Raw genomic sequence first — 56,373 nt, 5'->3', positions numbered from 1 at the left:
CGATGGACTGGCAGTACTACGCGATCACGACCAAGGGTTTCCCCGAGGTGGCGAACCCCGCACTGGTCTGCCGCCGGCGCACGGACGAGCACGGCGTCGTGCACGACGAGCACTACGGGCACGAACTCATCTGGGCGCCCTCGGACGTGCTGGCCAGGCTCGAGGCCGGAGAGCCGACCGGCGAGATGCACCTGGTGACCGAGGACGCCGCGGTCGCGTTCGAGCCGATCCAGTACGCCCGAGTCCACATGTACGACCCGGCGGACGGGAAGTACGAGTACTTCGCCCTCGTCGAAGGCGGCAAGACGATGTTCGCGATCCGCACCTGGATCAGCCCTCAGGGCTACGACCTGGAAGAAACGCACACCCGGTCGGGATGGCTGCGCAGCTACGTGCGGAGCAAGCTGGAACGCAGCAGCACCGGAGGCGACCTGGTGCCGATCACCCGAGAGGAAGCCGAAGCCCTCTAAGGCCTGCGGGCCTCCACCAGGAACCGCGTCGAGGTGCACGCGAACCGGCCGTGCTCCTGGATGTGCGCGTGCATGTCCAGGAGCCGCTCCCGATACCCCTCCACGCTGAACCCCGGCACGGTCCACAACACCTTGCGCAGGAAGTGCACCACCGCGCCGACGTCGAAGAACTCCACCCGCAACGCCACCGGCTCCAGCCGCAGCACCTCCATCCCGGCTGCCTCGGCCTCGGCACGGGCGACCTCGACGCTGCGAGCCGAGCCCACCGGCTGCGGCCCCATCATGAAGTCCGTCAGCTCCCGGTTCGTCCCGGCCCCGATCTGCTGCGAGAAGTAGGTCCCGCCGGGCCGGAGCACCCGCGCGATCTCGCCCCACGGCGTCACCACGGGATGCCGGCTGATCACCAGGTCGAACGACGAGCCCCGGAACGGCAGCGGCCCCGCGTCAGGCGTCCGCACGACGAGCGGCAGACGCCGGGAAGCCACCAAGGCGTTCGGCGGCCACGACTCGGTGGCGGCCATCAGCGGCGGCAGGACGGGCGCCGACGCGGTGACCTCTCCCCCGCCCGTCTGCAGGTCCAGCGCCGCGGACACGTCCGCCAGACGCGCGGCGATCTGCGAGGCGTACCCCCAGGGCGGGCGTTCCTCGGTGGCGCGGCCCGCGAACCAGGAGAAGTCCCAGCCCTCCAGCGGCACGGCCGCGCCCTCGGCCACGAGTTCCTCGAAAGTCCCCATGGGCCGACATGCCACCACAGGCGCACCGAACCGGCCACCGAAAACGGCGGCACCTGCCCCGGGCGCGGAGACGCCGCGTCCCTGGTTCGTCTCGCGCTCGGCGGGGCAGGTGCCGCAGGGGGTTACAACGACCGAACGGCCGCGTGGTTACGCTCTCAGGCGGTACGCACGCAGGACCGTTTGGTCTACCGAGTTGCCACCGGCGTCACGGGCCACGACGCGTAGCGACACGAACCCACCGGCTTTCCCGCCTGGGGGAACGACCGACTTCACCGGCACCCAGTTGAGGCCGTCGTCGAACGACGCGTAGGCCTCGACCACGCGCGCGCCGCCCGACGCGGTGAACTTCACCGGCATCGGCGACCCCGCCTTCCCGCTGTTGCGCAGGTCGACCGGCACCGAGTAGTCCACCTCCGGCAACGGCAGCCTGCCGTCCGCGGCGGCGGAGAACTCCCACGTCGTGCGCACCGAGGTCGACAACGCCAGTGCGTCACGGGACGCGTCGAGCAGCAGCTTGTACCGGCCGTCGCGCGCCGGTGCGTGGAACGAGCCCTGCCGGGCGTCGGAGTACCCGACCGCGACGTCGTCGTGCCGCAGTTCGAGGGTGCCCCAGCCGCCGCGGCGCCAGTTCTCGACCCAGCCGAAGCCGCCGAACGGCGAGACGCGCGCGTTGATCAGGTCGCCGGACCGCTCGACACCACCGCCGTCAGCCCACGTGACCATCGAGGACCCGCCGAGCCGTGGTGAGGTGACCGCGCGGAGGTGCGTGCGCTCGTACTTCCTGCCGGCCTTGAACGTCACCGGTTCGAGGTCCGCCCACGACGTCGTGCTCGGGTCGTCGCCCGCGCCGGAGCTGCGGCCGTCGAAACCCTCCTGGTACCAGGAGATGCCCGGCGTGAAGTACTCGGTGCGCTGGGCCGGGGCGGAGAGCCGTTCGTCCAGCACCCGGTCGAGGACCCCGTCGACGACCGGGGAGTTCCGCGACAGGACCGAGCCGTCCGGACCGGACGAGTGGTAGCGCGCCTTGACCTCGGCGAGCTCCGAGTGCCGGACCTTCTTCACACCGAACGGCAGTGCGCCCTTGTCCCGCAGGTACAGCGTGTACGACACCGGGGAGCCCGCGACCGCCCGCAGCGTCAGCTTCGCCGGCGTGACGGTGACGTGGTGCTCCGCCACCGCGATCACCGGGATCGCCGTCTGCTCGTCGAACCCGAACGGCACCGGCCCCGCCCACAGCACGGCCACGGCTCCGGCGTCCGCCATCGTCCGCGCGACCTCGTACGGGTCCTCGCCGGCCTGACGGACCAGCGCGAGCTTGCCGCGCACGTCGGCGCCCCGTTCCGCGACGTCGAGACGGTGCTCACCGGGCGGGAGGTACTTGCTGCTCTCGAAGTACCGCACGGGGAACCCGCCCACGACCGAGATCAGCGGCTGCCCGCCCTTGAGCCCGGAGTCGTAGGTCAGCTCGGGCAGCGGAGGGCCGAACGACAGGCCGTACAACGGAACCCGGCCGTCCACGACGCTCGCGACGCCGTTGATCCTGCCGGGCTTGAACGGCACGCGCAGCTGTGCGTCGCGGTACCAGACGGTCGAGTCGCGTTCGGGCAGTTCGACGCGGATCTCCTTGCCCTGCCTGGCGTCCAGCGTCACGGACGCGTCGGCGCTCAACGAGACCCGGCCGGCCACCTCGGTCGCGGAGACCGGGGTGAACCAGGCGTAGTTCGGCGTCAGCTCGTCGATGCGGCCGATCACCGCGTAGTCCGCTACCGGCAGCCGCGCCGAGCCCTTCCCGTCCGCGATGGTGACCACCGAGGCTTCCTGGGTGGACATGTCGACCACGACGACGAACTCGTCGGCGACCGGCTTGCCGTCCCGCCCGATCATCGACAGGTTCAGCGTGTGGCGCTCCTCCTGCACGTACGCGCCGACCGCCGTCACCACCGACACACCGGGTGCGGATGCCTTGAGGTGCCCGAAGAACGTGCCGACGCCCTTGCGCGGGTCCAGCACCACGTCGACCGCCGCGCTGCCCTGGGCCGGCACGGTCACCGACGACGGCACCGCGAAGTCCGCACCCAGGTCGTGGTGCAGCGACAGCGAAACGGGCTCGGAGCCCGCGTTCGAGTAGGTGATCGTCTTCGTGAACGTCTTGGTGTGCGGCCATTCCACCAGTCCGAAAGACAGGCTGCCGGCGGACGCGCGCACCTGCTGCGTCACCGCGCGCTCGACGTCGAGCAGACCGGTGCCGACGTTCACGGGCTTGTCCGCGAGGGGCTTCACCGTCGCCATCAGGTGGGCCTTGAGCTCGGCGGCCTTCCACGACGGGTTGCGCTGCGCGAGCACCGCGGCGGCACCGGCCACGTGCGGAGCGGCCATCGAGGTGCCGGTCAGTCGCGCGTGCAGGTCGTCGACCGCGTGCTCCCACAACGTGTTCTCGGCGCGCGCGGCCACGATGTCCGTGCCCGGTGCCGCGATGTCCGGCTTGACCGCGTGGTCGCCGATCCGCGGACCGCGTGACGACCACTCCTCCAGCACGCCCTGCTTGGTCAGGTTCGCGACGGCCAGCGCGGCGTCGGCCGCCGCCGGTCCGGAGACCTGCCGCCGGGTGCCGTAGTTGCCCGCCGCCACCACGAACAGCGCGCCGGTCTCGGCCGTGAGTTCGTTGACCTTCAACGACAACGGGTCGGTGCCGTCGGACTGGTCACCGCCGAGCGAGAGGTTGACGACCTTCGCCTTCACCTCGCGCGCCGCCCACTCCATGCCGGCGATCACGGCGCTGTCGAGGCACCACTCGGCCTCGCAGACCCGTCCGACCGCGAGGGAGGCGCCCTTCGCGACACCGACGTACTGGCTGCCGCGCCCCGCGACCGTGGCCGCGACGTGCGTGCCGTGCCCGATGTCGTCCTGGATGCCCGAGGGCGTGAAGTCCTTCGACGCGGACACGACGCCCGCGAGTTCCGGGTGCTTCTGGTCGTACCCGGTGTCGAGGACGGCCACGGTGACCCCGGTGCCGTCGAACCCGGCCTGCCACGCGCCGGGCGCGCCGACCATCGGCACGCTCTCGGTCAGCGAGATCTTCGACTTGCCGTCGAGCCACAGCTTTTCGGCACCCAACGCGCTGGTGCGCCGTGCCGTCCACTGCCGCGCGGCGTCCTTCTTCTCCACGGCCGCCGCCGCCCGGAAACCGTTGGTCAGCAACGGGATCCGGGCGGTCTTCTCGTCGGTGTAGCCGTACGAGTGCAGCGACGTGACGTCGAAGAAGCGCTGGTCGACCCGGTCCTGGGCCACCGCGTCGACCGCGTCCGCCGGCACCACGTACTGGTGGTCGTCGCGCACGTACTGCGCGAACGACATGCCGGGCCGCCCGTCGACCCGGACGAGCCCTCCGCGTTCGTCGACCACAACCTCGTCACCGCTGATCAGCGTGATGGTCGAGGTCTTCCGAGTCTTCACCGGTTCCGCCTGCGCCGTCGCCACCGGACTCAGCAGTCCGGCGGCGAGAGCGGCGATCACCAAACAGCGCGCTAGGCGCACATGTCCTCCCCTAGGTGTGAACCTCTCCAACGGGGAAGACTCCGAACAGCGCGTGAAGGTTGCCTCACGCTCCGCGATAGGTGCCGAAGCTCCAGCGGTTGCCCTCGGGATCGGCCACGGTGAAGCCGCGCGAGCCGTAGTCCTCGTCGCGCAGGCCGCGGATCTCGGTCGCTCCGCGCGCGAGCGACTGCGCGTGCAGTTCCTCGGGCCGGTCGGTCACGACGTAGATGGACCCGGCGCCGACCTTGGTCGCCTCGACCTCGCCGACCGAGCGCTCGGCGGAGCCCAGCATGACGCCGCCGCCCTCGGGCCAGACCATCTCGCAGTGCACGACCTCGCCGTCGGCCTCCCCCGGCACGACGAGGTGCTCGGAGAACCCGAACGCCTCCACGAGGAAGCGGATCGCGGCGGGAGCGTCCTGATAGGACAAACAGGGCCAGCAGGTGGGTGCGGGTGTGCTCATGGGAGCAACTCTGCGCCCTCACCGCCGTCGCTGCCTTGTACGAATGGAAGCTCGGCCTCGATCCACTCGGTCGGGGTCGCGCCGACGAGCGCCCGCCAGTCCCGGTTGAAGTGCGCCTGGTCGGTGTAGCCGCAGGCAGCGGCCACCTCGGTGAACGTCGGCCGCCGTTCGCCGCGCAGCATCCGGTTCGCGCGCTCGAACCGCATCACGCGGGCCATCACCTTGGGCGTGAGCCCGTACTCGGTGGCGAACCGCGCGCTCAGGTGCTGCCGGCTCCACCCGACCTCGGCGGCGATCTCGGCCACCGGCGCTCCCGCCGCGAGCCGCTGCCACGCCCAGGCCACCTCGACCTGCTGCCGCACCGGCCGCACGAGCCTGCCGAGCAGGAGGTCCAGCAGCGCGAACCGGTCCGTCCACGTGGTCGCGTGCCGCAACCGTTCGCGCAGTTCGGCGGCCGGGGCGTCGAGCGAGTCGAGCCCGACCGTCACGCCGGAGAGCTCGCCGGCGGGCATGCCGAAGAACGCGCGCATCCCGAGCGGCGTGAGGTCGCACTGGACACCGTGCTGGAACCCGTCGTGGGTGATGATCACGGCCTCGTCGTGCAGCCCGCCGCAGAGCGTGGCGAACCGGCCGTCGGACAGGTCGACCGTGCCGTCCAGGGTGACCACGAGCGTGATCGAGCGCGACGGCAGGCCGCGGTGGATGCCGGGCTCGGTGCGCATCCGATACCCGGAGTACCGCGTGACGAACGGCCGCAGCCGCGGGTGCGGCAGGCCGACGACGTGCTCGACGTCCACGTTCCCGATGCTAGAACAGTTCTCCGAGAACGAGCAGCCCCGCGCCGACCGGCACGAGGTCGGGCCCGTACGACGTGAGGCTCACGTCCACATCGGGCATCGCGTGCAGGTACAGCTCCGGTTCCCGCAGCACCTTCCGTCCACTCAGGACGATCTGGTCGAGGTCCAGCAGCTGCACCAGGTTGGTGACGGCCGCGCCGAGGACCCGTGCCGCCTCGTCGCCCCTGGCGGCCGCGTGCACCGCCTCGACGCACCCGCGCCGTCCGCACACGCACAACGGCCCGTCGAGCTGGATCGTCGTGTGCCCGAACTCGCCCGCCCCCGACCGCGCGCCCCGGTGCACCTCGCCGCCGAGCAGCAGCCCGACGCCCAGACCGGTGCCCACGAACACGAGCGCCGCGTCGCGCATCGGGCGTCGCCAGGCCTCGGCGAGCACGGCCGCGTTCGTGTCCTTGTCGACGACGACCGGCAGCCCGAGCCGTTCCTCGGCGAGCGCCTTCAACGGGATCGAGGTCCAGCCCGGCAGGCCGTTCGGCGAGACCACGCCGTCGTGGTGCTCCAGCGGGCCGGCGATGCCGATGCCGAGCCCGAGCACCTTCTCGCTGGTCTTGACCAACGGCTCCAACGCGTCCAGCACGTCCGACGGCGTGAACATGGGAGCCAGTGGCGCGACCGCGGTCGACACCACCTCGCCGGTCAGGTCGAGCTTCACCACGCGCAGTTCGTCGCGGTCGACGTAGGCGCCGTACGCGTGGGCCCCGTCGGCGGCGAGCCGCAACGACATGCGCGGCTTGCCCCGGCCGCCGTCGCGCACCGCGCCGGTCTCCTCCAGCAGGCCCGCCGCGATGAGCCTCGCCACGATCTTCGAGACCGCCTGCGGGGTCAGACCGGCCTGCTCGGCGATGGAAGCCCTGCTCAGAGCACCTGAGCGGACGAGCCGGAGCACCGTCCTGTCGTTGTGCGAACGCAGCGAGGTGAGGTCCACGGTCGCAATTATTCAACAGCGTTGCTTTAATTGGAAGCATGACTCGAGTCGGACTTCTGGGCTACGGCATAGCGGGGCGGGTCTTCCACGCCCCGTTGATCTCCTCCACCGAGGGCATGGACCTCGTCGCGATCGTCACCTCGAACCCGGAACGGCAGGCGCAGGCCCGTGCCGCCCACCCGCACGCCGCGATCGTGACCGCCGACGAGCTGTTCGCGCTGGACCTCGACCTGATCGTCGTGGCGACGCCGAACAAGACCCACGTCGACCACGCCCGGCGAGCGATCGCCAAGGGGGTCGCGGTCGTCGTCGACAAGCCGTTCGCACCGACGTCCGCCGAGGCCGCCGAACTCCTCGCAGCTGCTCAGGCCGCACAGGTGCCGCTCACGGTCTTCCAGAACCGCCGGTGGGACAGCGACTTCCTCACGCTGCGCAAGATCGTGGGCGAACTCGGCGAGGTCCGGCGGTTCGAGTCCCGCTTCGAGCGCTGGATCCCGGAGATCTGGGACAACTGGCGCGAGTTCGGCGCCCCAGAGGAGGCGGGCGGCCTGCTCTACGACCTCGGCGCGCACCTCGTCGACCAAGCGCTGCAGCTGTTCGGGCCGGTCAGGAGCGTGTACGCGGAACTCGACCTGCGCCGCCCCGGCGTGCAGGTCGACGACGACGTGTTCGTGGCGCTGACGCACGAGAACGGCGTCCGCTCGCACCTGTGGGCGAACGCGCACGCGGCGCACCACGGGCCGCGGTTCCGGGTGCTCGGCAGCGAAGGCGCGTTCGAGATCAACGGCCTGGACGAGCAGGAGGACGCGCTCGCCGCCGGACGTCGCCCTACCGACCCCGGCTGGGGTCACGAGGACCGCACCGGACGCCTCGGCGTCCTCGACAAGTCCACCGAGGTCGCCGTGGAACCCGGTGCGTACCAGACCTTCTACTCCGAACTCCAGGCCGGCCGGATCCCCGTCGACCCCTCCGGTGCCGTGGCTGCTCTCCAGGTCATCGAGGCCGCTTTCCTGTCCGCACGCGAGAACCGGGTGGTGCAGCTGTGAACTCAGAGGAACTCCTCGCCCAGGAACGCCGGCTCCAGTTCAGCCGGTTCGGCAACGACGTCGCGATCGAGCTCGGGCTGCACCTGCTCGACGCCGCCCGCGAGCAGGGCCTGCCGATCGCGATCTCGGTGCAGCGCAACGGGCATCGGCTCTTCCACGCCTCGCTGCCCGGCACCGCGCCGAACAACGACAGGTGGCTGGAGCGCAAGGCCCGCGTGGTCGAGCTGTTCGGCCACAGCTCGTTCTACGTCGGCGCCGAGTTCCGCGAGAAGGGGACGACGTTCGAGGCGGAGTCGCGCCTCGACCCGGACCTGTACGCCGCACACGGTGGTGTGTTTCCCGTCATCGTCCGGGGCACGGGCCCGGTCGGGACGGTCGGCGTCTCCGGTCTGCCGCAGGCGGAGGACCACGCGTTCGTCGTGGATCAGCTGGAATCATTCCTGAACTCACGCGACGCGTAATGACACGAATCGTCATCGGTACAAATTGAGCCCATCACTTCGAGTGGATTTCGGTCCACTCGAAGTGTCATCTCATAACATCCCGACAAGCCCCGCCAATGCGCACGAACGAGTGATCTTACTGGACCAAACGAGTACCCTATTCCATCATCGAACGAATAGCGGTTGATCACCCACCTGCCGATACAACAACGGTTGCGCTCGGCAGCAGTTGTACGCTCCGTAGCATCATCAGGCGTAAGCCACCCACCCGAATGACGCCTTTTTGGCCTCTTCACAGCTCTCAATTGCGCGAACTAACGTCCGTTCCGGCTTATCGGATTGGTCCATTAGCGCATTGAGATAGGTGGGTACCGGTTGTGACTGTGACGGATTCTGACCTCACTGAGGGCCGTCAGCAGCTGAGTTTGGGCACGGCCGCCGCACGAAATCTGGCCACTACCACCAAGTCCGTCCCGCAGATGCAGGGAATCACCTCCCGCTGGCTGCTCAAGGTGCTGCCCTGGGTGCAGGCCGCCGGTGGTGCTTACCGCGTCAACCGCCGTCTCACCTACACGCTGGGCGATGGCCGCGTCTCGTTCACCAACATCGGCGCGGAGATCCGCGTCGTGCCCCGCGAGCTCACCGAGCTGGCGCTGCTGAAGGGGTTCGACGACGACGAGGTCCTCGCCGCGCTGGCCGGCCGCTTCACGCAGCAGGAGTTCGGCATCGGCGACGTCATCGTCGAGAAGGGCCGTCCGAAGGACACCGTCGTGCTGATCGCGCACGGCAAGGTCGACAAGGTCGGCACCGGCGAGTACGGCGGCGAGACCGTGCTCGGCAACCTCGCCGACGGCCAGTACTTCGGCGAGACCGTGCTGGCGGGGCCGCAGGGCGAGTGGGAGTTCACCGCCAAGGCCGTCACCCCGGTCACCGTGCTCACGCTGTCGTGGCAGGACTTCCAGGCGCTCAACGGGGAAGCGGGCGGCCTGCGGGCGCACATCCAGCAGACGTTCAACAGCCGCAACAAGCCGCAGGACGAGTACGGCGAGGCCGAGATCGGGCTGTCGTCCGGCCACGACGGCGAGCCGGTCCTCCCCGGCACGTTCGTCGACTACGAGCTCTCGCCGCGCGAGTACGAGCTGAGCGTCGCCCAGACCGTGCTGCAGGTGCACTCCCGCGTCGCGGACCTCTACAACAACCCGATGGACCAGGTCGAGCAGCAGTTGCGGCTCACGATCGAGGCCCTGCGCGAACGCCAGGAGCACGAGATCGTCAACAACCGGTCGTTCGGCCTGCTGCACAACGCGGACCTCAAGCAGCGCATCCACACCCGGTCCGGCCCGCCCACCCCGGACGACTTCGACGAGCTGCTGTCGATCGTGTGGAAGGACCCCGGGTACTTCCTGGCGCACCCGCGCACGATCGCCGCGTTCGGCCGTGAGCTCAACAAGCGCGGCCTGTACCCGCAGCACATCGACTTCAACGGCCAGCAGGTGCCGGCGTGGCGCGGCGTCCCCGTGCTGCCGTGCAACAAGATCCCGGTCTCCGACACCCGCACGTCGTCGGTGATGCTGATCCGCACCGGCGAGCAGAACCAGGGTGTCATCGGCCTGCACCAGACCGGCATCCCGGACGAGTACCAGCCCGGTCTTTCGGTGCGGTTCATGGGCATCAACGACCAGGCGATCATCAACTACCTGGTCAGCGCCTACTACTCGGCCGCCATCATGGTGCCGGACGCGATCGGCGTGCTGGAGCACGTCGAGCTCGGCCGCGAGGGATAGGTCTTGGCCTCCTTCACCATGCCGGAGTTCTACGTGCCGCACCCGGCGCGGATGAACCCGCACCTCGAACGCGCCCGCGCCCACTCGACGCAGTGGGCGCGGGACATGGGGATGCTCGACACCGGGGTGTGGACCGACGAGATCCTCGCGGGCGACGACTACGGGTTCATGTGCGCGTGGACCCACCCGGACGCGCCCGCGGAGATCCTCGACCTCATCACGGACTGGTACGTCTGGGTCTTCTACTTCGACGACGAGTTCTTCGCGGAGTTCAAGCAGGGCAAGGACGTGTCGGGCGCGAAGGCGTATCTCGACCGGCTGCCGGCGTTCATGCCGCTCAACGGCACGGATCCGTGGCCGGAGCCCCAGAACCCGACCGAACGCGGCCTCGTCGACCTGTGGCAGCGGACGATCCCGCTGATGTCGCAGGACTGGCGGCGCCGGTTCACCACGAGCACCCACAACCTGCTGCTCGAGTGCATGTGGGAGATCAAGAACATCGAGAGCGGCACGGTCGCCAACCCGATCGAGTACATCGAGATGCGCCGCAAGGTCGGCGGCGCGCCGTGGTCGGCGAACCTGGTGGAGGTCTCCGAAGCAGCCGAGGTGCCCGCGTCCGTCGCGGGCACCCGCCCGCTGCGGGTCCTCTCCGACACGTTCTCCGACGCGATCCACCTGCGCAACGACATCTTCTCGTACGAGCGGGAGGTGTTGCGGGAGGGCGAGAACTCCAACGGGGTGCTCGTGTTCGAGAAGTTCTTCGGCCACGACACGCAGACCGCCGTCGAGGCCGTGAACACGCTGCTCACCTCGCGCCTGCACCAGTTCGAGAACACCGTGTTCACCGAGCTTCCCCAGCTGTTCGCCGAGAACTCGCTGGGCCTGGAGGAACAGGCGCGCGTGCTCAAGTACGTGAAGGGACTGCAGGACTGGCAGTCCGGTGGCCACGAGTGGCACCTGCACGCCGGTCGCTACACCAAGGTCGAGGGCGGGGCGGGGAACTCGGCGTTCTTCCGCACGATCCTGCGCGGGCCGACCGGTCTCGGCACGTCCGCGGCGTGGCTGGGGGTGCCCCGTGGTTGAGGTCCCCTCGTTCGACATGCCGTTCGCGGCAAGGCTTTCACCGCACGTCGACCGCGTCCGCCAGCACACCAGGACGTGGGTGCGGGACATGGGCATGCTCGCCGGCACGCCGTGGACCGAGGCGTTCTACGACGCCGCGGACTTCGGCGGCTTCGGCCCGCTGACCCACCCCACGGCCGGTCTGGAAGACCTGAAGCACATCAACGACTGGCACACGTGGGGCTTCTACGTCACCGACGCGTTCCAGGCCTTCCTCCGCTCGCGCAACGTCGCCGGCGGCAAGGCGTTCGTGGCGGGACTGAAGTCGGTGCTGAGCGGCTCCGCCCCGATGAACCCCGCGGAGAAGGGCCTCGCGAACCTGATCTCGCGGTCCACTTTGGAGCCTGAGGACTCCGCGCACCTCGTCGAGTTCTTCGACGCGTTGCTGTGGGAGCTGCACAACACCGCGCAGGGCCGTGTGCCCGACCCGATCGACCTCGTGGAGATGCGCCGCCGCTCGATCGCGACGGAGCTGTCCGCGAAGCTCGCCCGCAAGTCCGTCGGCGCCGAGCTGCCCGAGGAGTTGTTGCGCAACAGCACGATGCGGGCGTTGGTGGACTCGTTCGGCGACGTTCCCGCGTTGCGCCAGGAGATCGTCGGCTTCGACCACGCGTACGCGACCGGCGGCAGCACGACCAGCGCGGTGCTCGCCGTGCAGCAGTTCTTCGGCTGTGAGACGCAGCAGGCCGTGTCGATCGTCGCCGACCTGATCGCGGCCCGGCTGCGGCAGATCGGCTCGATCATCGGCGAGCTGCCGTCGCTCGCCACCGAGTACGGGCTCGACGCGGAGGCGAAAGCCGGCCTGCACCGGTACGTCGAGGCGCTCAAGTCGTGGCTCGCCGGCGAACTGCTCTGGACTCAGAGATCCGCTCGTTTCAGCTACTCCCCGGCCCCCACCCGGACCTCCCACCGACCGAGCGGACTCGGCACCGCCGCGTTTGTCGTCTCATCCCGCTAAAACAGATTGGCAGGACCTGCAGTGACTGTTACCGATCCGGGCCTTGGGGTCGAGGACCAGCAGCTGAGCCTTTCCAGGGCGGCGGCGCGCAACCTCGCCACGACCACCAAGTCCGCACCGCAGATGCAGGGCATCTCGCCGCGCTGGCTGCTGCGCATGCTGCCGTGGGTCGAGGCCAAGGGCGGCGCGTACCGGGTCAACCGCCGCCTCACGTACGCGATCGGCGACGGCCGGGTCACCTTCACCGCCGTGGGTTCCGAGGTGCGGATCGTGCCGCAGGAGCTGGCGGAGTTCGTGCTGCTGCGCGGGTTCGAGGACGAGGCGGCGCTGACGGCCGTCGCGAACCGGTTCGAGCAGCGCGAGTACCAGCCGGGTGAGGTGATCGCGCACCGCGGCGAGTCCGTCGACGAGATCATCGTCATCGCGCACGGCAAGGTCACCAAGACCGGTCGCGGCGAGTACGGCGACGACGTGGCGCTCGGCACGATCGCGGACGGCGAGTACCTCGGTGACGAGCCCGTGCTGTCCGGTTCCGACAAGAACTGGAGCTTCACCGCCCGCGCGTTGACGCCGACGACGGCGGTCGTGCTGTCGCGGGCGGCCTTCGCCCAGCTCAACGACCAGGTCGAGCCGCTGCGCGAGCACATCCAGCAGCAGCTCGCGAACCCGACGAAGACGTCGAACAAGCACGGTGAGGCCGAGATCGACATCTCGTCCGGTCACGACGGGGAGCCGTCGCTGCCCGGCACGTTCGTCGACTACGAGCTGCGGCCGCGTGAGTACGAGCTCTCGGTGGCGCAGACGATCGTGCGCGTCCACACGCGCGTGGCCGACCTCTACAGCCAGCCGATGGACCAGGTCGAGCACCAGTTGCGGCTCACGATCGAGGCCCTGCGCGAACGCCAGGAGCACGAGCTCATCAACAACAAGGAGTTCGGCTTCCTGGCCAACGCCGACCTCAAGCAGCGGGTCAGCACGAACTCCGGCCCGGTGACGCCGGACGACATGGACGAGCTGATCTCGCGGCGCCGCAACACCAAGCTGATCCTGGCCCACCCCAAGGCGATCGCGGCGTTCGGCCGTCAGCTCAACAACCGCGGCCTGTACGTGCCGACCGTCGAGGTCGAGGGCCAGCAGCTGCAGTCCTGGCGGGGCGTCCCGATCGCGCCGTGCGACAAGATCCCGGTCAACAAGAACGGCACCACGTCGATCATCGCGATGCGGCTCGGCGAGGAGAAGCAGGGCGTCGTCGGCCTGCGCCAGACCGGCATCCCCGACGAGTACGAGCCCGGCCTGAACGTGCGGTTCATGGGCATCGACGAGCACGCGATGCTCAAGTACCTGGTGTCGACGTACTACTCGGCCGCCGTGCTGGTGCCGGACGCGCTGGGTGTGCTGGAGAACGTGGAGATCGGTCTCTAGGCGATGACGGCTGAGATGACTGAACCGCTCGCCGCCGGACGGCCGTCCGGCGAGATCCTCGCGTGGAGCCGGAGCCTCGTGCTCCCGGCTCTGCGCAAGGCCGTCGACCAGCTGCCGCCGTCGATGCGCACGATCGCGGAGTACCACCACGGGTGGCGTGACGAGTACGGCAACCCGGTGCTGGAGAACGGCGGCAAGGCGATCCGTCCCGCACTGGTGCTGCTGGCGGCCGAGGCCGTCGGTGGCACCGCGGACTCCGCCGTTCCCGCGGCGGTCGCGGTGGAGCTGATCCACAACTTCTCGTTGCTGCACGACGACGTGATGGACAGCGACACCACCCGGCGGCACCGGGCCACGGCGTGGACCGTGTTCGGCGTCAACGCGGCGATCCTGGCCGGCGACGCGTTGCAGGCGCTGGCCCTGGACGTCCTCGCAGGGTCGGGGCATCCCCGTTCGCTGGAGGCGATCCGCACGCTGAACGACGCCACCGTGGCGTTGCTCGAAGGGCAGGCGGACGACCTGGACTTCGAGCAGCGGTCGGACGTGCGGGTGTCCGAGGTCGAGCAGATGTCGCGCGGCAAGACGGGCGCGCTGCTCGGTGCCTCGACGGCGTTGGGCGCGCTGTACGGCGGCGGGTCCGACGTGCAGGTCGAGGCCATGCGCGGCTACGGAACCGAGCTGGGCCTGGCGTTCCAGCACGTGGACGACCTGCTCGGCATCTGGGGCGACCCGGCGGTGACGGGCAAGGTCGCGCAGATGGACCTGGTGAACCGCAAGAAGTCCCTGCCGGTCGTGCGCGCCCTGAACGCGGGGGTCCCGGCCTCCGCGGAGCTCGCGTCGCTGTACTTCGGCGAGCAGGAGATGAACGCGGAAACGCTTGCGCGGGCGGCACACCTGGTCGATCTGGCCGGCGGTCGCGCGTGGAGCCAGACGCAGGCCGACGAGCTGCACACGCAGGCGTTGCTCCACCTCGGCGAGGCGTCCCCGACCGCGCGTGCGGCCGTGGAGCTCGGCACGCTCGCCCAACTGGTCACCCACCGAGATCACTGAAGGGCACTCGATGACGGAACACCCGCCGCGTTCGGTGCTGCTCGCGTCACCCCGGTCGTTCTGCGCCGGGGTGGAGCGCGCCATCGAGATCGTGGAACGACTTCTCGACCAGCGCGGCGGCCCCGTCTACGTGCGCAAGCAGATCGTGCACAACGTCCACGTCGTGCGGTCGCTGGAGGCTCGTGGCGCCGTGTTCGTGGAGGAGCTGTCCGAGGTGCCTTTCGGTGCCACGGCGGTCTTCTCCGCGCACGGCGTCGCTCCGGCCGTGCGCGCCGAGGCCCGGTTGCGGGACCTGGACGTGCTGGACGCGACCTGTCCCCTGGTGACGAAGGTGCACTCCGAGGCGCGCCGGTTCGCCGAGCGCGGAGACACCATCGTGCTGATCGGCCACGCCGGGCACGAGGAGGTCGAGGGCACGCTGGGCGAGGCCCCCGACCAGATGGTGCTGGTGGAGACGGTGGAGGACGTTCTCGCGCTGGAGATCACCGGTCCCGTCTCGTACCTCACTCAGACGACGCTGGCCGTGGACGAGACGGCCGAGGTGATCGAGGCGTTGGAAAGGAAGTTCCCGCACGTGCGCGGGCCCGGTTCCGACGACATCTGCTACGCCACCACGAACCGGCAGATCGCGATCCGCGAGGTCGCCGCCCAGTCCGACCTAGTTCTCGTCGTGGGCTCGAAGAACTCGTCGAACTCGGTGCGGATGGTCGAGCTCGCGGCTCGCGGCGGCACTCCGGCCTACCTGATCGACGACGCGTCGGAGATCGATCCGGCGTGGCTCGCCGGGGTGACCTCGGTCGGCCTGTCCGCCGGTGCCTCCGCCCCTCCGGAGTTGGTGGACGAGGTCGTGGAAGCGTTGAAGGCCATGGGTTCCGTCTCGGTGTCGACGCACACGACGGCGACGGAGACGATCGCGTTCACGTTGCCGCTGGCGGTGCGCCGTGCTGGCTGACATCACCTCGCCTGCGGACGTCCGTGCGCTCTCGTCCTCCGAACTCTGCGCCCTGGCCGCGGAGATCCGGTCGTTCCTGATCTCCAAGGTGCACCGCACCGGCGGCCACCTCGGGCCGAACCTGGGTGCCGTCGAGCTGACCATCGCGGTGCACCGGGTGTTCAACTCGCCCGCCGACGTGGTGCTGTTCGACACCGGCCACCAGTCGTACGTGCACAAGATGCTGACCGGCCGGTGCTCCGACTTCGACTCGTTGCGGCAGGCCGGTGGCATGTCCGGCTATCCTTCCGCGGCCGAGTCCGCGCACGACGTCATCGAGAACTCGCACGCCTCGACCGCACTGTCCTATGCGGACGGTCTGGCCAAGGCGTTCGAGCTGGGTGACGCCGAACGCCGCGTCGTCGCGATCGTCGGCGACGGCGCGCTGACCGGCGGCATGTGCTGGGAGGCGCTGAACAACATCGGCGGCTCACCGCGCCCGGTCGTGGTGCTGCTCAACGACAACGGCCGCTCCTACGACCCGACCGCCGGCGGTTTCGCGGCGTCGTTGCTGGACGGCTCGGCCCGCGGCCTGTTCGAGGCACTGGGTCTCGCCTACATCGGCGAGGTCGACGGGCACGACGTGCACGCCGTCGAGAACGCCCTGTGGGAGGCGAAGTCGCTCGGCCGCCCGGTCGTCGTGCACTGCAAGACCGTGAAGGGCAAGGGTCATCGCCCGGCGGAGACCGACGAGTCCGACCGCATGCACGCGGTCGGCGCCGCGGGTGCCTCCGGCGGCCGGACGTGGACCGACGCGTTCTCCGACGAGATCGTGTCGATCGGCGCCGACCGGCCGGACGTCGTCTGCCTGACCGCCGCGATGCTGGAACCGGTGGGACTGCGGCCTTTCGCCGAGCGCTTCCCGGCGCGCGTGTTCGACGTGGGCATCGCCGAGCAGCACGCCGTGACGTCCGCGGCCGGCATGGCCATGGGCGGCCTGCACCCGGTCGTCGCCGTCTACGCGACGTTCCTGTCGCGCGCGTTCGACCAGCTGCTGATGGACGTGGCGCTGCACCGGCTCCCGGTGACGTTCGTCCTGGACCGAGCAGGCGTGACCGGCCCGGACGGCGCGTCGCACCACGGCATGTGGGACGCCTCGGTGCTGCCCGTGGTCCCCGGCCTGCGCCTGGCCGCCCCACGCGATCCGGCGTCCCTGGCCGCACTGCTGCGCGAGGCCGTGGAGGTGTCGGACGGCCCGACGGTGGTCCGCTACCCGAAGGCCGCCGTCGGCCCGGACGTGCCGGCGGTCCGCCGGGTGAGCCACTTCGACGTGCTGCGCGAGGTCCCGGACGCCGAGGTGCTCTTGATCGCCGTCGGCCCGCTGGCAGGTGCTTGCCTTGCCGCGGCGGAGGAACTGGCGTCGCACGACGTCCGCGTCAACGTGGTCGACCCGCGCTGGACCGCACCCCTCGACCCGCACCTCGTCAAGTACAGCGGCCGCCACCGCCTCGTTCTGGCCGTGGAGGACACCACGTCCACCGGAGCGCTGGGCGCACGCCTGGGCCAGGCCCTGACCGGTTCGCCGGTGTGCGTGGCGACCTTCGCCCTGCCACCGCGCTTCCTGCCCCACGACTCGCGCGCCCGAATCCTGCGCGCCCACGGCCTGGACGCCGCCGGCATCACGACGAGCGTGCTGAAGCGCCTCGGCGTGAAGTGACGACCCACCCGATCCCGAACGACAACACGATCGCCCCCACACCCACCAGCGGCGCCTTCAGCTCGGCGGGCACGTCCAACGGCCGCAACCCGGTCGCCAGCGCGAGCAAGATCGGCCCCTGCACGACGAACGCGACGTAGGCCGACCGCGCCAGCCCTTCCGTGAAGGGCCCCTGGCGCGTCAGCCTGCGCTGCGCCAGCCCGATGAGCCACAAACTCCCGGCCACCACGAGTATTCCCTCGACCACGGCGAGCACGGCCGCCTGCCACGTCCAGCCACCGAGGAACGGCTCCGCGCTCTTCGCGAGGTCGAGCACACCCATCATCGCCGCCGCGATCGGCAGGACAGCGATCGTCGCGATGACGACGTTGCGCGTCATGCGGTAGATCTCGTCCGGCACCCGCTCAGCGAGCTTGCGCCCACCGATGGCCCCGAGCAACAACATCCCCAGGCACTGCGGCCACCACCACAGGTGCAGGTCCCCGACCTGCCCGCTGCGAGCCGGAAACACCAGCCGCGTCAGGAACGTGGTCCCCGCCACCGCCACCGTCATCCCCACGACGGTGCGGGTGGTGATCGTGCGCTCCCTGATCGGCGGCACCAGCGCGACCGCGACGCTGAAGATCAGCAACACCCCGACGAACCACAACGACCCGCTGTCCAGGAACGGATCCCGGTCCGTGAACGCCTGCCACCACGACACGTCCCGCCCGGCCCCGTTGTAGGCGATCCACACGAACGTCGGCCACACCACCAGCGCACTCACGACCCAGGGCGTCCCCAGCCGCGCGAGCCGCTCGGCGATGAACCGCTGCCGCCCTTTGCGTTCGATCGAGCCGGGCGTGAAGATGCCGGCCATGAAGTAGAAGGTGCCCATGAAGAACAACCCGGACGGCCCGATCAGCGCCGCCAGCACCGTCTCCACGCCGGGGTGGAACGTGACCTCGTTGACCTCGTCGTACGGCCAGCCACCGATCGCGGCGTAGCCGAGCAGCGCGTGGCCACCGATGACCCACGCCACCAGGATCACCTTCAGGTTGTCCACTGCGGACAATCTCATGCTTTTCATGGTCCACGTCTCGCCCCGGAATCGCCACCGCCAAGGGGGCGGACCGCGCCCGGCTACGGCCGGTCGCCCGTGTACAACCCCATCGTCCGGAACCGCAGCCCCGGCTCCCGGTACTCCTCCATCGCGTGCGCGACCCACCCCACGATCCGCGCGATCGCGAAGATGGCCTCGCCCGCGTCCGCCGGCATCTTGAACAGCAGCGCGAACTGCGCCAGCGCCAGGTCGATGTTCGGGAACGAGTGCAACTGCGTGCCCATCACCTTGTCCACCACGAGGTCGCCGTGGCTGCGGAGCAGGGCGAGCAGGTGGTCGGCCCGGGGGTCGCGGGACTGGTAGACGCGGTGGCCGAAACCCGGGATCGGCTGGCCTGACCGCAGGTGCTCGGCGAGCGTGCCCATCGGGTCGGACTCCGCCTGCAGCAGGAAGCGGTACGCGATCGTGGGGGCGGCGCCGTGCTTCTGGCCTTCGAGTGCGCCCATTCCGGCGGACACGACCGCGTACGGGTGGGCGTGGGCCGAGGCGGCGACCCTGGCGGCCATGGTCGAGATGGCCAGGTCGTGGTCGGCGAGCAGGATGAGGGCGGCGTTCAGCAGGTCCGTCCGCGGGGGCTCCGGGGAGAGTCGGGCCCACAGGCGTTCGGCGATGTCGGTGCCCTGGGGGCGGCCCACCAGCGGCAGTGACTCGACGACGTCCGCGATCAGGGACTTGGCCGTGGTGACGGCTCGGTCCAGGTCGTAGCGGAGGGGGTCGCCGACGCTCGCGAGGGCGATCGCCACCCGGACCCGGTCGGTGAGGGTGGCGCTGTCGGGGAGGGCCATCCAGATCTCCTGGCCCTCGGGGAACTGCATGCCCTCCGAGTCGATCTCGGTCCACAGCCAGTGCGCGACGTCCTCGAAGCGCTTGCTGCTGGCGAGCGCGGGGACGGACCTGCCGCGATAGTGGAGCTGGTCGTTCTCCAGGAGAGAGATGCGGGTGCGGATGCGATCCGTCACAGCGGCCACTGCTCCGCGCGCACCAGTGCGCTGGGCCAGGGCCTCCACCTCGGCGACCCCGAACATGCTCGCGCGGTTCACCTTCGTGCTGGTCAGGAGTCCGCGGCTGACGTACGCGTAGACCGTCGCCGGCTTCACGCCCAGGCGGCGAGCAGCTTGATTCGTCGTCAACATTGATTCCATCAACGTTGACTGTACAAGACATGTTGACGGAGCCTGTTGTGCATGTTGATTGATGCACCCAAAGGGCTTAAAGACGTCGTCGTCACGTCGACCCTGATCGGGGACGTGAACGGTGCCGCGGGCTACTACCACTACCGCGAGCACGACGCGATCGAACTGGCCAGGACCCGGTCGTTCGAGGACGTGTGGTTCCTCTTCGCCGAGGGCAGGCTGCCGAACCCGGACGAGTCCGCGGAGTTCGCGCGCCACACGGCCGGTTTGCGCGAGTTGCCCGCGGCGGTCCAGGAGGTGCTGCCCGCGATCGCGCGGTCGGGCTGCACGGCACTGGCCGGACTCAGGACCGCGCTGTCGATGGTGCCGAGCCGCCCGATGTGGGACGCGCCGATGAGCGACCGCAAGGCGGACGCGCTCAAGGTCAGCGCGATGACGCCGACGATCCTCGCCGCACTGCACCGGATCAAGCTCGGACTTGACCCCGTCAACCCCAGGGTTGATTTGTCCACGTCGGCGAACTGGTTGTACATGTTGACTGGACTGGAGCCGTCAACATGGACGAGCCGTGCAGTAGAGCAGTACTTGATCGCGACGATCGACCACGGCTTCAACGCGTCAACGTTCACAGCACGCGTGGTCGCAAGCGCCGGAGCGGACGTCGTGTCAGCGGTGACGGCGGCGATCGGGACGTTCTCCGGACCACTGCACGGTGGCGCGCCGGACCGTGCACTAGAGGCACTGGACCTCATCGGGTCACCGGACAACATCGACACGTGGGTGCGGGAGCGCATCGAGCAGGGCGACCGGATCATGGGGTTCGGCCACGCCGTCTACCGGACAGAGGACCCGCGGGCACGGCTGCTCAGGGAGATCGCGCTGGAGAAGCCGACCGAGCTCACGACCTTCGCCGTGACGGTCGAGCGCAGGGTCACGGAGCTGCTGGCCGAGCTGAAGCCCGGCCGGCAGCTGTACGCGAACGTCGAGTTCTACGCGGGCGTGCTGATGGAGCAGTGCGGCATCCCGCGCGAGATGTTCACGCCGACGTTCGCGTGCAGCCGCGTGATCGGGTGGTGCGCCAACGCCCTCGAACAGTCCGAGGACACGAAGATCATCCGCCCGGTCGCCCGCTACACGGGCCCGGCACCCCGGATCACCGAACCCAGGAGCGCCGAACCCCAGACAGCCGAACGCTGAGCCACCCAACACCAGGCCACCCAACACCAGGCCGCCGTACGCCAGGCCGCCGTACGCCAGGCCGCCGTACGCCGGACCACCCACCGCTGGCCACCCACCGCTGAGCCAACCGACACTGGACCACCCAACACTGGACCACCCAACACCGGACCACCCAACCAAGCCGATCAGGTCAGGTACCGCAGGTCGTCGCGCACCCGCACCCGGTCGCGGTCGTTGACGTCGGAGGAGCCTGCCAGGCCGGCGGTGCGGTCGCGGTGCCGGTCGAGCCAGACGGAGAGTGCTGCCACTGCCAGGACGATCGCTGCAAGAGTCATGTCAGTAAGTTTGCGCTCGGCAATATCCCGCCAACAGTGGCAGATCTGACGGTGCGCGCTAAAATCCTGCCATGCTGCGATCGGTGGCGGTACCCCTCATCGACGGCGTCGCGCCGTTCGAGTTCGGCCTGCTCTGCGAGGTGTTCGGCGTCGACCGGACCGAGGAGGGCGTGCCGCTGGTCGACTTCCGGGTGTGCGGGGAGATCCCGAACGAGCCGGTGCCGACGAGCGTCCGCGGCGTGAGCATCACGCCGGAGCACGGGTTCGACGCGCTGCAGAGCGTCGACCTCGTCGCGCTACCGGCCGCAAACGTCCGCGACGAGTACCCGGAGAAGCTCGTCAAGGCGCTCAGGGAGACCGGCGCGACGCTGCTGAGCGTGTGCAGCGGAGCGTTCATCCTCGGTGCGGCCGGACTGCTCGACGACCGGCACTGCACGACGCACTGGCGTGAGGCGCGGACGTTCAAAGAACGCTTCCCCAAGGCTCGGCTCGACGCGGACGTGCTGTTCGTGGACGACGGCGACATCATCACCAGCGCCGGCACGGCAGCGGGCATCGACGCCTGCCTGCACTTGGTGCGCCGGGAGCTCGGCACGAAGATCGCCAACACCATCGCGCGCCGGATGGTCGTGGCACCGCAGCGCGACGGCGGTCAGCGGCAGTTCGTGGAGCTTCCGATCCCGGAGTGCAGCTCCGACAGCCTGGAGCCGGTGCTGGAACGGGTGCTCGACACGATCGCGGACAACCACACGGTGGCGACGATGGCGAAGCTCGCCGTCATGTCCGAACGGACCTTCGCGCGCAGGTTCGCCGCGGAGACCGGCACCACTCCGAACAAGTGGCTGTCGCTGCAGCGGGTGCTGCACGCGCGCAGGCTGCTCGAGGAGACCGACCTGGACGTCGACGCGGTCGCGACCAGGTCAGGCTTCGGGACAGCCGCTCTCCTCCGGCACCACTTCCATCGCGTCGTCGGCGTCGCACCGAGCGACTACCGCCGCACATTCTCCTGTCGTTAGACGCGAGAAGATCTTCTCCGAGATCTCCCGCAGCGCCGTCACCTCGGAGGCCGTGAGCTGGTCGAACACCAGCTTGTGCACCATCTCGGCGTGCGCCGGCGCGGCCTCCTCGATCGCGGAGCGACCCAGGTCCGTCAGCACGACGAACGACCCGCGCCCGTCGCTGCCGCAACTCTCCCGCCGCACCAGGCCGCGCTTCTCCATCCGTGCGACGTGATGTGAGATACGGCTCTTCTCCCAGTTCAACGACCGTGCGAGCTCCAACACGCGCACGCGCTCGTCACGCGTGTCGGTGAGCTGCACCAGCACGGCGAAGTCGGCCATCGAGATGTCCGAATCGACCGACATCTGCCTGCTCAGATGCGCATTGAGCTCCCCCTGCATGCGGACGTAGGCACGCCACGCCTGCTGCTGCTCAGGTTCCAACCATCGTGTCACCGGTTCAGCATACGGGAATAGTTGACACATCATCCACGTTCGGGCAGGGTGGATGACACTTCAACCAAATCGAGCAACCGAAGGACTTGACACCATGACCACCGCCACCAACCTCTCCGAACTGACCGGCGACTACGTCATCGACGGCTCGCACTCCCGCATCGGCTTCGTCGCCCGCCACGCGATGGTCACCAAGGTTCGTGGTGCGTTCAACGAGTTCGACGGCAAGATCAAGGTCGACGGCGACAAGCCCGAGAACACCACCGCCGAGGTGACCATCAAGTCCGCGAGCATCGACACCCGCAACGCTCAGCGCGACGGCCACCTGACGACGAACGAGTTCCTCGACGTCGAGACCTTCCCCGAGATCAAGTTCGTCTCGACCTCCGCGAAGCAGATCGACGACGACAACTTCGAGATCTCCGGCGACCTCACCATCAAGGACGTCACCAAGAACATCACCATCCCGTTCGCCTTCGAGGGCGTGGCCGTCGACCCGTTCGGCAACACCCGCGTGGGCTTCGAGGGCTCGCACACCATCAACCGCAAGGACTACGGCGTCAGCTGGAACGCGGCGCTCGAGGCCGGCGGCGTGCTGGTCAGCGAGAAGGTCGTCCTCGAGTTCGAGATCTCGGCCATCAAGCAGGCCTGACCACGGCCACCGGGCACGGGGCGTGGTAGATCAGGGCCTGCGAGGTAGAACCGAGCAGCATCCCGGCGAAGCCACCACGCCCCCGTGACCCGACGACGAGCAGCCCGGCCCGTTGCCCCAGTTCCAGCAGCAACGGGATCGGCCGCTCCCCCACCACCTGCTCCACCGCGACGTCCGGGTACTTCTCCAGCCACCCGGACATTCGCGCGTTCAGGGGCGTTTCGCCGCCGTCCGCCATGGCCGCCACCAGCGGCACCCCGGACGCCACCGCCTCCTCGAACCCGTAGCCGATGGCCGGGTCCGACTCGGGCGAGAGGTCGACACCCACCACCACGGGCCCGTCGTGCTGGTTTCCCCGCACCACCACCACGGGACACTCACCGTGAATCGACAGCGCAACGGCCGTAGAGCCGACCAACGCTCCGGTGAACCCGCCCAGTCCGTGTGACCCCACCACCACTTCTCGTGCGCGTGCAGACTCCGCGAGCAACACGGGCGTGGGGTGCTCCATGCGCAGGTCGTGCTCCACAGGCACGTCAGGCGCTTCCGCCCGTGCAACAGCAACGGCCTGAGAAAGCCACATCCGCCCTTGGTCGTACATGGCCGAGCGCAGGTCACGCGCCGATGAGATGACCTCGGGATAACCGCGCGTAGGCAACGTATAGGCGTGCACCAACCGCAACGGCGCACCATGCAACACACAAGCCCGCGCAGCCCACGCCACCGCTGCGAGCGCGGACGAGGATCCGTCGACACCGACGACAACGGGAAGACCGCTCATGATCCCAAAATAGGCCCGATCGTCGCAGTGAGCCGCGTGCCGTAGGTCCCCTCATGCCAGGGACTTTGGGCTACCGTGACCCCCATGGCGACGCGTGTTTTCCTCGTCGACGACCACGAGATCGTCCGCCGCGGCATCGCGGACCTGCTCGGCGAGGAGTCCGATCTCGTGGTGGTCGGCGACGCCGCCTCGGTCGCGGAGGCCCTGGCCAAGGCGCCGACCGCGGAGGCCGACGTGGCGGTGCTCGACATCAGGCTGCCCGACGGCAACGGCATCGAGCTGTGCCGAGAGCTCCGCAGCCGGCTACCCGGCCTGCAGTGCCTGATGCTCACGAGCTTCGCGGACGACGAGGCCCTGTTCGACGCGATCATGGCGGGTGCCTCCGGCTTCGTGCTCAAGCAGATCCTGGGCGCGGACCTGGTCAACGCGGTGCGCACCGTCGCAGCGGGACAGTCCCTTTTGGACGCCCGCACGACTTCCGCACTGCTCAACAGGATTCGCCGCGAACGCGAGGAGGGCGACCCGCTGCGCATGCTCAGCGAGCAGGAGCGCACGGTGCTCGACCTCATCGGCGAGGGCCTCACGAACCGCCAGATCGCCGAGCGCATGTTCCTCGCCGAGAAGACGGTCAAGAACTACGTCTCGCACCTGCTGGCGAAGCTCGGCATGCAACGCCGCACGCAGGCGGCCGTGTTCGCCTCGCAGTTCCGCAAGGACGGCGACAAGCCCCGCTGACTCCGGCAACCCCGTGACTACGTGACGGGCAACGGCACGCGCCACACCACGCAGGCGCCACCGCCGTCGGGAACGCGCACCTCCAACGACCCGCCGAACTTCGCCGCCCGGTGGGCCAGGTTGCGCAGACCGCTGCGCGCCGCGTCGGCCGGGATGCCGATCCCGTTGTCCTGCACGGTGATCACGACCTCGGAGCCGGCGTCGATGAGCACGGTGAGGTCGGTGGCGGAGGCGTGCCGCACGCAGTTCGTGACGGCCTCGCGGACCACGGCCTCGACGTGTTCGGCGAGTTCTGGTGGCACGGAGTTGTCGACGGTGCCGGACATGCGGATCGAGGGCTTGAGGTGTGTCGCCTCGGTGAGGCCCGCGACGAGGTCGAGCAGGCGGCGGCGCAACGAGGTGTTGTCGGTCGAGTGCAGGTCGAAGATGGACGTGCGGATCTCGCGGACGGTCTCGTCGAGCTGTTCGACGGCGGTCTGCAGGCGGGCGGCGACCTCGGGTTCGGTGATGCGGCGCATGGTGGCCTGCAGCGTGAGGCCGGTGACGAACAGCCGCTGGATCACGTGGTCGTGCAGGTCGCGGGCGATGCGGTCGCGGTCCTCCAGGACGTCCAGGAGGCGTTGGGAGCGTTGCTGTTCGGCGAACTCCAGGGCGACGGCGGCCTGGTCGGCGAACGACGCGAGCATCGGGACCTGGTCCGGCAGGAACGGTGTCCCGCCCGCTCGCCGCAGCACGACGAGGGCCCCTGTGACGCCCATCTCCGAGCGCAAGGGGACGGCCAGGACGGGGTCGGACGCCGAGTCCCCGTCCACCAGCAGGGGGACGCCGGAGCGGATCACCTCGTCCACGGCGTGGTCGGCCTCGGCGAAGTCGAACTTCACGCCCGCGCTGGCGACGACGGACAGCGGTGTGTGGCGGCCGTCGCCGAGGGCGACCAGTGCGGAGTCGGCGCCGGCCAGCTCCACGGTGCGCTGGGTGATCAGGCGCAGCGCGTACTCGCCGGACGCGCCGCCCAGCAGTTCGGAGTTGACCTCGCCGATGGCCTCCAGCCAGCGTTCGCGCATGCGGGAGCGTTCGAACAGGCGGGCGTTCTCGATCGCGATGCCGGCGGCCGCGGCCAACGCCTGCAGGACCGCCTCGTCGTCGGCCGTGAACTCGGCCGCGCCGATCTTCTCGGTCATGTAGAGGTTGCCGAAGACCTCGTCGCGCACGCGGACGGGCACGCCGAGGAAGCTGTGCATCGGCGGGTGGTTGGGCGGGAAGCCGACGGACATCTCGTGCCGCGAGAGGTCGCGCAGGCGCAGTGGCGCCGGATCCTTGATGAACAGCCCGAGCAGGCCCTTGCCCTCCGGCAGGCGGCCCATGGACGCGCGCGTCTCGTCGTCGACACCGACGTGCAGGAACTGGGACAGGTCGTCGCGGGTGCCGAGCACGCCCAGCGCGCCGTAGCGGGCGCCGACCAGGTCGACGGCGGCCTGGACGATGCGCAGCAGGGTCGACTCGAGTTCCAGACCCGACGCGACGGCGAGCACGGCGTCGAGGAGTTCCTGCATGTGGTCGCGGGTGGTGACGATCTCGTCCATGCGGCCGCGCACCTCGTCGAGCAGCTCGTCGAGGTCGCGGCGACCGGGCGCGTCAGGCACGCCGCCTAGATTCGCACACTTTCGCCCAACCGACGGCCCTAGCAAGTGGGGACCTTCGACCGTGGTCGATCTACGTCGCCGGTCGGACAGTGAGCACATGACGATCGCCGTACCCGGCTCACTCGGACTGGCGGGTGAGGACGTGCGCGGCGTCCTCGCGCTCGCGAGAGCCTCGGTCTCCGGCGTGCGCTTCGAGGTCCGCCCCGAGCAGATCGAACTGCACACGGCCACCCCGCACAGCCGCGACGCACGACTCGCCTGCGGGGTCGCGCTGCTCAACGTCCGGCTGGCCCTGCAGGGGCACGGCATCCGTCCACTGGTGACGCTGCTGCCGGGACCGAGCGCGAACGACGCCGCCGCGGCCATCCGCCTCGGCGGCTACCAGGAGCCGAGCCCGGACGTCCTGGCGCTGCTGCACGCCCTGCGCACGAACCGTCGCACGTGGACGACGTTCCCCGAACTGGCCGCGTGGCGCGGGCTGCTGTCGCGGGCGGCCGAGGTCGAACGCGCGTGGCTGCACATCAAGAACGGCACCGAGCTCGTGCTGTGCACGTTCAACCAGGGCTCGGCGGCGGAAATCCGTGCGGGACAGGCGATGCAACGCGTGATCCTCACCGCCGGGACGGTGGGGTTCTGCGTCTCCCCCACGCCCGCGCAGGTGAGTCCGTCCGCGTTGCGAGCGGACCTGCGCCCGTTGCTCGGCAACACTCTGGTACCGCAGATGGTGCTGCGGCTGGGGTCCGCGGCGGACTAGGGCCGTCGCGGATCGGACTTCGGCACAGGCCCCTAGCGGGCGATCACCGCCTTCCACAGCAGCCTGGCCAGTTCCGGGTGGCAGATGTCGTTGTGGGCGCCCGCGATCCCGTCGATGCGGCGGATCACGGACGTGCAGTCGACGTTGTGCACCTGCCCGCGCGACAGCTCGCCGGGAGAACCGATCTGGTGGCCGTGCGCGTAGGTGCCCTGCACGCCGTGGGAGCCGATCCCACCGTACTTCGGGTAGGAGTCCAGGTCGACCTGACGGCCCGACCGCGCGGCCAGCGGGTAGAACCTGCCGATGGCGTAGTCGTTGGAGGACGTGGTGACGATGATCGGGCCGGGTACGCGGCCGAGCACGCCGCGGAAGTAGCCGGAGCCGGGTTCGCCGGGCAGCCGTTCCGCGAACGACCACAGCGACATCGCGCCCTGCACCAGCGTCAGCGTCGCGGCGGGCACCACGTTCGCCATGGCGGTGGCGGTGATGCAGCCGAAGCTGTGGCCCATCAGGTGCACGCGCGCGTTCGGTGCCGCCTGCGCGACCTCGCGGGCGATCCGCGCGGCCCCGCTCTCCCCGAACACCTTGGCGCGCCGCTTCATCTTCCAGAACGTCAGGATCCGCAGCGGCGACAGGATCCCGCCCAGCGCGGGATCCTCCAGGCACGCCCGGTAGAGCTGCTCGGGGTCGAACTCCATCCCGTCCTCGCCCGGCAGGTCGGGGACCGAGCTCTCCAGGTAGTCGTAGGCCTGCTTGACCGCGGCCGACATCCGGCACGGGTGCTGCCGCGCGGCCTCGACGATCGTGCGCACCGCGGCCGTGCGCCCGGCACCTCCGCCCAGGCGCTGGGCCTGGGCCTTGATGAACTCGTCCGACCGCACGTCCTCGTCGCCCCACGCCTTCGAGGGCCAGTGCAGGCCGACGAGGAGGGACTTGAAACCGCCCGGAAGCCGGTGTGCCGCTTCACGTTCGGCCCGGCAGTCGGCCATCGTCGCGACCCACCGCCCGTACTGCTCGCGGGCGGCCGGCACGTCGCCGTTCCACCCGTGTATGAAGAAGAAGACATCGGTGACACCGCGGCGGGCGTCGTACAGCACGTCCGCGCTGTCGCGCCCTCGCTCGTTGCCCGTCTCGTCGAAGCAGACGAGGTGATAGCCGATGTCGTGCCCTGGCACGGTTTCTCGGGACATCGTGGATCACCACCACACACAAAACGCGCCCAACTGTTGTCCGTACAATCGGAACTGGCGCGGCTCATGTTTACCCCTGCCGATCAGGAAAACCCGTTCGGACCAGGGAATTCACCCCCGGTTGCGCCGGTAGTGGCGTGCCGCGCGGGCCCTGTTGCCGCACGACGGCGAGCACCACTCACGCCTCGGGTGGTCCTTCACGAAGTACAGCACGCAGCCCGGCGCGTGACAGGCGCGCAGCAGAACGCGGTCCTGTCCGGTGAACAGCTCGACCGCCTCGGCCGCGATCAGGGCCCGTTCCCGATCCGCGAGTGATCCCTCGCTTTCGTTGTGCCGCAGGAGTTCTCCGTCGTGCACGGTCAGCTGCGGCCACCGCGGCGCACTGCGCGCCGCACGGTTGACCTCCGCCACGGCCCGTCGCAGGTCACGGTCCTGCGCGATCGGGCGCGTGTCCTCGGTCAGCACGCCCGCGAGATCTCTCAGTGCCCGCCGCAACGCCAGAAACGCCTCCAGATCGGCCTCGTCCGCCGGAACGCCCAGGAACTCGCGAAGCCCACCGACAGTCGTCAGGTCGTCGTGCAGCTGCGACCGATTGGCCCAGACGGTGTTCATCAGCAGGACCGGTCGCGGCTCGTCGGGCGTCAGCACATCTAACGGTAACACAGGCTTGCATCCGTTAGTCCAACGTTCTAACGTTTGCAGAGTCGCCCAACCGTTGGAAGGACCGTCGTGAAGCTCGCACCTCCGTTCACCGCCGAGACCGCCCGCCTGAAGGTCCAGGCGGCGCAGGACGCCTGGAACACCAAGGACCCGGTGCGCGTCGCCGGCGCGTACACGCCGGACTCGGTGTGGCGCAACAGGTCCGAGTTCGTCACGGGCACCGACGAGATCGTCGCGTTCCTGACGAAGAAGTGGGAGCGCGAACACGAGTACGTGCTGCGCAAGTCGCTGTGGGCGTTCGGAGACGACCGCATCGCCGTGCGCTTCCAGTACGAGTGGCACGACGACGAGGGCCAGTGGTGGCGCAGCTACGGCAACGAGAACTGGGAGTTCGCCGAGTCCGGCCTGATGCGCAGGCGCGAGGCGAGCATCAACGACGTCAAGATCGCCGAGTCCGACCGCCGCGTCGACCCGAGCTCCACCGACGAGATCCCGGCGGTGTGACGAACGTGCACGTCAAAGCGTTGTGGCGCTTCCCGGTGAAGTCCTTGGGCGGCGAGGAGATCCAGCAGACCACGTTCACGCCCGACGGCGTGGAGGGCGACCGTCTGGTGCACGTGCAGGGCCCGCGCGGGGTGCTGACCGGCCGCACCCGCTACGGCCTGCTCACGATCCCGGCGAGCACCGGCCCGGACGGCCCGCTGGTGGACGGACACCCGTGGGACAGCTGGCAGGCGCACGAGAAGGTGCTCCCGTTCGGCGGCAGGCTGACCCGCTACACCGGCCCGGAGCGGTTCGACGTGCTCAACGTCCTGGTGGCCACGGACGGCCAGGTCGAGGCGGCGGGTGTCGACGTGCGGCGGCTGCGGCCGAACATCCTCATCGGCGGTGTCGAGGCCGGCGAGGAGGACTCCTGGCCTGGGCACGCGCTGGTCGTCGGGGACGTGGTGATCGGGATGTACCAGAAGCGCGCCCGGTGCGTGGTCACGACGATCGACCCCGACACCGGCGTGCAGGACCTGGACGTGCACCGCCGGATCCGGCACGAGTTCGGCGGCGTGCTGTGCCTCGACAGCTGGGTGGTGCGGCCGGGCGTGGTGAACGTCGGCGACCCGGTCGGGCTGGTGCCGACCGACGAGCTCCCCGACCGCGTCGGCGGGTGGATCGTCGGCCGGCCCTACGCCGTTTAGATGTTGCGGCGGTACTGGCCGCCCACCTCGAAGAACGCCTCGGTGATCTGGCCGAGCGTGCACACGCGCGCCGCGTCCATCAGCACGGCGAACACGTTCTCGTTCGTCTGCGCGACCTCACGCAGGCGTGCCAACGCCTTCTGGGCCTCGTCGCGGTGCGCCGACTGGTACGCACGCGTGCGGTCGACCTGCGACTCCTTCTCCTCCTCGGTGGCGCGGGCGAGCTCGATCTTCACGACCTCGCGCGTGCCGTCCTCCGGCAGGAAGGTGTTGACGCCCACCAGCGGCAGCGAGCCGTCGTGCTTGCGCTGTTCGTAGAGCATGGACTCGTCCTGGATGCGGCCGCGCTGGTAGCCGGTCTCCATCGCGCCGAGCACGCCGCCGCGTTCGGAGATGCGGTCGAACTCCATCAGCACGGCCTCTTCGACGAGGTCGGTCAGCTCGTCGATGACGAACGAGCCCTGGAGCGGGTTCTCGTTCGCGGAGAGGCCCCACTCCTTGTTGATGATCATCTGGATGGCCATCGCACGGCGGACGGACGACTCGGTGGGGGTGGTGATCGCCTCGTCGTACGCGTTGGTGTGCAAGGAGTTGCAGTTGTCGTACAGCGCGCAGAGAGCCTGCAGCGTCGTGCGGATGTCGTTGAAGTCCATCTCCTGCGCGTGCAGCGAACGGCCCGAGGTCTGCACGTGGTACTTGAACTTCTGCGAACGCTCCGCGGCGCCGTAGCGGTCGCGCATGGCCACGGCCCAGATGCGGCGCGCGACGCGGCCGATGACGCTGTACTCCGCGTCCATGCCGTTGGAGAAGAAGAAGCTCAGGTTCGGCGCGAAGTCGTCGATGTTCATGCCGCGCGCCAGGTACGACTCGACGTAGGTGAAACCGTTGGCCAGCGTGAAGGCGAGCTGGCTGATGGGGTTCGCCCCGGCCTCGGCGATGTGGTAGCCGGAGATCGACACCGAGTAGAAGTTGCGCACCTGCTGCTGGATGAACCACTCCTGGATGTCCGCCATCATGCGCAGCGAGAACTCCGTGGAGAAGATGCAGGTGTTCTGGCCCTGGTCCTCCTTGAGGATGTCGGCCTGCACGGTGCCGCGGACGTTGGCCAGCGCGAACGCCTTGATCTTCGCGTGCTCCTCCGCGGACGGCTCGCGCCCCTCCTTCTCCGTGAAGACGCCGACCTGCTGGTCGATCACGGTGTTGAGGAAGTACGCGAGGATCGTCGGCGCCGGGCCGTTGATCGTCATCGACACGGACGTCGTCGGCGCCACGAGGTCGAAGCCGTCGTAGAGCGCCTTCATGTCGTCGAGCGACGCGATGGAGACGCCGGAGGTGCCGATCTTGCCGTAGACGTCCGGCGGGGTGTCGGGGTCGCGGCCGTAGAGCGTCACCGAGTCGAACGCCGTCGACAGGCGGGTGGCCGGGTTGCCCTTCGACAGGTACTTGAAGCGGCGGTTGGTGCGGAACGCGTCGCCCTCGCCCGCGAACATGCGCGCCGGGTCCTCGCCCTCGCGCTTGAACGGGAAGACGCCGGCGGTGTACGGGAAGAAGCCCGGCAGGTTCTCCTTGCGCAGGAACCGCAGCAGCGAACCCTCGTCGTCGTAGCGCGGCAGGCTGACCCGGCGGACCTGGTTGCCGGACAACGTCTCCCGCGTCAGACGGGTGTGGATCTCCTTGTCCCGCACCTTGAACACGAGCTCGTCGCCGGAGTACTGCTCGACGGTCGCGGGCCACGCCTGCAGCAGGTCCGTCGTGTCGCGGTCGAGCCTGCGTTCGGAGTCGGACACCAGTTCGGCGATGTCGGTGACGCCCTTGCCCGCTGCTTCGAGCGCCTTCTGCGCACCGGAGAGCTGGTTGTGCGTGCGGACCGCGGCGACCTGCTCGTCGGTCCTGCGGTGGTAGCCGCGCACGGTGTCCGAGATGTCGGACAGGTAGCGGGCGCGGGCGGCGGGCACGACGGTGGACGCGGAGGTCGACGTCTTGCCGGCGACCGCGACGAGCGCGCCGTCCTCGGTGTGCAGGCCGTGCTCGATCAGGCCGTCGCGCAGGAACTGGTACAGCGCCGTCACGCCGTCGTCGTTGAACGTCGCGGCGGACGTGCCGTAGACCGGCATGTCCTCCCACTTCACGCCGAACGCCTCGCGGTTGCGCACCATCTGCCGCGCGACGTCACGACGGGCGTCCTCGGCACCGCGGCGCTCGAACTTGTTGATCGCCACGGCGTCCGCGTAGTCGAGCATGTCGATCTTCTCCAGCTGCGACGCGGCACCGAACTCCGGCGTCATCACGTACAGCGAGAAGTCGACGAACGGCACGATGGCCGCGTCACCCTGACCGATACCGGGCGTCTCGACGATGACCAGGTCCGCGCCAGAGGCCTTGCACGCCACGATGGACTGCTCCAGGCCGTCCGGGATCTCGCTGCCCGCACGGCGCGTGGCCAGCGAACGGAAGAACACGCGGTCACCGTCGAGGCAGTTCATGCGGATGCGGTCACCGAGGAGCGCGCCACCACCACGGCGGCGCGTCGGGTCGACGGCGAGCACGGCGATGCGCAGCTTGTCCTGCTGGTCGAGCCGGAACCGGCGCACCAGCTCGTCGGTCAGCGACGACTTGCCCGAGCCACCGGTGCCCGTAATGCCCAGGACGGGCACCTTGCGGGTGGTGTCCAGCGGCTCGGCGGTGCCGGCCTCGATGTGCGTGATCGCGCGCGCCAGGGCCTCGTCGGCTCCCGTCAGCAGCGCGTCGTGGCTGAACGGCTCGGTGAGCGCGTGGTCGCACTCCTCGATCATCAGGTTGATCATCCGGGCGAGGCCGAGCGTCTGCCCGTCCTGCGGCGAGAAGATCCGCGCGACCCCGCGCGAGTGCAGCAGCTCGATCTCCTCGGGGACGATCACGCCACCCCCGCCGCCGTAGACCCGGATGTGCCCGGCGCCGCGCTCGTTCAGCAGCTCGACCAGGTACGAGAAGTACTCGACGTGCCCGCCCTGGTAGGCGCTGATGGCGATGCCCTGCGCGTCCTCCTGGATCGCCGCGTCGACGACCTCCGCGACCGACCGGTTGTGACCGAGGTGGATGACCTCCGCACCCTGCGACTGCAGGATGCGCCGCATGATGTTGATCGCGGCGTCGTGGCCGTCGAACAGGCTGGACGCCGTCACGAAGCGCACCGGGTTCACCGGCTTGTGCAGCGTGGGCGCGGAGGGGGTCGTCATGAGAATAGTTTGACTTCCTACTATTGGACGTGCAACCGACCGTGGTCCAGGTCTCTGTATCGAGCAGGAAGAACCATCCTGGGGCCACCTGCCACAGGATCGCTCGCGGAGCACTTCTCCCCGGTAACGTGCGCGCATGGCCGACGTTGACGACTACTTCGCGAGCCTCGACGCTCCGGCGCGGGCCGCGTTCGAACGGATCCGCGTGCTGGCGGAGAAGTGGGCGCCGGACGCCGAGCAGGGCACGAGCTACGGCATGGCCGTGCTGCGCGTGAAGGGCAAGCCGCTGATGGGGTTCAAGGCGGCGAAAAATCACCTGGCCGTGTTCCCGTTCAGTCCCGCCGCGGTGGACGTGGTGCGCGAGCGGCTGGCCGGGTTCTCGCTGTCGAAGGGGACGGTCCGGTTCACGCCGGAGACGCCGTTGCCCGAGGACGTGGTGCGGGACCTGGTGCGGCAGCGGATGGGTGAGATCGGCTAGCGAGGTGTGCCGGGGGCGGCGGCGCCGAGCATCTCGCTCCAGTACACCCCGTATGGCCCGCTAAGCCACCTGACAACCCGCCAACGGCTGCCCGCCCTCCAACGTGGCCCCGCTCCTATCCAGCAATGCCCCGCTCTCCTCCAGCGCGGCCCCCTCCCCTCCAGCGCGACTGTCCGCCCTCAAGCGCGGCTCCCTCCCCTCCAGCGCCCTGCGCGGCGAGCCGAGCCCGCCCTCTAGCGCGCCGCCGCTCCCCACTCGTGCGCCAGCGCCGCCGCCTCCCCACGCGACCCCACCCCGAGCTTCTCCAAGATCTTCGCCACGTGGAACTTCACCGTCGACTCGCTGATGTGCAGGTCACCGGCGATGTCCCGGTTGCGCCGGCCGCGCGCGAGCTGCCCCAGCACCTCCAGCTCCCGCGCGCCCAGCACGGTCAGCGGGTCCTCGCGCGGGGTCTCCGGCGGGCCGAGCGGCACCTCGATCACGACGGTCGCGCCCCAGCCCGGAACGGCGTCCACCTCCACCTTGCCTCCGATCGGGCCGAGGCGTTCCGGGACGCGGCGCAGGTCGAGGCTGCCGCAGGACAGGGTGCCGGGGCCGTCGTCGCGCACGGTCGCCCGCAGCACCGCGCCGGTGATCTTCCAGCCGATGTGGACGCGGCTGACGCTGCCCTGGTCGTCCAGCATCGCGTGCACGGTCGAGCGGACCACCGCGGCGGCCGTCGAGGAGACCTCGGTCGGCACCACGCGGTCCGCGCCCTCCTCCGCGCCGGGCGGGCCGAGGTCCAGGCGCACGTCCCGGCCGCGCAGGACGCGCCGCAGCGACTCCGCGAGCCGTTCGAACGCGTCACCCGCCCGCTCCTCGGTCTGCGCGCGGTCGAGGTCGGCTCGCGCCCGCAGTTCGACCAGCGCGGTCACGGCCAGGTCGACGGCGCGCGAACGGGCCGTCGGATCGTCCACGTCACGGTCGCGCAGCACGCCGAGCATGGAGCTCAACGAGGCGCCGTAGGCGTCGCTGAGGTCGGAGATGGCCACGGCACGTGCCGCCGCCGCTGCGCGCGACACGGCGATGGTGGCGGGCACGGCCTCGTTGCGCAGGCCCTCCATGTGCGCTGTGACGACATCCCACAGGGCGTTCGCGGATGTTAGAGCCTCTAACGGAACGGGTGTGTCGTCGGCGCGCAGCAGCACGAGCATCGCGCTCGGTTCGGAGACGGCGCTCACCAGCACCACGACGGGGACGTCCACGCCGGCCAGGTGCGCCGGGCCCTGCCAGGTCCCCCGCTCGGGCACCAGGGAGCGCAGCGCGGCGAGGTCGGTGATCGTGACGGACGGCGACTCGCCGCGGAACTTGAACGGCGCGAACGAGCAGTTGGACAGCTCGGCGATCGCCGCGTGCGGAATGGCCTCGGCGAGCACCGCCGACAGCTGCGGCAGCGTCTCGCTCAGCGGCGCCTGGATCACCTGGGCGGCCTTCTGGAGGTCCATGACGTCGAGCGTAGTCCGCGAAGAGCAGTGCCCGGCTAGCCGAAAGACCAGCCGGAACTAGCCGAAGTGAGGGACACCCCCACTCCGCACCGTCGCTAGAGTTGACATGTCAACCAAACGACGAAGGAGCCCGAAGATGAAGGCGATCACCTACAGCGAGTTCGGCGGACCCGAGGTGCTGGGCCTGACCGAGGTCGAGGAGCCGCACGCCGGTCCGGGACAGGTGCGGTTGAAAGTCGTCGCCGCGGCGGTCAACCCGCTGGACCACAAGATCCGCAACGGCTGGATGCCGCCGATGACGCCGCCGTTCCCGATCACGCCCGGACTGGAGGTGGCGGGCATCGTCGACGAGGTCGGCGAGGACGTCACCGGTGTCGCGGTCGGCGACGCGGTCCTGGGATGGCCCGTCACCGGCGGGTACGCCGAGTACGCGCTGTCGACCGACTTCGCCCTCAAGCCCGCCGACCTCGAGTGGGACACCGCCGCCGCACTGCCGACGGCCGTCGAGACGTCGGTCCGCGTGCTCGACCTGCTGGAGGTCGGCGAGGGCGACACGCTGCTGATCCACGGCGCGGCGGGCGTCGTCGGTGCCGTCGGCGTCCAGCTCGCGGTGGCCAGGGGCGCGACGGTCATCGGCACCGCCTCCCCCGCCAACCACGAGTACCTGCGCTCGCTCGGCGCCGTGCCGGTCGCGTACGGCGAGGGGCTCGGCGACCGGGTCCGCGCCGCCGCGCCGCAGGGCGTCACCGCCGTGTACGACGCCGCGGGCCAGGGCGACCTGCCGCTGTCGATCGACCTGGTCGGCAGCACCGGCAGGATCGTCACCATCGCCGACCCCTCGGCCGCCGACCTCGGTGTCACGTTCTCCGGTGGCGGGGCGCCGTTCGGCTCACGGCTCGCCGAGTACGCCCAGCAGGTGGTCGACGGCAAGCTCACCGTCCGGGTCACGCAGAGCCTGCCGCTGGCCGACGCGGCCAAGGCTCAGGAGCTGGTCGAGACCGGGCACGCGGCGGGCAAGGTGGTGCTGCGCCCGTCGGAGTGAGTCTCCGCGCTCGCCTGGGCGGGCACGGCCGGCACGAGCCTGGCCGCCGTGACCTCCCTGGCGAGCCCGGTCAGCTCCTGCGCCGCCCGCGCCCCCGGACCGCACTGCCGCAGGTGGTTCAGGGCGCGGGCGAGCAGCAGGTCGGCCTGCTGCTCGCACCACTTCCGCCCGCCGTCGACCGTAATCCCGGCAGCCGCAGCGGCCACCACCGGCAGCGTGCGGCCGGAATGCGGGACCAGGACGTCGTCCACGTGCTTGCGCGCCAGACCGATGTCGTCACCGAACTGCCTCAGGTGGCCGGCCTGGCTCGCGCTCGCCCCGGCGGCCAGCGCGCCGAGCTCGCACGCGGCGGCGGTGATCGAGCTGTGCTTGGCCGCCGCCACGCCCAGGTGCTCGGACATGTCCACGTCGTCGCGTTCGTCCATCCCGATCTCCTGGACATAACCGTCCACAACGGACATCAGCGCGACGTTGAGGATCATCACCCCCGGCTTGGTGAGCCGCGCGAAGGCCAGTGAGAGCAGGGCGTCGGCCGCCGAGACGACCCGGTCCGCACCGAACGTCTCCCGCAGACTCCCCCGCGTCATCAGGTCCGCGTGCAGCTGTTCGTGCAGGTGCGCGAACTCCATCGCGAGGGCGACCAGAGCCACGTCGGTGTCCCCGAACGCCTCGGCGGAGAGCAGTACGAACGCGGCCGTCGAGAAGTCCTGCCGCGCGAGACCGCGTTCGACCACTTCGCGTGTTTCGCCGGGAAGTTCCTCCAGTGCGGCCCGCAGCAACGGCTCGACGGCGGCACGGGCGCGCTCCAGCACGTGCGGCGGTGCGACCAGGTCGGTGCTCGTCATGCGCGTTCTCTCAGACCCCGGGAAAACGACGCTAAACCCGCTGGTCAGGCAATCCGGGCCGATAGCCACGGACGTGTCCAACAGAGGCACGATCCGGCGAGCGGGACTACGTTGATGTTGAACGGGTTGTCGCCACCATCACCCGACCGTGATGGTCTTTTCCCTGAGAGGCTGACAGTGCGCTACACGAAGCTCGCCGGCATGGACGTGTCCGAGCTCTGCCTCGGCATGATGAGCTACGGCGATCCGAAGCGGGGCAACCACTCGTGGTCCCTGCCGGAGGAGGAGTCCCGGCCGTTCGTCAAGGCCGCCCTCGACGCAGGCATCAACTTCTTCGACACCGCGAACGTCTACTCCGACGGCTCGTCCGAGGAGATCACCGGACGGGCGTTGAAGGACTTCGCGCGACGCGACGAGATCGTCCTCGCGACGAAGGTGAACGGCCGCATGCACGACGGCACCAACGGCGCGGGGCTGTCCCGCAAGGCGATCTTCGCCGAGATCGACAACTCACTGCGCCGGCTCGGCACGGACTACGTGGACCTGTACCAGATCCACCGCTTCGACAGCACCGTCCCGCTGGAGGAGACGCTCGAAGCGCTGCACGACGTCGTGAAGTCCGGCAAGGCGCGGTACATCGGCGCGTCGTCCATGTACGCGTGGCAGTTCGCGAAGGCGTTGTTCACGCAGAAGGCGAACGGCTGGACGAAGTTCGTGTCCATGCAGAACCACTACAACCTCCTCTACCGCGAGGAGGAGCGCGAGGTGCTGCCGTTCTGCGCGGACCAGGGGGTCGCCGTGATCCCGTGGAGCCCGCTGGCGCGCGGCCGCCTGGTCCGCGACTGGGACGCCACGACCGCCCGCACCGAGACCGACGAGTTCGGGTCCACCCTGTACCTGGAGTCCGACCGGGCGATCGTCGAGGAGGTGGCCGCCGTCGCCGCCGCCCGCGGGGTGTCGACGGCCCAGGTGGCGCTGGCGTGGCTGCGGCGCAACCCGGTGGTGACGGCGCCGATCATCGGCGTCACCAAGCCCACGCAGCTCGACGACGCCCTGGCGGCGCTCGACTTCGAGCTCACCGACGAGGAGGTGCGGCGGCTGGAGTCCGGCTACCAGCCGCACCGCATCGCCGGTCACTCCTGATCCGGCAAAAGCGGAGCTACACTGCCGCTCGTGCCGAACTTGCGGATCAGCGAGGCCGCCGCGCTGCTCGGGGTCAGTGACGACACCCTGCGCCGGTGGATCGACCAGGGCCGCCTTGCGTCCGTCGTCCTCGACAACGGGCGCAAGGGCGTCAGCGGCACGGAGCTCGCCGCGTTCGCCCAGAAGATGACCGACGTGGCCGAGCCGGGTGCGACGGTGGCGGCCTCGGCGCGCAACCGCATGAAGGGCATCGTGACCCGCGTCCTCAAGGACGGGGTCATGGCCCAGGTCGACATGCAGGCCGGGCCCTTCCGCGTCACGTCCCTGATGAGCCGTGAGTCCGCGGACGAGCTCGGCCTGGAGGTCGGCAGCGTCGCCATGGCCTCGATCAAGTCGACGCACGTCGTCGTCGAGATCCCCGAGGCCTAGGAATCTCTAGACGAACGCGCTCTCACCGGTGATCGCCTTGCCGACGATCAGCGTGTTCATCTCGCGGGTGCCCTCGAACGAGTAGATCGCCTCGGCGTCGGCGAAGAAGCGGGCCACGTCGTACTCCAGCACGATGCCGTTGCCGCCGAAGATCTCCCGCGCCCACGCGACAACCTCGCGCATGCGGGAGGTGACGTACGCCTTCGCGAGCGACGAGTGCTCGTCCTTGAAGATGCCCGCGTCCTGCAAGCGGGCGAGCTGCACGAGCATGCCCCACGACGCGGTGATGTTGCCGAGCGACTGCACCAGCTTGTCCTGCACCATCTGGAAACGCGCGATCGGGCGGCCGAACTGCTCGCGCTCCTTCGCGTAGTCCAGGGCGAGCTCGTAGGCGCCGATCATCACGCCGAGCGCCTGCCACGCGACGCCGCCGCGGGTGGCGCGCAGGATCTCGGCCACGTCCCGGAACGAGTTGATGTTCTGCAGCCGGTTCGCCTCCGGCACGCGCACGTCGGTCAGCGTGATCTCCGCGTTCTCGACGATCCGGAACGCGATCTTGCCCTCGATCTTCTCCGCGACGAAGCCGGGCATGCCCTTCTCCACCACGAAACCCTTGACCTGGTCGTCGTCGAGGTCGCGGGCCCACACCACCACGTAGTCGGCGAACGTGGCGTTGCCGATCCACCTCTTGGCGCCGTTGAGCACCCACGTGTCGCCGTCGCGCTTCGCGGTGGTGCGCATGCCACCGGCCACGTCGGAGCCGCCGAGCGGTTCGGTCATGGCGAACGCGCCGATCTTGTCCATCGCGGCCATGGCGGGCAGCCAGCGGTCGCGCTGCTCCTGCGAACCGCCCGAGTAGATCGAGTACATCGCGAGTCCGTTGTGGACACCGAAGAAGGTCGCGACCGACGCGTCGGTGCGGGTCATCTCCATCGCGAGCATGCCGGTGAGGAGGTTGCTGACGGCGGCGGGGTGCTCGCCGTAGCCCTCGTAGGACAGCGCGGTGAGGCCGGCGCCGCGGAACTTGCCGATCAGCTCGTGCGGGAACTCGCCCTTGCCCCAGGCCTCGTTGACCATCGGCTTGATCTCGGTGGTCATGAACTCGCGGGCGCCGAGCAGGATCTTGCGCTCCTCGTCGCTCAGCAGCGCCTCGTAGTCGTAGAAGTCGGCGGTCAGCTGGTCTTCCAGGCGGTCCATGTCAGTTCTCCTCCAATGCCGTCAGAACGGCGAGTTGCCTGCGGTCGCGCGTCTCGGCCAGCGCCGGGTACGCGGAGGAGCCGTAAGCGTCTTCCACGGCCTTGATCAGCCGTTCTGGATCTTGTGACGGGGTGCCCAACTCCAAACCCCGCATCGACTTCCCGATGTGCCCTGCGAGGTGCCGGTACCCGCCGGGGCCGCCACCGAGGTGCGCGCCGAGGAACGGCCCGACGGTCGCCCAGCGCAGCCCGAGCGAGTTCGTGACGACCGCGTCGAGGTCCTCCGGCGTGACGACCCCCTGTTCGACCAGGTAGGCGGCTTCGCGGGAGAGCGCGGCCTGCAGGCGGTTGCCGACGAAGCCGGGGATCTCCTTGCGTTCGACGACCGGCGTGCGGCCGAGCGACCGGTAGAACCCGACGGCCCTGGTCACGGACTCCTCGCTGGTCTGCTCGCCCGGCACGACCTCGACCAGCGGGATCACGTGCGGCGGGTTGAACGGGTGTCCGATCAGGACACGTGAGCCGTCGATGCCCTTCGTGAACGCGGTCGACGGGATCGCGGACGACGAGCTGAGCAGCAGGGCGTGCTCGGGTGCCTCGCGGACCAACTCGGCGAACAGGGTCTTCTTGAACTCCAGGTCCTCAGGACCGTTCTCCTGCACGAAGTCCGCGTCCCGCACGGCTTCGGCGACGTTCCGCGCGATCTGCACGCCGTCGGGGACGACCAGGTCCGGACGGGGATCGACGACGCGCACGGTCAGGCCGTGCTCGGAGAACAGGCGGGCCCACGACAGGCCGATCACCCCGGCCCCGACGACTGCGACGGTCTTCATGCTTCCTCCAAGTAGTTGTGGACCGGCTTGGCGGGAGCGAGCGTCAGGTCGGTGATGACGTGGCTGGCGGACACGACCTCCAGCACGGGGAGGTCGGCGAGCGGCGCGAGGACGTGCTGGAACAGCTGCAGGCGCGCGGGGCCGGTGTAGGCGGCCTTGACCACGACGTCCGTGATCTCCGTGCGCACGAGCTCCTGCACCCGCGGCGAACCGTCATAGTCAGGGATCGTCTTCAGCATGAAGGTCGGAACCGTGATCTCCGCCTCAGCCTGACGGGTGTCCAGTTCGTACTGCTTGTAACCCATCGTGGCGGTGGCCACCCGGATGGTGCCGTAGTCGAGCGTGCCGACGAGGGCACCGTGGTCGGCGTAGAGCTTCGGCGAACCCATGACCTTCGGGTAGGCGCTGACCTCGCGCCCGGACGCGGTGGCGGCGAAGCTGTCGAGGTACATGGCGTGCAGGTACTCGCCGCGTTCGCCGTCGAAGACGACCGGGATCGCCTGGCCCGCCTCGGTGTACGGACCGTAACCGGTGACGTCGTTCATCTTCATGACCTCGAACCGGACGAGCGGCTCGTCGATCTTCAGCGGCTGCGGGACGACGGCCCGCAGCGCCTCGGGATCGGTCCGGTAGACGATGTTCAGGTACTCGCGGTCGAAGAACCGCGGCCGCACCGCCGGGAACGCGGGAGCGGTGAGGGGTGTGGTGCCCAGCATGTCAGCGTCCTGTCCACTGTGGAGCGCGGCGCTCGGCGAAGGCGGTCATGCCCTCGCGGACGTCGGCGGTGGTCATCAGGCGAGCGCTCTCGGCGCGTTGCGCGGTCCAGGGGTCCTGGGAGCGCACGACGTTCTTGACGGCGGCGAGCGCCAGCGGTGCGTTCAGGGCGATCTGTTCCGCGAGCCGGAGAGCGATCGCGGTGGTCTCCCCGTTCGGCACGACCCGGTTGGCGATGCCCAGCGCGCCCGCGCGGACGCCGTCGACCGGTTCGCCGGTCAGCAGGATCTCCATCGCTAGGTGGTGCGGGATCCGTTGCGGCAGGCGGACGACTCCCCCGGCGGCGGCGATCAGGCCGCGCTTCACCTCCGGCAGTCCGAACCGGGCGTCCTCGGCCGCGACGATCAGGTCGCAGGCCAGGGCCAGTTCGAACCCGCCGCCCAGCGCGTAACCCTCGACGGCGGCGATCAACGGCTTGGTCAGCGCGGCCTCGGTGAGACCACCGAGCCCGCGGTCGCCGACCACCGGCGACTCGCCCTTGAGCGCTGCCTTGAGGTCCATGCCGGCGCTGAACGTGCCGCCCGCTCCGGTGAGCACGCCCACGCGCAGGTCCGGTGTGGACTCCAGCTCGTCCAGCGCGGCGGAGAGCTTCGTCGCGACGGCCGCGTTGACGGCGTTGCGGGCCTCCGGCCGGTCGATCGTGATCAGCAGCGTCGAGCCGACTCGTTCGGTGCGGACCTCGTTCATGCCAACTCCTTCAGCACTTCTGCGGTGTCCGCGCCGGGCAGCGGGGCCAGGCGGCGGACGGTGGCGGGCGTGGCGGAGAACCGGACGGGGATGCCGATCGAGCGGACGGCGCCCTCGCTCGGGTGCTGGACCTCGTCGAGCAGGTGGCCGTCGCGGACGTACGGGTCCTCGTGCGCCTTGTCCAACTCCAGCACGGGCCCGAACGGGATGCTGTGCTTCGCACACACCTCGGCCCAGTCCTCGCTGGTCAAAGCTGGTGCACACGCGTCGACCAGACCCATCAGGTCGTCGCTGTCGCCGGGATCGATCCGCTCACCGGCCACCCGCGGGTCCTCGACCAGGTCGGGACGGCCAGCGGCGGCGAAGAAGTCGCGGAAGTTCTGCGGGTTGTAGGGCACGACGCACGCGAGCCCGTCCTTGGTGTGCACGGCGTGGTGACCCTTGGCCATCGACAGGTTGAAGCCCGTCGGTCCCTCCTCCGGCACGAACGCGTGCCCGGAGAGGTGCTCGACCAGGTTGAACGCGATCATCGTGTCGGCCATGGGGATCTCGACCCGCTGGCCCTCACCGGTGTTGTTCCGGTGCACCAGCGCGGCGAGCACGCTGTAGACGATGGTCAGCGCCGACACCTTGTCGCCGATGATCGTCGGCAGGTAGACGGGCCTGCCGATCGCGCGGTTGGCGATGTCGACCAGCCCGGACGCGCCCTGGATCGTCTCGTCGTAGGCGGCGGTGCCGGCGCGGTCGGAGTCGCCGCGGAAGCCCTGGGCGTGGGCGTAGACCAGGCCGCGGTTGCGCTCGGCGACGTCGGTGTAGTTCATGCCGAGCCTGCTCAGCGCGCCGGGACGCATGTTGGTGATCAGCACGTCGGCCGTGTCGATCAGCCTGAGTGCCTTCTCGCGGTCGTCCTCGTCCTTGAGGTTCAGCGCGATGCTGCGCTTGTTCCGGTTGACGTTGAGGCTCAACGGGGTCATGCCCGGCGTGGTGCGGTAGCGGCCGTTGCGGACGGTGTCCACAGGCGACTCGATCTTGATCACGTCGGCGCCGAGGTCTCCGAGGATCTGGGCCGCGTACGGGCCCATCACCACGGTCGAGAGGTCGATCACCCGCACGCCGTCCAGCGGACCGGCGGTGATGTCCTTCATCGTTCGTCCTTTCGCACCTGTTCGTTCCTGCACCACCGAAGTTAGTGAGAACCGCGAGAAAGGGAACGATCATGTCGAGCACAATGGTATGACCACAGCGGTCACACCATTGTCTATTTGACGATCGGCTCGGTGAAGATTTGTTTCGCCGCCTCGACCAGTTCTTCGATGTCGCCGCCGTCCGCCCGGTCGCGCCGCCAGAGCAGTCCGGTGTCGAGCTGCGCGCGGAAGTCCTCGAACGGCAGGACCGTCATGTTCTCCAGCCGGTATCCGCGCATCGCGCTGTCCTCGTCCAGCATCGAGACGGAGAAGCCGAGGCCGCTCGACACGATCTCCGAGGTGCCCTGGTAGCCGGTGTTGCTCAGCTGGATGCGCTTTTTGATGCCGAGCTCGTGCAATTGCCGGTCGAGCTGCTCGAAATACGCTGGCATCATTTCTTCCGGCGATCTCGCGTAGGCCAGATCGGTCAGTTTGACCGAGTTCTTCCCGTCGAACTGGTCGGCGGGCACCACGGCGCCGAGGCGTTCCGTCATCACGTGCAGGACGTCGAGAGAGGCCTCCTGCACGGGCAGCCGTGCCAACGTCAGCGCGAGCCGGCCGTCCTTCACCGCCGCGACGAGGTCCGAGGTCGTCCCCGGCCACCGCTTGACCTCGAACCGCCCGGCGACGCGTTCGGCCAGCGCGGTCAGCCGTTCCCGCAGCACCGGATGAATGCCGGCGGGCATGCCGACGAGCACCGTGACGCGGTCGGGCGTCGTGGCCTGGTCGAGCCGCCATCGGATGGAACCGACCCGGTCGAGCACGTCCCGCGCGATCGGCAGCAGGGCGGCGCCCGCGTCCGTGAGCGCCACGTGGTGGGTGCTGCGGTCGAACAGCGGGCGCCCCAGCTCGTGTTCGAGGTCCTTGATCCGCTGGCTCAGCGGCGACGCGGCCATGTGCAGCTTCCGCGCGGCCGCCGAGAAGTTCAGCTCTTCGGCGACCGCCACGAAGTACCTGAGGTGCAGCAGTTCCACGTGATCAGGTTAGGCCTTTCGGAGCACGAGCCGTCGACGAGCAGCAAACGGTTGCGGCCGAGGGCGACGCCGGCTTCCGTCGCTACTTGACGGCGACGATCGCGGCGTTCGCACCGGCCGAGTGCATCGGGATCGTCCTGATGTCGCGGAAACCCGCGCCGGTCAGCCATTCCCGGTACTCGGCGTCGGTCCAGTTGTGGCCGCCGCGCGTCTCCACGAGCATGTTGAGGCCCATCATCGCGGCGGGCAGCGGCCCGGTCTCGTCGTCGTCGAGCACGAGCTCGCAGATGATGACGGCGCCGCCGGAGGGCAGTGCGGCGTAGGCCTTCGCGAGGATGTCGCGCGAGGTCCGCTCGTCCCAGTCGTGCAGGATCATGCTGAGCAGGATCACGTCGTGGCCCGCGGGGAACTCGGCGTCGGCGAGGAAGTTGCCGCCGTGCGCGGAGATCCGGTCGGACAGGCCTTCGCTCGCGACTCGATCGCGGCACTTCCCGGCGATGTGCGGGAGGTCGTAGACGGTCGCGCTCAGGTGCTCGTAGCGGCGGCAGAGGCCGATCGGGAACGGGCCCATGCCTCCGCCGACGTCGAGCAGTCGCTGGTGGCGGCCGAAGTCGTGCGCGTCGGCCAGGGCGTCCGCGGTGAACGACGAGAGCGAGAACATCGCCTCCCAGAAGTTCTCCAGGATCGCGGGCTCGGTCTCGGCGACGAACGCGCTGTCCTGAGTGGACGCGTCCCAGGTCGTGGGCGCGTTGGCGCGCAACGCCTCCTGCAACCTGCCCCACGCCGGGTAGGCGTGCGCGTCGGAGTACTGCACGAACCCGCCGAAGTAGCGGTCGCGGCCCGGCACCAGGAACTCCGCCGCGAGCCCGCTGTTGCGGTAGCGGCCGTCGGACTTGTCGAGCAACCCGAGCGCCGTGCAGCTGCCCAGCAGCATGCGCACCGGACGCGGGTGCAGACCGAGATCGGTGACGAGCTCCGCGAAAGTGGCCTCACCACGGCGATCCACGGCGGCGAACAGTCCGATGTCGACCGCCGCGGCCATTGCCTTGAACTTCCAGAATCCCGTCGTCAGTTCCATCAACGGGATCGGAGTGACGGGGGCGACAGTGGGAGTCACCAATTCGAGTAATCCTCACGTTAATGGCGGCTCAGCGAGGCGCGGGCCACCTATCGTAATGATCACTCACCGTCCGTAGTTACACCGGGGTCCCGGAGTTGATCTATGAACACTGGCGCTGCACTCGGCGACCAGATCCCGCTCACGTTGCCGCTGCCCACGGCGTTGCCATCGTCCATTTCGGACGTTTCCAAACGGTTGTCGGGGCTGCTGCAGGACATTCCCGGTGATCATTTCGATGCCCTGGAGTTTCGGAACTCAAGAGTTCGCAGCGAATTGATCGACTGGATGACGGACAACCTGGACACCGGCTTCACGCCGCAGGACAGTTCCCCCGCCGCCTGCGAGGTCCACGACGATTTCTTCGCGATTCGTCGCGCCGAGGGCGACAGCGCGATGTTGCTCGCGGGTGCCATTCTGCTGAGCGACCTGCTCGTCCAGCGAGACCTCGCCGCCCACGGCACCACTGTGGACAGTGATCCCGACCGGATGCTGATCGGCGCCAGCGGCTATCTCACCTCGACCCCGTTGCCGGCGAGCGAGGACCGCGAGTGGCACGCAGACGACCCGGCCGCGGCGGCGAACCACCGGTGGCTCCTCGGCCACCAGCGGTTCTTCGTGCTCATGCAGCTGCTGATCGTCTCGGTGAAGCAGTTGCGCGACAAGGCCGACGCCGAGGCGGTGCGCGACTTCGCCTGGCTGTGCCGCAGCAGCGCCCACACGATGCGGTACGCGGCCGACTTCCCGCCCGAGATCTACGGCGACGTCCGCGACACCATGACCCCGCCTGCCGTCAACGCGGGCTTCAGCGGCCTGCAGACCCGTGACCACCGCGAGCTCGTCGTGCAGTTCCGCAAGCTCAAGCAGGAAGGCGCGATGGCGAGGCTGAGCGCGGCCGACGCCACCACCGTGCGCGAGGCCGTCGGGGAGATGTACGACGCGCACCTGTGGGTGTGCGACAGGTTCGGCGGCCGCACCGAGCAGAGCCTGCTGATGGAACAGCTCGGCGGCAAGCAGGAGACCGGCCTCGAAGCCGCGGAGAAGCTGGCGCACCAACGACTCGGCTACTTCGCCGGGCAGCACTGAACCGCAGGAGGAGCGACGTGTTCACCGACCACCCGGCGGCCTTCCCGGCACGAGAGATCGCCGACGTCCTCACGCCCGCGACCGCCGACGAGGTGGCCGGCATCGTCCGGTCCGGCAGGCGGGCGTTGCACCCGATCAGCACGGGCTACAACTGGGGCCTCGGCTCTGGCCTCCCGGTCGGGGACGGCGCCACCGTCCTCGACCTGTCGGGCCTGGACCGCGTCCGCGCGCTGGACCTGGAACGCGGCTACGCCGTCGTCGAGCCGGGAGTCACGCAGGGCAGGCTGGCGGAGCTTTTGCGGGGCACCACGAGGATCTTCAACCTGACCGGTTCCTCGTTGCGCACCAGCATCATCGGCAACGCGCTGGAACGCGGCGTGGGCGTGCACCGAGCCCGCGCCGAGGACCTCGTCGGCCTGGAAGTGGTGCTGGCCAACGGAGAGCGCGAGCACGTCGGCTGGTGGCCGGGGACCTCGGCCGTCCCTCGCACGCACGGCTTGGGCCCGACGCTCACCCACCTGTTCACGCAGTCGTCGTTCGCTGTCGTCACCGCCGCCGTCGTCCGCCTGCTGCCGAGGCCGGAGGAGGTGCGGGTGCTGCCGTTCACCTTCGCCCCCGACGACCTGGCCGACGCGATCGACGTGCTGCGGTCGTGGACGGCCCAGCGACTCGTCCCGCCCACCACCAAGGTCTACAACCCGCTCGCGGCCACCGCGAACGGCGTGCAGGACAGCTACCTCGCACACGTCTGCCTCAGCGGCGCGGGCGAGATGGTCGAGGCACTCGGCTCGGTCCTCACGGAGGCCGCCCGGAACTCACCCCTCGTCGCCGCGCCTGCCTCCGCCGCCGACGAGGTGGTCCGCCGCGCCTACGCGGGCGAGCCCGACCCGGCCGACACGTGGTTCCTGCGCAAGAGCCAGGGCTGCCCCGCCGACCGGTTCGACGCGGAGCGCGGACTGCTGATGTTCCTGCCGATCGTGCCGTTCTCCGGCGAGGCGGTGACGCTCACCGAGAAGCTGGTGCGCGACTGCTGTGCCTCGGCTCCGGGCATCACGATGAACGTGCTCGACAGCGACACGCTCGACCACGTCATCGGGCTGGGCTTCGCGGCGGACGATCCCGCCGCGGCCGAGGAGGCGCGGGAGACGCTCGACCGGCTGCACCAGGCGTTTGCGGCGGAAGGGTTCCTGCCGTACCGGAGGGATGTGGACCGGCCGGTGGCGGCCACGGCGTTGCAGGCGCGGATCGGACGGGCCCTGGATCCGGACGGGGTGTTCGCGGCGGGAAGGTACGCGGCGGAGCGCTGAGTGTGGTGGCGGACGGCGGGTGCGACTGCAGTCCCAACGCTCCCGCACTCGGCCGCCCCGCAGCACCACGCCGGGCAGGCCGTCAACCGTCCAACCCCGCCGCACCACGCCGGGCCGCCCGTCAGCCGTCCAGCCCCGCCAGCTTCCGCGCCGCCTCCGCCTCTCCCCACCGGAACCCGATGCGCCGCGACAACTCCACCGCCTCGCCGTAGGACTCGCGCGCCTGCTCCACCCGCCCGGCCAGCTCGTGCACGATGCCCCGGTCCAGCAGCACGCCCGCCTCGATCTGCCGGTCCCCCACCGACCGCGCGAGCCGCAACGCCTCCTCCGCCAGTTCCAGCGCACGGTCCAGGGAGCCGAGCTGACGGTGGGCGTCGGCCATGTTCGCCAGCGCGTGCAGCTCGCCGGACCTGTCGCCGCACGCCCGCAGCGTCGTCAGCGTCTCCTCGTAGCACACCAGCGCGGCCGGGAGGTCTCCCAGCGCGGCGTGCACCAGGCCCAGGTTGGTGCGCACGTAGGCCGCGCCCTGTGAGTCGTCCAGCTCCTCGCGCAAGGTCAGCGAGTCCCGCAACGACTCCAGTGCGGCGGGCAGGTCCCGGCGGCGCCAGTGGGCGATGCCGAGGTTGTTGAGCGTCACGGCTTCGAGGTGGCGGTCGTGCAGACGGCGGGCCAGCTCAAGCGCGGCCGTCCAGTGTTGCTGGGCCTCGGCGAACTTGAAGCCGCGTTCGTAGGCGGCGCCGAGTTCCTTGAGCGCCAACGCTTCCGCGCGGACGTCACCCAGCGACCGCGCGGCCTCCAGTGCGAGGGTGTTCAACGCCGCCCAGTCCGCCACCTCGGAGCGGCGGCGGAAGTACCAGGACAGGCCGGTGGCGAACGCGATCGCGTCGGCCGGGGAGGCCTGGTGCGCGGCGGCGATCAGGTTGTCGCGCTCCTCGGCGAGCCAGAGGTCGGCCGGGTTGTCCGCCAGTGCTTCCAGGTAGTGCTTGTGCAGGCGTTCCAGCGCCAGGGATCGTTCCTCGGACGTCTCCGAGGCGCGGCAGCGTTCGCGGGCGAACAGGCGCAGCAGGTCGTGCAGGGCGTACCGGCCGGGCACGGGTTCCTCGACGAGGTGCGCGTCGGCCAGTTCGGCGAGGAGTTCCTCGACGTCTGGCACGTCGGTCAGCGCGCGTGCCGCCGCGACCGCGAAGTCCGGGCCGTCGAGGAGGCCGAGCAGCCGGAACACCCTTGCCACGTCAGGAGACCCGAGCTCGGCGTAGCTGACCTCGAACGCCGACCGCACCGCGACGTCGCCGAGCCTGAGCTCGTCGAGGCGGCGCGTCTCGTCGGCGAGGCGTGCGGCGAGCAGCGGTGCGGTCCACTGTGGACGGGCGGCGAGGCGGGCTCCCGCGATGCGCAGCGCGAGGGGCAGTCCGCCACACCAGCGCACGAGTTCCGCAGCGTCCTCGACCCTGCCGGCGACACCCTCCAGCAGCCGGTAGGCGTCTTCCAGTTGCAGCGCACCGAGTTTCACGTACGAGGCACCGGTCAGCGCGGTGAGCGGACGGCGGGACGTGATGAGCACGGCCGAGCCGGGGCCGGTCGGCAGCAGGCGTTTGACCTGGCCCGCCGTGGCAACGTTGTCCAGCACCACGAGCAGCCTGCGCGACGCGGTGAGCGAGCGGTAGCGCAGGGCCTCCTCGTCGCCGGGCCGTTCGCCGAGGGCGCGCAGGAACTGGCTCAGGACCCGGTCGGAGGCGCCGTCCGAGAGGTCCGCGTAGAGCTGGCCGTCCGGGAACCTCGACGCGATCTCGTGGGCCGCCCGCACCGCGAGCGCCGACTTGCCGATGCCCGCCTGCCCGGTGATCACGCACACCGCGACCCTGTCCCTGCGCGGCTGCGCCTTGACCAGGTTCAGCTCGCGGGCGCGTCCGGCGAAGGTGACGACGTCCGGCGGCAGCTGGCGGATCGCCGCCGCGCCAACGGGTTTCGCGCGCAGGATCTCGGCCTGCAGGCGCCGCAACGACTCCCCCGGCTCGACGCCGAGCTCGTCCATCAGCACCCGGCGGCACTCCTGGTAGGCGGCCAGCGCCTCGGCCGGCCTGCCCGCGCGGTGCAGCGCGACCATCTGCTGTTCGCGCAGGCGTTCGTTCAACGGGTGTTCGCGCACCCACTCACCCAGGTCCGCGACGACCTCGACGTGCCGGCCGAGGTCGAGCTCCGCCTCCGCGCACTCGACCCGCGCGGCCAGTCGCAGTTCCTCCAGCTGGGCGACGACCCCTCGCAACAGCCCGGACGCCGCCAAATCCGCGAGGGCGGGCCCGCGCCACAACGCGAGCGCCTCCCGGTAGCTCTGCGGTGTGCGTTCGCGGCGGGCGACTCCGAGCAGGTCGGTGAACCGGGTGAGGTCGAGCTCCGCCGGGTCGACCGACATCAGGTAGCCGGGCGCCCGCGAGAGCAGCCGCGAGCCGACGATCTTGCGCAGCTGGTAGACGTAGACCTGGAGGTTCTTCAGCGCCGTCTTGGGCGGGGCGTCGTCCCACAGCACGCTGATCAGCCGGTCGACCGACAGCACCCGGCCGGGCTGGGCGAGGAGCAACGCGAGCACCGCTCGTTGCTTGGGCGGCCCAAGGCTCAGCCGCACGCCGTCGTCGGCGTAACACTCGACCGGCCCGAGCACCCGGAACTCCACAACTCCCGATCGTAACCACCATCCACATACCGGACACATGCCACGCGCCACGACGTTCGACCCATGACGAGAACCCCACTGGCACTGGTCGTGGCACTAGGCACCCTCGCCGCCGCCGTGTCCCCCGCCCAGGCCGTCGAGCCCTACTCCTCCAGCCCGTCGCAGTCGCACGCCGTGAAGTCGGCCAACGGCTACGACGTGCTCGTCGGCGGTGCGAAGAGAGCCACCTTCCCCGTCAGCGACCCGGCCTACACGGTCAGGTCGACGTCGTCCGCCGACGGCGCACTGGCCGCCGTGATCTCCGACTTCGACGGCACGAGCGGCGGCTCGCTGCACACCGTCGACCGCTACGGCAAGACCCGCTTCGTGGCGCGCGGAAAGATCACCTCGGCGGTGTTCCACGGCTCTTCGCTGGCGTACGCGGACGGCGAGAACGTCGTGGTGGACGGCGTTCCCACCGGCAAGCTCCATGGCCGCGCGCCCCAACTCCTCGGCTTCACCTCCGACGGCACCGGGCTCCTGGCTGTGCAGCACCCGGAGGTCGCCGACGACAGCACGTTCGTGGGCTCACTGGTGCGGTTCGACCTGAAGTCCGGCGCCGCCAAGCCGTTGATCAGCTCCGACTCGTCGGCGCTGTACCGCGACTTCAAGCTCGTGGACGTCAAGGGCGAGCGGCACGTCAGCTTCATCAAGCACAACGAGGTCTACCGCTGCGGTGGCGCCGAGCCGCAGTGGCTGGGCCTGGCGTCGGAGAACGGCGAGGTCCGGTCGCTGGTCGGCGAGACGCGTCACCACTACCGCAGCGCGGTGTGGAGCACCGACGGCGCACGTGTCGCGTACGAGGTCATGGGGTGCGTGTCCGACAAGACGTCGGGCCCTGACCAGTTCGCCGGGTTCAACGGCGTCTACGTCCAGGACCTGGCCTCCCACAAGGCTTCCCGGGTCGTCGAGGGCCTGTCGTTCACCCACGCGCTGACCGGTTTCGACGGCACCGAGGCCGTGATCGGCAGTCCCACCCGCGGTTACGTGAAGGCGTCGGGCCTGAAGGCAGCGACGCTCGACGGCGGCCAGGTCACCACGATGGGCCGCCTGAACCGTGCCGAGTACATCCACCAGCTGTGGGACACGCGCAACGACTTCAACGGAAACTCGTCCTGCGGCCCGACCAGCGCCGTGATCGACCTCGTGACCTACCAGCTGCCCAACGAGTTCGGCGTGCAGGTCTCGCAGCCGTTCTCGCACTACTCGAAGTGGGGCCGCTACATCACCGACGAGTTCTCCAACCGCGGCACCACCTTCAACCGCACGATGGCCGACTGGGGCCGCACCGGCAGCTGGAAGGGCGCGCACGGCTGGATCACCGGCTACTACTGCGGCGGCAACCCGGCCCGCCCCTGCGCCTCCTGGGAGTCGGAGCGCGACTTCCTGGCCCGCAACGGCGCCGCCGTCCAACAGGGCAACTTCACCCCGGCGCAGGTCCGCGCGTTCCTCGACCAGGGCAAGTTCGTGATCATGAGCGGCACGTGGGGCTCGACCGCCGGCCACCTGTCCGTGGTGATCGGTTACCACGACAACGGCCAGTTCTACGTCCACGACACCTACGGCGCGGGAACGGACGGCAGCTACGACGGGGCGAACCAGTTGTACAGCTGGAACTACATCGCGCCGGTGCAGATGTGGGCCGCCTGACTACCGTCCGGCGGGAGGGACGAGGTCGTCGAGGGGATCACCCGGTGAGGGCGTCTCCGGGGTGCGCTGCGCCTCGGCGTGGACCTCGGTGTTCGTCCGGTGGGCGACGGGATCCCAGATCTCCTCGAACGGCGCCATGAGCGACTGCCCGCTACCGGTGCGGCGGGCCCGCAGGGCGTACCAGGTGAACCCGGCGAGGGTCAGCGGCACGCTCAGGAACGCCGCCAGGCCGAGCAGGAGGTCCATGCGCCCGACTGTACAGTGACACGATGTTTCCAGAAACACCGTGTTACTGAATGGGTGGGCGATGGCCAGGCTGACGAGGACCGAACAGCAGGCACGCACGCACGAACACCTGCTGCTCGCCGGGCGGCAGGTGTTCCTGCGCAGGGGTTTCCTGGGAGCGGCGGTCGAGGAGATCGCCGCCGAGGCCGGGTACACCCGCGGCGCTGTGTACAAGCACTTCGGCGGCAAGGAGGGGTTGTGGCTCGCGATCGTCGAGGCGGACGCCGGAACCCATCTCGACGGCCTGCGGAAAGCCCTCGGCCGGACCGGTGACCGCGACGACCTGATCGCGGTGCTCAGCGGTGCGGCGAACGAGGAGGCGGCGAAGTGGACCGCCGTGGCGGCCGAGGTGCTCGCCGCGACGGCCCAGCAACCCGGGATCGCCGCCCAGGTCGCCGCGCTCCAGCGACGCCACGACGCCCAGGTCGTCGCCCTTCTCACCGAGCAGTTCGAGCGACTGGGACTCGAACCCGCGCTGCCCGTCGAGCAGTTGGTCGTCGCCGTGGGTTCCCTGGGAATCGGACTGGCCCTGCGCCAGTCGGTCATGCGGGAAGCGGGACAGGACGTCCTCACCCAGGTGCTGAGGACGATGCTCCCGGCTACTTGACACTGGCCGTCAAGTACTTGATATCGTCTGTCAAGTGTCGACCCTCTCCGAACACGTGGACCTGCGGAACGACCTGATCCGGCTCGTGACGAGTCGCCTGCTCGATCCGCTGGACATCCTGTTGCCGCAGGCGAACCTGACCGACCTGCGGTCCACGGTGCGGGCCGACGCCGACATGTGGGCGGCCCAGCTGCTCGGACCCGACGACGCACTGGCGCGGCGGGTGGCGATCCGCCTGCTGACCGTGCTCTACCCCGGCGACGCCCCGTTCGACCCGCCCGAGACCTGGTGGGCGACGCCGCTGGGCCGCGTCACCGCGCGCCGCGCCGGCCACCCCAGCAAGGACCACGTGTCGCTCGGCGTTGCCGGAGCGATGCTCGGCATCACCCGGCAGGGCGTGCACGACCTCGTGAACCGCGACAAGTTGCTGCGGCACCCGAACGGCGGCGTGACCGTCGACTCGATCCGCACACGACTGAGCCTGAGGAGAGACCAGTGAAGCTGGCAGCGACCGATTTCGGCGGCGACGGCAGGCCGTTCCTGCTCCTGCACGGCCTGGGCGGCGACAGATCCGCGTGGGAAGCGCTTGCGCCACAACTGGACGGACGTGCCGTGGCGGTCGACCTGCGCGGCCACGGCGAGTCGCCCGACGGTCCGTGGGACTGGGAGGCGGTGCTCGACGACCTCGACGACACGGCCGTCCACTTCGGACTCGACAACCCCGTGGTCGTCGGTCACTCGCTCGGCGGGGTCATCGCCGGTCTGTGGGCGTTGCGGCACCCGTCCTGCCCTGCGGCCATCAGCCTGGACGGACATCGTTCCGCGACAACGCATCCGTCGAACTACGCTGGTCTGTCCGAAGAGGACGTAACCCGGGGCTTGGCCGAGCTGAACGCGATCTTCGACGCTCAGCTGGAGACGGTCACCCGCCCGTCCCGCGAGATCCTCTCGGTGCTGCGGACGTCACCGGAGCTCCTCGACGCCCTGCCGGTCTTCGCGAAGGTGACCGCGCCGTTCCTGCTGGTGCTCGCCACCCGCAACCTGCCGGTGCCGCCCGCTCTCGTGCCGCTCTTCGACGCTCACCGCGCCGGGCTGCGCCGCGACCTGCCTCCGAACGTCGAGGTGCGGGAGATCGACGCGACGCACGGCATGGTGGCCGGGCAGCCGGCGGAGATCGCGGCGATCGTCAATCACTTCGTGAGCAGTCGCCTCAACGCCTGACGGGCCCGGCGCGGCGCCGCGCTGTCGTGTTCGAGCTGCAGGAAGTGGTTGAGCGCCAGCATGACCCCGAGGATCTCGTAGATCAGCTGCTCGACGTCGGTGTCCAGCTTGAGGTCGCCGGCGCTCACCGCGCGCCGGATGTGGATCCGCAGGTCCCTGCGCCAGAACGCGTTCATGCCCGCCAGCGCGTCCCGAACACGGCCGCTGCGCCCGTCGAACTCGGCCGTGGCGGCGGTGAAGAAGCACCCGCCGGGCAGCACCTCGCGTTCGAGGTAGGACACCCAGGCCTCGCAGACGTCGACCAGCCGCGGCAACCCGGACGGCATCTGCTTCACCTTGCGCGGCACCTCGCGCAGGAAGACCTCCGCGGCCTGGTCGACCACCGCGAGTTGCAGGGCCTCCTTGGTGCCGAAGTGCCCGAGCAGCCCGGCCTTGCTCATCCCGAGCTCCGTCGCGAGCCGCCCGATCGTGAGCCCCTCCAGCCCTTCCGCCGAGGCGATGGCGAGGCTCCGGTCGAGGATGCGCTGCCGCGTCTCAAGGGTGTCGGCGACAGATCTGCGCGGGCTCATCGCTGTAGTTTACGTCTCTTTAGCTACCGACCGATCGGTTGCTATATTCGCCGCGTCGCAGCCTCGCCGAAGGAGCTCACCTTGTCCGGATCACGTGTCGTCGCGTTCGGCCATCACCAGCCGGAGCGAGTGCTGACCAACGCCGACCTGGAGAAGATGGTCGACACCAACGACGAGTGGATCCTCCAGCGCACCGGCATCGCCACCCGCCGCATCGCCGCAGAGTCGGAAACCGTGGCGGACATGGCCTCCGAAGCGGGCGCGAAGGCCCTCGCCGCCTCCGGCCTGGCGCCGTCCGACATCGGCCAGGTCATCGTCGCCACCTGCTCGGCCATCGACCGCTCCCCCTCCACGGCGGCACAGGTGGCGGCCCGCCTGGCCATCCCGTCCGCAGTCGTCTTCGACCTGAACAACGCGTGCGCCGGCTTCTGCACCGCCCTCGCCACCGCCGACCACACCATCCGCGCAGGCGCGGCGAAGCACGCGCTGGTCATCGGCGCCGAGAAGATGTCCGACCTGGTCGACTGGACCGACCGCTCCTCCTGCATCCTGCTGGGCGACGGCGCGGGCGCGGCCGTGGTCAGCGCCTCCCCCGACGCACTGGTGGGCCCGGTCACCTGGGGCTCCGACCCCACCAGGGCCAACGCCGTCCGCCTGGTGAACGAGTGGCAGCCGCGCTTCGCCCAGGAGGGCCAGTCCGTCTTCCGCTGGGCCACCAGCGAACTCCCGGCCGTGGCGATCCAGGCCTGCGAACGAGCGGGCATCGCCGTCACGGACCTGGCAGCCGTGGTCACGCACCAGGCCAACCTGCGGATCATCGAGGCCCTGACCCGCAAACTCGGCCTGCGCGAGGACGTGGTGATCGGCCGCGACGTCGTGGAGTCGGGCAACACGTCGGCGGCCTCGGTACCGCTCGCACTGTCCAAGATGGTCGAACGCGGAGAGCTTCCGTCGGGCGCGCCCGTGCTGTTGTTCGCGTTCGGCGGCGGACTGTCGTGGGCGGGCCAGGTGATCACGACCCCGTAGGGGACAACGGTCTCCGCCGCCGCGCGTCGATGAGGGTGGTGGTGGCGACGTCAACGGCGGTGGCGGCGGCGCGGCGGTAGCGGTAGCAACGGCGTCGGTGGCGGTGACGGTGGCGGCGGCGGTGACGCCAACGATGGCGGTGACGCCAACGATGGCGATGGCGATGGCGATGGCGATGGCGATGGCGATGGCGATGGCGATGGCGATGGCGATGGCGATGGCGATGGCGATGGCGATGGCGATGGCGATG

The 56,373-nt window shown here is 69.8% G+C and carries 54 protein-coding genes and 1 pseudogene; 28 read left to right on the top strand and 27 right to left on the bottom strand.

The window, feature by feature from the left end; all coding sequences use genetic code 11:
- Positions 1-2: 2 nt before the first annotated feature.
- Positions 3-470 (top strand): hypothetical protein, encoded by a 468-nt coding sequence (locus ACFWN2_RS31355; protein ID WP_382433556.1) that lies wholly within the window; start codon positions 3-5, stop codon positions 468-470.
- Here the strand turns inward: ACFWN2_RS31355 and ACFWN2_RS31350 are convergent.
- From ACFWN2_RS31350 to ACFWN2_RS31330, 5 genes are all read right to left on the bottom strand, one after another.
- Complete coding sequence (locus ACFWN2_RS31350; protein ID WP_382433554.1) at positions 467-1,204, bottom strand: methyltransferase domain-containing protein; 738 nt, start codon at positions 1,202-1,204, stop codon at positions 467-469. The two genes, ACFWN2_RS31355 and ACFWN2_RS31350, sit on opposite strands and share 4 nt — an antisense overlap.
- Positions 1,205-1,351: 147 nt before the next feature.
- A complete protein-coding gene (locus ACFWN2_RS31345) occupies positions 1,352-4,717 on the bottom strand; it encodes a S8 family serine peptidase (protein ID WP_382433552.1) in 3,366 nt (1,121 codons plus the stop codon).
- An 85-nt stretch (positions 4,718-4,802) separates the two neighbouring features.
- On the bottom strand, positions 4,803-5,201 hold the full coding sequence (locus ACFWN2_RS31340) for a VOC family protein (protein ID WP_382433550.1): 399 nt from the start codon (positions 5,199-5,201) through the stop codon (positions 4,803-4,805).
- Positions 5,198-5,998 (bottom strand): helix-turn-helix domain-containing protein, encoded by an 801-nt coding sequence (locus ACFWN2_RS31335; protein WP_382433548.1) that lies wholly within the window; start codon positions 5,996-5,998, stop codon positions 5,198-5,200. The genes ACFWN2_RS31340 and ACFWN2_RS31335 overlap by 4 nt, the downstream gene beginning before the upstream one ends.
- A 10-nt stretch (positions 5,999-6,008) precedes the next feature.
- The gene (locus tag ACFWN2_RS31330; protein ID WP_382433546.1) at positions 6,009-6,983 is read right to left on the bottom strand and encodes an ROK family protein; all 975 of its coding nucleotides are present in this window, start codon (positions 6,981-6,983) and stop codon (positions 6,009-6,011) included.
- A gap of 38 nt (positions 6,984-7,021) precedes the next feature.
- Here ACFWN2_RS31330 and ACFWN2_RS31325 point away from each other — a divergent pair, with 38 nt between their 5' ends.
- From ACFWN2_RS31325 to ACFWN2_RS31285, 9 genes are all read left to right on the top strand, one after another.
- Positions 7,022-8,029, top strand: a complete 1,008-nt coding sequence (locus tag ACFWN2_RS31325; protein ID WP_382433544.1) for a Gfo/Idh/MocA family oxidoreductase — start codon at positions 7,022-7,024, stop codon at positions 8,027-8,029.
- Positions 8,026-8,490 (top strand): heme-degrading domain-containing protein, encoded by a 465-nt coding sequence (locus tag ACFWN2_RS31320; RefSeq protein ID WP_382433542.1) that lies wholly within the window; start codon positions 8,026-8,028, stop codon positions 8,488-8,490. The genes ACFWN2_RS31325 and ACFWN2_RS31320 overlap by 4 nt, the downstream gene beginning before the upstream one ends.
- A 359-nt stretch (positions 8,491-8,849) precedes the next feature.
- Complete coding sequence (locus ACFWN2_RS31315) at positions 8,850-10,256, top strand: family 2B encapsulin nanocompartment shell protein (protein ID WP_382433540.1); 1,407 nt, start codon at positions 8,850-8,852, stop codon at positions 10,254-10,256.
- 3 nt (positions 10,257-10,259) lie between these two features.
- Positions 10,260-11,339 carry a hypothetical protein gene (locus ACFWN2_RS31310; RefSeq protein WP_382433538.1) on the top strand — a complete coding sequence of 360 codons (1,080 nt, stop codon included), beginning with the start codon at positions 10,260-10,262 and terminating at the stop codon, positions 11,337-11,339.
- A complete protein-coding gene (locus ACFWN2_RS31305) occupies positions 11,332-12,336 on the top strand; it encodes a hypothetical protein (protein WP_382433537.1) in 1,005 nt (334 codons plus the stop codon). The genes ACFWN2_RS31310 and ACFWN2_RS31305 overlap by 8 nt, the downstream gene beginning before the upstream one ends.
- A gap of 21 nt (positions 12,337-12,357) precedes the next feature.
- Positions 12,358-13,758 (top strand): family 2B encapsulin nanocompartment shell protein, encoded by a 1,401-nt coding sequence (locus tag ACFWN2_RS31300; protein ID WP_382433535.1) that lies wholly within the window; start codon positions 12,358-12,360, stop codon positions 13,756-13,758.
- Between the two features lie 15 nt (positions 13,759-13,773).
- Entirely contained in the window at positions 13,774-14,808 is a 1,035-nt protein-coding gene (locus ACFWN2_RS31295; protein WP_382433533.1) for a family 2 encapsulin nanocompartment cargo protein polyprenyl transferase, read from the top strand.
- Between the two features lie 10 nt (positions 14,809-14,818).
- Entirely contained in the window at positions 14,819-15,760 is a 942-nt protein-coding gene (gene ispH, locus ACFWN2_RS31290) for a 4-hydroxy-3-methylbut-2-enyl diphosphate reductase (protein WP_382433531.1), read from the top strand.
- Positions 15,750-17,456: a 1-deoxy-D-xylulose-5-phosphate synthase gene (locus ACFWN2_RS31285; protein ID WP_382433529.1), complete on the top strand. Its 1,707-nt coding sequence runs from the start codon at positions 15,750-15,752 to the stop codon at positions 17,454-17,456. Before ispH ends, ACFWN2_RS31285 begins: the two co-directional genes overlap by 11 nt.
- Here the strand turns inward: ACFWN2_RS31285 and ACFWN2_RS31280 are convergent.
- Together ACFWN2_RS31280 and ACFWN2_RS31275 are read right to left on the bottom strand one after the other, a co-directional pair.
- The gene (locus ACFWN2_RS31280) at positions 17,419-18,516 is read right to left on the bottom strand and encodes an acyltransferase (RefSeq protein WP_382433527.1); all 1,098 of its coding nucleotides are present in this window, start codon (positions 18,514-18,516) and stop codon (positions 17,419-17,421) included. The two genes, ACFWN2_RS31285 and ACFWN2_RS31280, sit on opposite strands and share 38 nt — an antisense overlap.
- Before the next feature lie 62 nt (positions 18,517-18,578).
- Complete coding sequence (locus ACFWN2_RS31275) at positions 18,579-19,691, bottom strand: citrate synthase (protein WP_382433525.1); 1,113 nt, start codon at positions 19,689-19,691, stop codon at positions 18,579-18,581.
- Positions 19,692-19,742: 51 nt separating this feature from the next.
- On the opposite strand from ACFWN2_RS31275, the gene ACFWN2_RS31270 reads away from it, so the two are divergent.
- Positions 19,743-20,888, top strand: a complete 1,146-nt coding sequence (locus ACFWN2_RS31270) for a citrate/2-methylcitrate synthase (RefSeq protein WP_382433523.1) — start codon at positions 19,743-19,745, stop codon at positions 20,886-20,888.
- Between the two features lie 167 nt (positions 20,889-21,055).
- Here ACFWN2_RS31270 and ACFWN2_RS31265 read toward each other — a convergent pair whose 3' ends face one another.
- Positions 21,056-21,205 carry a hypothetical protein gene (locus ACFWN2_RS31265; protein WP_382433521.1) on the bottom strand — a complete coding sequence of 50 codons (150 nt, stop codon included), beginning with the start codon at positions 21,203-21,205 and terminating at the stop codon, positions 21,056-21,058.
- Positions 21,206-21,276: 71 nt separating this feature from the next.
- Here ACFWN2_RS31265 and ACFWN2_RS31260 point away from each other — a divergent pair, with 71 nt between their 5' ends.
- Complete coding sequence (locus ACFWN2_RS31260) at positions 21,277-22,221, top strand: GlxA family transcriptional regulator (protein WP_382433519.1); 945 nt, start codon at positions 21,277-21,279, stop codon at positions 22,219-22,221.
- On the opposite strand, the gene ACFWN2_RS31255 is transcribed toward ACFWN2_RS31260, so the two are convergent.
- Positions 22,126-22,659, bottom strand: coding sequence for a MarR family winged helix-turn-helix transcriptional regulator (locus ACFWN2_RS31255; protein ID WP_382433517.1), 534 nt, complete (start codon positions 22,657-22,659; stop codon positions 22,126-22,128). The two genes, ACFWN2_RS31260 and ACFWN2_RS31255, sit on opposite strands and share 96 nt — an antisense overlap.
- Before the next feature lie 94 nt (positions 22,660-22,753).
- On the opposite strand from ACFWN2_RS31255, the gene ACFWN2_RS31250 reads away from it, so the two are divergent.
- A complete protein-coding gene (locus ACFWN2_RS31250; protein ID WP_382433515.1) occupies positions 22,754-23,311 on the top strand; it encodes a YceI family protein in 558 nt (185 codons plus the stop codon).
- Here ACFWN2_RS31250 and ACFWN2_RS31245 read toward each other — a convergent pair.
- Together ACFWN2_RS31245 and ACFWN2_RS31240 are read right to left on the bottom strand one after the other, a co-directional pair.
- The gene (locus tag ACFWN2_RS31245; RefSeq protein WP_382433706.1) at positions 23,298-23,678 is read right to left on the bottom strand and encodes a universal stress protein; all 381 of its coding nucleotides are present in this window, start codon (positions 23,676-23,678) and stop codon (positions 23,298-23,300) included. The genes ACFWN2_RS31250 and ACFWN2_RS31245 overlap by 14 nt on opposite strands.
- Positions 23,679-24,092, bottom strand: a pseudogene (locus tag ACFWN2_RS31240) (universal stress protein); the annotation flags it as partial.
- A gap of 84 nt (positions 24,093-24,176) precedes the next feature.
- On the opposite strand from ACFWN2_RS31240, the gene ACFWN2_RS31235 reads away from it, so the two are divergent.
- Positions 24,177-24,827: a response regulator gene (locus tag ACFWN2_RS31235; protein ID WP_382433513.1), complete on the top strand. Its 651-nt coding sequence runs from the start codon at positions 24,177-24,179 to the stop codon at positions 24,825-24,827.
- A gap of 17 nt (positions 24,828-24,844) precedes the next feature.
- Here ACFWN2_RS31235 and ACFWN2_RS31230 read toward each other — a convergent pair whose 3' ends face one another.
- Positions 24,845-26,410, bottom strand: coding sequence for a GAF domain-containing protein (locus tag ACFWN2_RS31230; protein ID WP_382433704.1), 1,566 nt, complete (start codon positions 26,408-26,410; stop codon positions 24,845-24,847).
- Between the two features lie 157 nt (positions 26,411-26,567).
- Between ACFWN2_RS31230 and ACFWN2_RS31225 the strand changes: the two genes are divergently transcribed.
- Positions 26,568-27,224 carry a hypothetical protein gene (locus tag ACFWN2_RS31225; protein ID WP_382433511.1) on the top strand — a complete coding sequence of 219 codons (657 nt, stop codon included), beginning with the start codon at positions 26,568-26,570 and terminating at the stop codon, positions 27,222-27,224.
- A 32-nt stretch (positions 27,225-27,256) separates the two neighbouring features.
- Here the strand turns inward: ACFWN2_RS31225 and ACFWN2_RS31220 are convergent, their stop codons facing one another.
- Positions 27,257-28,414 carry a hypothetical protein gene (locus tag ACFWN2_RS31220; RefSeq protein WP_382433509.1) on the bottom strand — a complete coding sequence of 386 codons (1,158 nt, stop codon included), beginning with the start codon at positions 28,412-28,414 and terminating at the stop codon, positions 27,257-27,259.
- A gap of 111 nt (positions 28,415-28,525) precedes the next feature.
- Entirely contained in the window at positions 28,526-29,026 is a 501-nt protein-coding gene (locus tag ACFWN2_RS31215; protein WP_382433507.1) for a CGNR zinc finger domain-containing protein, read from the bottom strand.
- A 117-nt stretch (positions 29,027-29,143) separates the two neighbouring features.
- Between ACFWN2_RS31215 and ACFWN2_RS31210 the strand changes: the two genes are divergently transcribed.
- Complete coding sequence (locus tag ACFWN2_RS31210; RefSeq protein WP_382433505.1) at positions 29,144-29,578, top strand: nuclear transport factor 2 family protein; 435 nt, start codon at positions 29,144-29,146, stop codon at positions 29,576-29,578.
- On the top strand, positions 29,575-30,264 hold the full coding sequence (locus ACFWN2_RS31205; RefSeq protein ID WP_382433503.1) for an MOSC domain-containing protein: 690 nt from the start codon (positions 29,575-29,577) through the stop codon (positions 30,262-30,264). The genes ACFWN2_RS31210 and ACFWN2_RS31205 overlap by 4 nt, the downstream gene beginning before the upstream one ends.
- Here ACFWN2_RS31205 and icmF read toward each other — a convergent pair.
- Positions 30,261-33,479, bottom strand: a complete 3,219-nt coding sequence (gene icmF / locus ACFWN2_RS31200; RefSeq protein ID WP_382433501.1) for a fused isobutyryl-CoA mutase/GTPase IcmF — start codon at positions 33,477-33,479, stop codon at positions 30,261-30,263. The genes ACFWN2_RS31205 and icmF overlap by 4 nt on opposite strands.
- Positions 33,480-33,615: 136 nt before the next feature.
- Between icmF and ACFWN2_RS31195 the strand changes: the two genes are divergently transcribed.
- A complete protein-coding gene (locus ACFWN2_RS31195; protein WP_382433499.1) occupies positions 33,616-33,957 on the top strand; it encodes an iron chaperone in 342 nt (113 codons plus the stop codon).
- A 233-nt stretch (positions 33,958-34,190) separates the two neighbouring features.
- Here the strand turns inward: ACFWN2_RS31195 and ACFWN2_RS31190 are convergent, their stop codons facing one another.
- The gene (locus tag ACFWN2_RS31190; RefSeq protein ID WP_382433497.1) at positions 34,191-35,441 is read right to left on the bottom strand and encodes a LuxR C-terminal-related transcriptional regulator; all 1,251 of its coding nucleotides are present in this window, start codon (positions 35,439-35,441) and stop codon (positions 34,191-34,193) included.
- Between the two features lie 136 nt (positions 35,442-35,577).
- On the opposite strand from ACFWN2_RS31190, the gene ACFWN2_RS31185 reads away from it, so the two are divergent.
- Positions 35,578-36,483, top strand: coding sequence for an NADP-dependent oxidoreductase (locus ACFWN2_RS31185; RefSeq protein ID WP_382433495.1), 906 nt, complete (start codon positions 35,578-35,580; stop codon positions 36,481-36,483).
- Here ACFWN2_RS31185 and ACFWN2_RS31180 read toward each other — a convergent pair.
- Positions 36,423-37,328: a polyprenyl synthetase family protein gene (locus ACFWN2_RS31180; RefSeq protein WP_382433493.1), complete on the bottom strand. Its 906-nt coding sequence runs from the start codon at positions 37,326-37,328 to the stop codon at positions 36,423-36,425. The two genes, ACFWN2_RS31185 and ACFWN2_RS31180, sit on opposite strands and share 61 nt — an antisense overlap.
- Before the next feature lie 177 nt (positions 37,329-37,505).
- Between ACFWN2_RS31180 and ACFWN2_RS31175 the strand changes: the two genes are divergently transcribed.
- Positions 37,506-38,471 carry an aldo/keto reductase gene (locus tag ACFWN2_RS31175; protein WP_382433491.1) on the top strand — a complete coding sequence of 322 codons (966 nt, stop codon included), beginning with the start codon at positions 37,506-37,508 and terminating at the stop codon, positions 38,469-38,471.
- Between the two features lie 30 nt (positions 38,472-38,501).
- Positions 38,502-38,900, top strand: coding sequence for a molybdopterin-binding protein (locus ACFWN2_RS31170; RefSeq protein WP_382433489.1), 399 nt, complete (start codon positions 38,502-38,504; stop codon positions 38,898-38,900).
- Positions 38,901-38,906: 6 nt separating this feature from the next.
- On the opposite strand, the gene ACFWN2_RS31165 is transcribed toward ACFWN2_RS31170, so the two are convergent.
- The 7 genes from ACFWN2_RS31165 to ACFWN2_RS31135 form a co-directional block, all read right to left on the bottom strand.
- Positions 38,907-40,097, bottom strand: a complete 1,191-nt coding sequence (locus ACFWN2_RS31165; protein ID WP_382433487.1) for an acyl-CoA dehydrogenase family protein — start codon at positions 40,095-40,097, stop codon at positions 38,907-38,909.
- A gap of 1 nt (position 40,098) precedes the next feature.
- The gene (locus ACFWN2_RS31160) at positions 40,099-40,929 is read right to left on the bottom strand and encodes a 3-hydroxyacyl-CoA dehydrogenase NAD-binding domain-containing protein (RefSeq protein ID WP_382433485.1); all 831 of its coding nucleotides are present in this window, start codon (positions 40,927-40,929) and stop codon (positions 40,099-40,101) included.
- Positions 40,926-41,645 (bottom strand): acetoacetate decarboxylase, encoded by a 720-nt coding sequence (locus ACFWN2_RS31155; RefSeq protein ID WP_382433483.1) that lies wholly within the window; start codon positions 41,643-41,645, stop codon positions 40,926-40,928. Before ACFWN2_RS31155 ends, ACFWN2_RS31160 begins: the two co-directional genes overlap by 4 nt.
- A gap of 1 nt (position 41,646) precedes the next feature.
- The gene (locus tag ACFWN2_RS31150; RefSeq protein WP_382433481.1) at positions 41,647-42,390 is read right to left on the bottom strand and encodes a crotonase/enoyl-CoA hydratase family protein; all 744 of its coding nucleotides are present in this window, start codon (positions 42,388-42,390) and stop codon (positions 41,647-41,649) included.
- Positions 42,387-43,535 (bottom strand): CaiB/BaiF CoA transferase family protein, encoded by a 1,149-nt coding sequence (locus ACFWN2_RS31145; protein WP_382433479.1) that lies wholly within the window; start codon positions 43,533-43,535, stop codon positions 42,387-42,389. Before ACFWN2_RS31145 ends, ACFWN2_RS31150 begins: the two co-directional genes overlap by 4 nt.
- A gap of 113 nt (positions 43,536-43,648) precedes the next feature.
- Positions 43,649-44,548, bottom strand: coding sequence for a LysR family transcriptional regulator (locus tag ACFWN2_RS31140; protein WP_382433477.1), 900 nt, complete (start codon positions 44,546-44,548; stop codon positions 43,649-43,651).
- 82 nt (positions 44,549-44,630) lie between these two features.
- Positions 44,631-45,626, bottom strand: a complete 996-nt coding sequence (locus ACFWN2_RS31135; protein ID WP_382433475.1) for a methyltransferase — start codon at positions 45,624-45,626, stop codon at positions 44,631-44,633.
- A gap of 327 nt (positions 45,627-45,953) precedes the next feature.
- Here ACFWN2_RS31135 and ACFWN2_RS31130 point away from each other — a divergent pair, with 327 nt between their 5' ends.
- Together ACFWN2_RS31130 and ACFWN2_RS31125 are read left to right on the top strand one after the other, a co-directional pair.
- Positions 45,954-46,751 carry a hypothetical protein gene (locus tag ACFWN2_RS31130; RefSeq protein ID WP_382433473.1) on the top strand — a complete coding sequence of 266 codons (798 nt, stop codon included), beginning with the start codon at positions 45,954-45,956 and terminating at the stop codon, positions 46,749-46,751.
- Positions 46,752-46,768: 17 nt separating this feature from the next.
- Entirely contained in the window at positions 46,769-48,058 is a 1,290-nt protein-coding gene (locus ACFWN2_RS31125; protein WP_382433471.1) for an FAD-binding oxidoreductase, read from the top strand.
- A gap of 121 nt (positions 48,059-48,179) precedes the next feature.
- On the opposite strand, the gene ACFWN2_RS31120 is transcribed toward ACFWN2_RS31125, so the two are convergent.
- Positions 48,180-50,726, bottom strand: coding sequence for a BTAD domain-containing putative transcriptional regulator (locus ACFWN2_RS31120; RefSeq protein WP_382433469.1), 2,547 nt, complete (start codon positions 50,724-50,726; stop codon positions 48,180-48,182).
- Between the two features lie 63 nt (positions 50,727-50,789).
- On the opposite strand from ACFWN2_RS31120, the gene ACFWN2_RS31115 reads away from it, so the two are divergent.
- On the top strand, positions 50,790-52,415 hold the full coding sequence (locus ACFWN2_RS31115; protein ID WP_382433467.1) for a C39 family peptidase: 1,626 nt from the start codon (positions 50,790-50,792) through the stop codon (positions 52,413-52,415).
- On the opposite strand, the gene ACFWN2_RS31110 is transcribed toward ACFWN2_RS31115, so the two are convergent.
- On the bottom strand, positions 52,416-52,661 hold the full coding sequence (locus ACFWN2_RS31110; RefSeq protein ID WP_382433465.1) for a hypothetical protein: 246 nt from the start codon (positions 52,659-52,661) through the stop codon (positions 52,416-52,418).
- Positions 52,662-52,722: 61 nt separating this feature from the next.
- Between ACFWN2_RS31110 and ACFWN2_RS31105 the strand changes: the two genes are divergently transcribed.
- Genes ACFWN2_RS31105 through ACFWN2_RS31095 form a run of 3 tightly spaced genes read left to right on the top strand, consistent with a single transcriptional unit; the run spans position 52,723 to position 54,528 of the window.
- Positions 52,723-53,307, top strand: coding sequence for a TetR/AcrR family transcriptional regulator (locus tag ACFWN2_RS31105; RefSeq protein ID WP_382433463.1), 585 nt, complete (start codon positions 52,723-52,725; stop codon positions 53,305-53,307).
- 34 nt (positions 53,308-53,341) lie between these two features.
- Positions 53,342-53,806 (top strand): hypothetical protein, encoded by a 465-nt coding sequence (locus ACFWN2_RS31100; protein WP_382433461.1) that lies wholly within the window; start codon positions 53,342-53,344, stop codon positions 53,804-53,806.
- The gene (locus tag ACFWN2_RS31095) at positions 53,803-54,528 is read left to right on the top strand and encodes an alpha/beta fold hydrolase (RefSeq protein WP_382433459.1); all 726 of its coding nucleotides are present in this window, start codon (positions 53,803-53,805) and stop codon (positions 54,526-54,528) included. Before ACFWN2_RS31100 ends, ACFWN2_RS31095 begins: the two co-directional genes overlap by 4 nt.
- Here ACFWN2_RS31095 and ACFWN2_RS31090 read toward each other — a convergent pair.
- Positions 54,498-55,097, bottom strand: coding sequence for a TetR/AcrR family transcriptional regulator (locus ACFWN2_RS31090; protein ID WP_382433457.1), 600 nt, complete (start codon positions 55,095-55,097; stop codon positions 54,498-54,500). The two genes, ACFWN2_RS31095 and ACFWN2_RS31090, sit on opposite strands and share 31 nt — an antisense overlap.
- Positions 55,098-55,178: 81 nt before the next feature.
- Here ACFWN2_RS31090 and ACFWN2_RS31085 point away from each other — a divergent pair, with 81 nt between their 5' ends.
- Complete coding sequence (locus ACFWN2_RS31085) at positions 55,179-56,123, top strand: beta-ketoacyl-ACP synthase III (RefSeq protein WP_382433455.1); 945 nt, start codon at positions 55,179-55,181, stop codon at positions 56,121-56,123.
- Positions 56,124-56,373: the final 250 nt, after the last annotated feature.

Origin of the sequence: Lentzea sp. NPDC058436 (assembly GCF_042721515.1) — a bacterium.
Taxonomy (GTDB): domain Bacteria; phylum Actinomycetota; class Actinomycetes; order Mycobacteriales; family Pseudonocardiaceae; genus Lentzea.
This window is presented reverse-complemented; position numbering and strand designations above follow the sequence as displayed.

Coding starts and splice junctions, on each gene's coding strand:
- icmF (WP_382433501.1), bottom strand. CDS start 33,479: ATGACGACCCCCTCCGCGCCCACGCTGCACAAGCCGGTGAACCCGGTG.
- ACFWN2_RS31195 (WP_382433499.1), top strand. CDS start 33,616: ATGGCCGACGTTGACGACTACTTCGCGAGCCTCGACGCTCCGGCGCGG.
- ACFWN2_RS31185 (WP_382433495.1), top strand. CDS start 35,578: ATGAAGGCGATCACCTACAGCGAGTTCGGCGGACCCGAGGTGCTGGGC.
- ACFWN2_RS31295 (WP_382433533.1), top strand. CDS start 13,774: ATGACTGAACCGCTCGCCGCCGGACGGCCGTCCGGCGAGATCCTCGCG.
- ACFWN2_RS31130 (WP_382433473.1), top strand. CDS start 45,954: ATGACGGACAACCTGGACACCGGCTTCACGCCGCAGGACAGTTCCCCC.
- ACFWN2_RS31150 (WP_382433481.1), bottom strand. CDS start 42,390: ATGAACGAGGTCCGCACCGAACGAGTCGGCTCGACGCTGCTGATCACG.
- ACFWN2_RS31260 (WP_382433519.1), top strand. CDS start 21,277: ATGCTGCGATCGGTGGCGGTACCCCTCATCGACGGCGTCGCGCCGTTC.
- ispH (WP_382433531.1), top strand. CDS start 14,819: ATGACGGAACACCCGCCGCGTTCGGTGCTGCTCGCGTCACCCCGGTCG.
- ACFWN2_RS31270 (WP_382433523.1), top strand. CDS start 19,743: ATGTTGATTGATGCACCCAAAGGGCTTAAAGACGTCGTCGTCACGTCG.
- ACFWN2_RS31145 (WP_382433479.1), bottom strand. CDS start 43,535: ATGAAGGACATCACCGCCGGTCCGCTGGACGGCGTGCGGGTGATCGAC.
- ACFWN2_RS31105 (WP_382433463.1), top strand. CDS start 52,723: ATGGCCAGGCTGACGAGGACCGAACAGCAGGCACGCACGCACGAACAC.
- ACFWN2_RS31180 (WP_382433493.1), bottom strand. CDS start 37,328: ATGACGAGCACCGACCTGGTCGCACCGCCGCACGTGCTGGAGCGCGCC.
- ACFWN2_RS31160 (WP_382433485.1), bottom strand. CDS start 40,929: ATGAAGACCGTCGCAGTCGTCGGGGCCGGGGTGATCGGCCTGTCGTGG.
- ACFWN2_RS31165 (WP_382433487.1), bottom strand. CDS start 40,097: ATGGACCGCCTGGAAGACCAGCTGACCGCCGACTTCTACGACTACGAG.
- ACFWN2_RS31115 (WP_382433467.1), top strand. CDS start 50,790: ATGACGAGAACCCCACTGGCACTGGTCGTGGCACTAGGCACCCTCGCC.
- ACFWN2_RS31235 (WP_382433513.1), top strand. CDS start 24,177: ATGGCGACGCGTGTTTTCCTCGTCGACGACCACGAGATCGTCCGCCGC.
- ACFWN2_RS31190 (WP_382433497.1), bottom strand. CDS start 35,441: ATGGACCTCCAGAAGGCCGCCCAGGTGATCCAGGCGCCGCTGAGCGAG.
- ACFWN2_RS31280 (WP_382433527.1), bottom strand. CDS start 18,516: ATGAGATTGTCCGCAGTGGACAACCTGAAGGTGATCCTGGTGGCGTGG.
- ACFWN2_RS31110 (WP_382433465.1), bottom strand. CDS start 52,661: ATGGACCTCCTGCTCGGCCTGGCGGCGTTCCTGAGCGTGCCGCTGACC.
- ACFWN2_RS31230 (WP_382433704.1), bottom strand. CDS start 26,410: ATGGACGAGATCGTCACCACCCGCGACCACATGCAGGAACTCCTCGAC.
- ACFWN2_RS31215 (WP_382433507.1), bottom strand. CDS start 29,026: ATGAACACCGTCTGGGCCAATCGGTCGCAGCTGCACGACGACCTGACG.
- ACFWN2_RS31155 (WP_382433483.1), bottom strand. CDS start 41,645: ATGCTGGGCACCACACCCCTCACCGCTCCCGCGTTCCCGGCGGTGCGG.
- ACFWN2_RS31325 (WP_382433544.1), top strand. CDS start 7,022: ATGACTCGAGTCGGACTTCTGGGCTACGGCATAGCGGGGCGGGTCTTC.
- ACFWN2_RS31220 (WP_382433509.1), bottom strand. CDS start 28,414: ATGTCCCGAGAAACCGTGCCAGGGCACGACATCGGCTATCACCTCGTC.
- ACFWN2_RS31340 (WP_382433550.1), bottom strand. CDS start 5,201: ATGAGCACACCCGCACCCACCTGCTGGCCCTGTTTGTCCTATCAGGAC.
- ACFWN2_RS31090 (WP_382433457.1), bottom strand. CDS start 55,097: ATGAGCCCGCGCAGATCTGTCGCCGACACCCTTGAGACGCGGCAGCGC.
- ACFWN2_RS31250 (WP_382433515.1), top strand. CDS start 22,754: ATGACCACCGCCACCAACCTCTCCGAACTGACCGGCGACTACGTCATC.
- ACFWN2_RS31265 (WP_382433521.1), bottom strand. CDS start 21,205: ATGACTCTTGCAGCGATCGTCCTGGCAGTGGCAGCACTCTCCGTCTGG.
- ACFWN2_RS31355 (WP_382433556.1), top strand. CDS start 3: ATGGACTGGCAGTACTACGCGATCACGACCAAGGGTTTCCCCGAGGTG.
- ACFWN2_RS31275 (WP_382433525.1), bottom strand. CDS start 19,691: ATGTTGACGACGAATCAAGCTGCTCGCCGCCTGGGCGTGAAGCCGGCG.
- ACFWN2_RS31225 (WP_382433511.1), top strand. CDS start 26,568: ATGACGATCGCCGTACCCGGCTCACTCGGACTGGCGGGTGAGGACGTG.
- ACFWN2_RS31135 (WP_382433475.1), bottom strand. CDS start 45,626: ATGGAACTGACGACGGGATTCTGGAAGTTCAAGGCAATGGCCGCGGCG.
- ACFWN2_RS31350 (WP_382433554.1), bottom strand. CDS start 1,204: ATGGGGACTTTCGAGGAACTCGTGGCCGAGGGCGCGGCCGTGCCGCTG.